We start from the raw sequence: 57,671 nt of genomic DNA, 5'->3' as shown, positions 1-57,671 counted from the left end.
TCTTCATTGTTAATGGTTACTTTTCCTTTTGCAGGGTATGATGGACCGGTAGCACGTTGAAAATATGCTATGCCAATGGTGAAGATTATTGAAAAGATCCAAAGTGATATTGATTTCTTTTTACTCATATTTGTATATAAAATTATTTTTTTATGAATTCCATTTTTACAGTCGCTCCTTTATGAAAAAGAGATTCGATAAAATCAAATATTGCAAAAAAAGGAAAAGTGAAAATAAAAAAAATCATATTCAAAAAATATTTTATAAAACCATTTTCAGGAGCATAAGTTTTATTTCCTTTCAGTCGTTCATATAAAAATTCACGTCTGTTATTTATAGAGTTGAGAATACTTTGAACCCATCCGTAAGGGTTTTGCTCAAATGAAAAATAACTTTTCTTTTTTAATGCAAAGCCCAAAGTATCCATTATTTTAATGAAGTTCTCAGGATTGAAAAAAATAAGATGACGTGGCGGGTCAAGGTGATACCAGTTCCCTTTGAAAAGTTTTGCCTGCCAGCTAGAAATATTTGGAAAAGTTAAAATTAAAAGTCCATTCTTTTTTAAAATTTTAGAAATGATTTCCAGTGTTTCTTTTGGTTTTTCAAGATGTTCAAAAACATGAAACAATGTAATCGTATCAAAATAATTTTCAGGAAAATCATCTATATTGATTTGTCCTATTTTTAATTTTATTTCATTTATATGCGATGCACGGATTGCAGAGCCTCCTTCAATTTCTGTTCCGTGTAACTCATATCTGCCAAGCGATGAAAGATGTTTTAAAAATCTCCCGTTTCCACAGCCTATATCAAGTAACTTGGCATTAACGGGGATCATCTTTGAAATATTTTTTGCTTTTCTTTTTCTGAAAAAATCAATGAAATGTTCTACCGAAAAAATAAATTTATTTTTTCCTGTGCCATAATATGCTGCATCGTAAGCTTTGCGTAAAATGGCAGTACCAGGAAAAGGAGCAAGGAAATAAGCGCCACATGATGAACATTGATAAATAAACCAGCTTTCATCAAATATATCTATTGCAGAATAAAGCTTTTTTGTGGCTTTGCTGTTACAGAACCTGCATGAACACTGCTGCTCCACGTTATTTTTTAAGTTTATATATTTTGAATTTTGCTAATCCTGTGCGTTGCAGAAAATGTTTGAACGATGTTCCCATTACTCCCATACCGTATTTCATACTTCTTCTGAAATTAATTGACGATGCTTCGGGAAAATATTTTGTAGGACAAGTAACTTCTCCAATATGAAACCCTGCATAAATAATTTGTGAAAGCATTTGATTGTCGAAAACAAAATCATCGGAGTTTGCATGATAATCAATTTTTTCAAGCACCTCGCGTGAGAAAGCCCTGTAACCGGTATGATATTCTGAAATTTTTTCGTTTATCAACAAATTTTGTGACAATGTGAGGAAACGGTTAAACATATATTTATATAAAGGCATTCCGCCTCTTAAAGCGCCTTTTCCCAGGATGCGGGAACCAAGAACAACCTGATATAAATCGTTGGCAATAATGTGAGCCATAGAAGGAATAAGTTTTGGCGTGTATTGATAATCGGGATGGAGCATTATTACTATATCGGCGCCTAATGATAATGCGGTGTCATAGCAGGTTTTCTGGTTGCCTCCGTAACCTTTATTTTCTTCATGACAAATAACATTCCTGATGCCAATTTTTTTTGCCAGTTCAACAGTTCCGTCACTGCTTGCATCATCAACAATAATAACATCATCAACAATATCGAAAGGAATTTCGTTATAAGTTGTTTCTAAAGTTTTTTCGGCATTATATGCCGGCATTACAACAATAATTTTTTTATTTTTTAACATAAGTCAGAAAAATTTCTGTTCACAAATCTACGAAATTCAAATGACTTATTATTTTTGTAAAAAATTTTAATATGAGAAATAATATTATTCTGGCAATTAGTTTTATGTTTTTATTGATAATAGGTTGCACACGTCCTTCAAACAGGAAAGATGATATAGAGAAAGAAGATAAAGGCGATACAGTGATGCTGCATAATGATTTATATTTTTCAAACAATATGGAGAATATTAATTGCTGGGAAATATCTTCTCCGAAGGTTATTAAAACAACAGGGCATTCGGGAATGCATTGTTCAAAAATCAATAAGGATGCACAATATAGTTTTGGTTTCAGTTCCAAAATTCAGGATTTCACTACAAAAAAAATTAAAAAGGCTTTGGTGCGGGTATGGGTATCTGCAACCAGTATGGATTTTGATGCAGGTATTGTTTGTGATATTAACAGGAATGACTCTTCTGTATACTGGCAGTCGTCAGGATTAAAATATTTTGTAACAGAATTAGGAAAATGGTTTGAAGCAACAGGCAGTTTTAAATTCCCAGATAATTTAACAGAAAATGACCGTGTTTCAATTTATGTATGGATAAGTAAAGGCAGCGCTGATATATTTGTTGATGATTTTGAAATCCAGTTCATGGAGTAATTATTTTCTTGCTAAAGCTTCCAGCTTAAAAAAGAAATCTTTATTCAAAGCATAATGAAGGTCGCCGGCTGAGCACTGGTCTTTAAATGCCTGTTTGTAATTACCCAATTCATAATTTGCCTGTGAACGATTCACAAATGAAACGGCATCCTTCGGATTTATTGTAACCGCTTGTGTATAGTCACTTACTGCATTTTCAAGTTGCTTAAGTCCGTAGTATGCCAAGCCTCGCCATGAGTAGGGTTCCGATTTATCCGGGTTTAATTTTATGGATTGACTTAAATCAGCAATCGCTGCCTGGTAATTTTTTTCCTGGTAATATGACACACCTCGCCACATCAAAGCATTTTCATTTTTTGGTTCCAGCTTAACAGCTGTATTAAAATCGTTGAAAGCCTGCTTGTAATTTCCCAGGTTAAAATTTGCTGTACCCCTCCATATATAAGCTTTTGCATCGTTTTTTATGGTGAGCATGTATTTATCATAATCCGGTAGCGCAAGTTTGAAATTTTTAAGAGTGCTGTATGTATTGGCACGACCGATAAGAGCATCGGTATTGTCTCCACTGTAATTTAATGCTTTTGTAAAATCCAATGCTGCCAATTGATATATGGAATCCAGTTTGACCTGGTTGGTAATAGTGCCGTTTTTCTTGCTGTTTTCAGCTAAATTAAAATAAAGTACACCTCTGTTGCTATACCCCCTGTGAAATGTGGAATCAGCTGATAAGCATTTATTGTAATCGGCAAGAGCGCTATCATATGCCATAGCTTTTGCATCGGGATACCCGAATTTTTTATACTCCTTTGCATAATATTCTTCACCAAAACTGAAATTGAAATATCCTCTGTTACTGAAAGCAAAAGGTAGGTTGGGATATTTACTTATCAAATCGGTAAAAAGTATTTTCCCGTCTTTCCATTTTTCAATGCGCTGGTATGACATTACAGATAATACAATTGTACCTGCTATTAAGATAACAGGAAATAATATTTTTATTTTCTTTAAAAATGTATTCTGACTTTCCTGTGAAAAAATATAACCTTTTCCGAGAATCAAAAAGAAACCTATGTAAGGGACATAAGTATAACGTTCGGCAAGCAAAGCTCCGCCAACAGGCAGTATTTGCAATACTAGCGAAATGGTAACGATAAAAAACAATGAACCGAAAATAATATCCCTGTTATATTTTTTTGAAAAATATATTAAAAATGCCAAAAGCAAAAGAACAATCGGAGCCAAATAATAGAATAATGGCAAATGCCCTGCTATCCTGTTTGGATAAGGAAACATACATACAAGGTCGATGGGTACAAAAAGTTTCCAGATATAAGTCAGTGTTGCACCGCTTGAAAGCAGAAGCCTTTCGAAAAAGCTGAATAATGGAGTAATATCCTGAATTGCACCGGCTTTATCCTGCGAAAAAATTGCCGTTAAGCCAAATGCTAATGCTAACAAGAAAAAAGGTATTTTTTCATAAAGCATTTTCCACGACCATTCTCTTTTTAAATAGTAATCAATTAAAAGCAGAACCACCGGCAATGTTACTGCTGCTGATTTTGACATCATCGATAAGAAAAATGCAACTAAAGAAAAAATATAATACCTTACTTTTTTTTCTTTCCGTGTGTAATAATAAAAATATTGTATCATCGAAATCAGGAAGAAGAAAGTGTAAAGCACGTCTTTTCTTTCTGAAATCCATGCAACCGATTCCACATGCATTGGATGTATGCCAAATAAAGCTGCTGCAATAGCTGCAATTTCAATACGCCGTGTCAGCAGTTTTAAAAATATAAATACAAGAAAAACATTGAGAAGGTGAAAAAATAAATTATTAAAGTGATAAAGAAATGTATTGTCACCCACAAGCCTGTATTCAATTGCATAAAACAAGGTAGTTAAAGGATGGTAATTTCCTTTATAGAACTCGGTGAACACTTCTTTTATTTGTTCGCCTTTAAGTGTATGAATACTTTTTGCTGACAGGAAATTATTACTTCCTCCTTCGGTAACATAGCCGCCGTCGTCCCAGTTTTTTATCCATCCGTTGTTTAATGAACCGGAATAAACAATAATAGTAAGCAATAAAGGGATTAAAATATATAATTTGTTATACGATTCATTCCTGTTCTTTCTCACTGTTACAGGAGTTTTGGGAATGCTTCCTTTCGCAGATGAAAGTTTGCTTTGTGGTATAACTTTTTTAGTACCCATTTAAATCAAATTTGATTAACTGATTGCAAATTTAATTTTTTTTGCTTTTTGCAATAGCATCATAAAGAATATCGTGAATTTTTGTTCGGATACCCAGTTGATTTATCTTGGTGTTGTTCGCATCGGGATGAACGCGGTTAGAAAGAAAAATATAAATAAGATTTTCAGCAGGGTCGACCCAGAAAAAAGTTCCTGTAAATCCCGAATGCCCATAACTCAATGGTGATGCTTTTTTGCTGTTCAGGCTTGTTTCATTGGTGTCGAGAACAGGCTTGTCAAAACCCAATCCACGCCGGTTTTTATTTTCAGGAAACTGGCATCTTGTAAATTCACGTATCGTTTCAGGTTTCAGGTATTGCTTACCTGCATACTGTCCGTTCTGCAACAACATTTGTAATAAGGTAGCCATATCATAAGCATTGCAGAATAAACCTGCATGACCGCATACGCCACCCATCATTGCTGCTCCCTGATCGTTTACATCGCCGTGCACCAATTGCTTTCTCCATACCGTATCGATTTCTGTTGGAACAATTCTCGATAAATCGAAACGTTTTCTTGGATTAAACCCGGCAGTGGACATACCCAATGGTTTGTAAAATGTTTCCTGTATATATTTTTCAAATGGTTTTCCTGTTCTTCTTTCAATAATTTTCATCATTAAATAAAATCCCATATCGCTGTATAAATATTCTTTCTTGGAATTTAAATTGGATTCAATGATTGTCTTTAATATAGTGTCGGGATAATCACGACGGATGTACATGCTATCGGCAACGCGATAAGGGAATTTATCTGATTTTATTTTTTTATAAATGTTGTAATCGATTTTACCATTTTTAATGGTTGATTTATAAAATGGAATCCATGCCTTCAGCATCGCCTGGTGAGCAAGCAGATCCCTTATGATAATATATTCTTTATTCGTTCTTTTTACTAAACGTAAGTAATACCCGAGATTTTTATCAATGTTCAGGCGGCCTTCATCATACAATTTCATAATTGCCATAGTGGAAGCAGCAATTTTTGTGATGGATGCCATATCGAAAATATCGGTGGTGAGCATGGGCTCTTTGTTGTCGTATGTGTGATAACCAAATGATTTATTATAAAAAACTTTTCCGTCTTTTATGGCAATTATCACACAACCGGGGTATGCTTTTTCGCGAATGCCATTTAATGCAATAGAATCGATTTGCGCAAGATCGGATGTTGAAATATTCAATTCCTGTGGAGTAGTATATTTTAAACGGTGTAAGGAATCGGATACAATTCCTGTGTTTGCCGGAAATAATGGAGAAGATGTTACCGGTAATTTTCCTTCTGAAGAAATTCCTCCAAAAATAATTTGAGCTGATTCTTCCTGTGAAATATTATTGTCCTGGTACGAAACCAGTATTGATGGAATATTTTCGGTTCCTGTAAGCAATGATAATGCGTATGGATTGGCGAAAATATCGAGTATGATATTTTTTGTTTTTCTTAATGCATCAATGAAATCAATGGTCGATTGTGTAATCCCAAAATTATTATTCGGTGTAAAGGTTGTTTTATGAATGCTTACAATCACTAAATTATAATTCTGTAAAATTTTTAATAATGAATCGGATTGCTGTTTACTGCACACTTTACTTAGAGCATATGCATCAATAGCATCATACCTGGAAAGTACCGACTGAAAATATTTTAATGAACTATCGCCAATGGCAACTGACGCTATTTTCAGCGAATCAAGATTCTTTAATGGAACCAGATTTTTTTCGTTCTTAACCAAAGTGATGGATTGTTCATATAATTTTCTTCCCAGGTTAATTGCATCATCTGAATTCAAATCGCTGTAAAGTTTGTTTACCTGTATGGGTTTAAAAGAATTCAATCCTGTTAAATATTTGAAACGAAGAACCTTCTTGCATTTTTCATCAATATATTTTTGTGAAATAATATTACTGTCAATTGCTGTTTTTATTTTTTGCAACGCTTTTGCAATATCTTGCGGGTAAAGAAGAATATCGATTCCCGCCTGCAAAGCTTTTAATTCGGCATCCCCATTTTTATACGTATTGCTGACCCCTTTCATATCAAGGGCATCGCTGAATATCAACCCGCGATAACAAAGTTTGTTTTGTAACAAATCTGTTATAACAGGTTTTGATAAACTTGAAATACTTCCTTTTGCCGTATCCAAAGCAGGTACATTCAAATGCCCCACCATTATTGATGAAACGTTATTTGCGATCAATTCTTTGAATGGGTAGAGGTCAAGCGTATCAATGGTTTCAGGAGAATGATGAATAACGGGCAAATCCAGGTGCGAATCAGTATCGGTATCACCGTGCCCTGGGAAATGTTTTGCGCATGCAATGATACCTGCATCCTGCAGGCCTTTCATATACATCAGCCCTTTGCGTGTTACAAGAAATTTGTTTTCACCGAATGAGCGGCTGTTTATCACAGGATTTTTGGGGTTACTGTTAATGTCAACAACAGGGGCAAAGTCAATATTTATTCCTAAGCGTTTGCATTCACGGCCTATTTCATAACCCATTTTATAAATCAGGCTGTCGTTTTGCAAAGCGCCAAGCGTAAGTTGCCTGGGAAAGTCGGGAACACTATCCATCCGCATTGATAATCCCCATTCTGCATCAATCCCTACGAGTAATGGAACATTAGCCTGGTTCTGAAAATAATTTGTCCATGCAGCCATTTTTTTTGCACTTCCCCTAAAATAGATTATTCCACCTATCTTATATTTACAAATAGTATTTGCAGTATTTTCAAAATACTTTGTATCACCGGCAGGCGATATGTTAACCATAAATAACTGGGTGATCTTATCATCCTGCGTTAACGTATTAAAAACGGAATCAACCCATAAGGAATCGTTTTGTAAAACCTGGGCATTTGAAGACAACCCTATAAACAGCAGAAAAGCAACGACAAATATTCTCATATAATTCACAACAAATTTCTTTGCGAAAATATGCAAAATATTTCACAATGTTTTACGAATGATTATGCGTAATATACACTATGTTTTTTTAAGTAATTTCCCTAATTGATTTGATTTGAATAGTAATTTAATTTTGTATAAGAGATGTAATTGAATGATGAATAGAGATAAAAAGATTTTATAAATGAATTTTACTAAAAAGAAATACCTGGTTTCCTTAAATAGCGAAAAAGAAGTTTCAATAGTTAATTTTTATGTGAACTGGTCTTTTTACAGCAGGATTCAAAAACTTATTTTAGGTAAGTTTCACAAATGTACCTGTAATAAGGTCAAAATTTATAATGTGAATTCTGATAGCAATAAAGAACTGGTAGACCAGTTCCAGGTTCGTTCATTCCCTTCAATCCTAATATTTAAGAACGGTGATATGGTAGAACATTTATCAGGTTTACAGGATAATGAAACCTTATTGAAAGTATTACGTAAAATACTTTAATCATGGATGGGGTAAAAATAATAAGAAAAACTTATAGGTTACAGTTTATCAGAAAGATAAAACCTCTTTTTGTTATTACTATTATTTTAGGTGGCGTACTTGGATATTTATTTTATACCCTTACCAGTTGTTGTCCAGATATGATGACCATTAAACCTGACGCCTTATCAAGTATTGCTTTTGGCGCTGTAACCTGTGGGTTATTATCTTCAAGCAGCCGCAAATCATAAGTAGGTCTCAAGTTAATCATGTAAACACAAAGTAGAAAGTTAATTGGTGTGGCGGCTAGTTAGGGTAATAGTTATTTGTAGAAAGTAAAAAATTCCATCAAATCATTTTTCGATAAACTCAAAATGACGGCTGGCGCCACAGTCAGCCTGAATACCATCAACGAAACCAGCAGCTCAACCATTCACTCATTGACAAAGTCAAAAGTTTATAGGTATAGCGGCTAGTTAGGGTAATAGTTATTTGTAGAAAGTAAAAAATTCCATCAAATCATTTTCGATAAACTCAAAATGACGGCTGACGCACGGTCAGGCTGAGTTCATCCTGATGATGTACAAAATGTGATTTGATTTTCTTTCGACTTTAAACCATCAACCAAACCAGTAGCTCAACCTAAAACCATATAACAAATATTCAAATCATAATTCAAATTAAATCTTCAAATGTTTCCATTTGCCGGTTCGCAGGTAGAAGTAGGATAACCATCCGATTACAAAAAAGTAGAAGCATTCAACAATCCAAACATAATGTACCGGAGTTTTAATAACGATAGCAAGAATAAATGCAATGATCATGTAGGCAGTTATGGTTATGATCTCAAAACGAAAAGTAATTTTTGTGTTACCGGTTCCCGAAACGCCCATAAATAATACCATTGCAATTGAGAAAAATATTAATGCTACAGAAATTACATATAATACTTTTATAGCTTCATCAACCAGACTTAAATCGTTGGTGTAAATTAAAATTACCTGTCGCGGAATGATAAGGTTCATCAATACAATTATGGAAGTGATTGCAAGGCTCATCAGCGATATTTTTTTAATAAGCTTAAATACTTCGTTGCTTCTGCCTTCGCCAATTAAATTACTTACTAATGTATTACATGAAGAAGCCAGTCCCCATAATGGAATCATCATCAGCATATAAATGCTTCGGCAAATGTTTGATACAGCTAATGCTTTTTCGCCAAGGTGTTCAATTATCATGAAAAATAAAAACCATCCGGAAAATGAGATAAAGGTTTGAAGCATTAATGGTCCTGATATTTTCATGATATTTTTTATCCGCTCTATTTCAAATTTTGAGAATTTAAAAAGAGAAAATTCTTTACCTTTTTCAAAACGTATGGTATAAATGATAAAGAACAAACAGGAAACCGCTTCGGCTGTTGCAGAAGCCATTCCTGCCCCGCCAATTCCCATTTCGGGGAAACCGTTATTACCGAATATCAATAAATAATCGAGAATGATATTAACGATAGCTGTTATAATTGTGCTATAGGTTAAAACTTTTGTTCGTATTGTGCCTACATAAAATGAAACAAAAACAATATTGGTACATGCAAAGAAGATTCCCCATGAACGAAATTTGATAAATTCAATGGTACCAAGGTATACAGCATCCGATTTTATAAATACTTTTAAAAGTACCGGTGAAATGAAAAATAATAAAATGAATAATATTAGTGCAAGTGATATTAAAAAATAAAATGTATGATGAACAAGTGTATTTATTTGTTTATAATCTTTTTCCCCGTTGCGCCTGCCAATCAGTATCTGTGCGCCATTGCCAAAGCCAATACCAAGCATAATAAAAGCAAGGTAAAATAATCCACCCAATGCGCTAGCACCAAGAGCCACCTCGCTAACTCTGCCAAGAAATGCAGTATCGATAGCAACCATAATGTTTTGTGCTATCTGCCCAACCACAATAGGAAGCGCTATTTTCCAAATGGACTTGTATGTAATTAATGTACCCAAAAAGCAAATTATTCAATGTATAAAACTAACCCTTTTAAATATTCACCTTCGGGATGACAAGCATTAAAAGGGTGGTCGGCAGGTTGCGAAAGTTGATGCAATATCCGTACATTTCTACCTGATAATATTGCAGCCGACATTATTGTTGAATTGAAAAGCGAACGGTCGACAACCTGTGAACATGAAAACGTAAAAAGTATTCCGCCTTTTTTTATTTGCTTCATGGCTTCAAGATTGATACGCTTGTATCCCTGCATAGCGTTGTGCTTTACATCATGATGTTTGGCAAATGCAGGTGGGTCAAGGATAATAACATCAAATTCGTTTTCTATATTCTTTAAAAAATCAAATGCATCAACCGGTTTGGAAATATGTTTTCCATTTTCAAAATTATTTAAAGCAATATTTTTTTCGGTAATATCCATTGCCTTCTTTGAACTGTCAACCGAATAAACTTCTGCCGCACCGGCTTGCAATGCATAAACAGAAAAACCACCGGTATATGAAAATGTATTCAATACTTTTTTGTCGTTAACGAATTTCCTTAGAAGATTGCGGTTTTCGCGCTGGTCGATAAAGAAACCTGTTTTTTGTCCGCTTTCCCAGTTAACATAAAATTTGTTGCCGTATTCGGTTACTTCATGCAGTTCATTGGCTTTTCCAAATAGATATTTATCTTCAGAATTTATTTTTGCCATATGCGGAAGCGTTTCGCTGCTTTTATCATAGACTGCAATTAGTTTGTTCCCGTATATTTCTTTTAAAATTTCGGTAAACATTTCATTGTTCCTGTGCATACCAATAGAGTGCGATTGCAATACGATAACACCGTTGTAAAAGTCGGCAATCAAACCGGGCATGTTGTCGCCTTCGGCGTGAATAAGGCGGTAGACGTTGGTTTCTGGGGTGTCGGTTAATCCGAGAACCTTTCTGAAATTATATGCTTCTGAAAATTTATTTTTCCAAAATGAGAAATCAGGATTTATTTTTTCAAACGAAAATATTCTCACAGTTATTGAACTTGGCTGATAATGCCCCATACCAAGAAATTCATCATGATTGGAATATACTTCAACTACATCGCCTTCTGCCGGCTCACCATACATTTTTTTTACAGCACCCGAAAATACCCATGGGTGAAAACGTTTTGCAGCAAGGTCTTTCCCCGATTTTAAAATTATTTTTACAAATTCCGACATATTATTTATTATAAAAGCGATGCAAAGATAGAAATTTGATGAGGGTAAAAAAGCTTATATGAAAATTATTTATTATAGTCATTAATGGTCATTAGTTGTCATTGATTGTCATTCATGGACATTTATAGTTATTAGTGGTTAAATAAATCGGGTAGTAATAAATGACTATTTTTATGTTATAGTTTTGTGAAAAGAAAAAAGTTTAAATTTGATGAAATATATATTTAAATGAAGTTTCAGCAATTATCTAAAATATTAAAGCAAACCAATGAAACGCTTTATAAAAATGTTGTTAAAGCTGTAAATGTTAATCTCTCAATAAGGAATTGGCTATTTGGCTTATATATTATAGAGTTTGAACAAAATGGGGAAGACAGAGCAAAGTATGGAGAAAAGCTATTACAGAAACTGGCAGATACATTATCAATTAAAGGGCTTACGGCGCCTGAACTTTCTCGTTGCCGGCAATTTTATCTTGTGTACCCGCAAATTTTTGGGACACTGTCCCAAAAATTTATAACACAAATACCTGAGAATATTCTTGGGTCAGTGTCCCAAAGAAATATTGATCGACACTTCTCTAAGGAAGATAATGTTTTTTATAGTAATTTGTTTGCAACAGCTTCATTTAGTCATTTTGTTGAGCTTGTAAAAATAAATGATTTGCAAAAAAGAAGATTTTATGAACTGCTTATAATTAAAACAACTCCTTCTGTCAGAGAGCTACAAAGACAAATAGAAACTTTAACGTATGAAAGATTTGGATTGTCGGCAAATAAGGAACTTGCTTTTGAACAAATAAAACAGAAAATAGAACCTATAGAAAGTAACGACCTTATAAAATCACATTATTTTTTTGATTTTCTAAAAATTCCACATTTGCATCTTGTCGAAGAATCTGAGTTAGAGCAAGCTTTAATAGATCATTTGCAGGAATTTATTCTTGAGTTAGGTAATGGATTTTGTTTTGAAGCACGACAGAAAAGAATTTTAATTGATGATGAATATTTTTTTATTGACCTTGTTTTTTATCATCGGATATTGAAGTGCCATGTATTAGTTGAATTAAAAACAGAATATGTAAAGCATGAACATATCGGTCAGTTAAAAGTGTACCTGCAGCATTACAAAAATAAGGTTATGACTAAAGACGATAATCCTCCAGTAGGAATATTACTTGTAACCGACAAAAAGAAAACAATAGTTGAATATGCTATTGCAGATATGGATAAAAAGCTTTTTGTAAGCAAATATCAATTGCAACTTCCTGATAAAAATAAACTGGAATTGTTTATTAAAAATGAAATTGAAAATATAGAATCATCATAGTTTGATAAAATATAAAAGTATTAAAGAAAATTATTTAATAGAAACTATTGTTGATAATAAAAAAGGATGCGCATGGAATTTAAAGATTCATTCATGCAAAATCTAAAAAAAAAATTAGATCCCCTTTTATATTTTTTTTCAACGATGAAAAAAATAAATACATGAAAAGTTAATTATATTGATGAAAAAAAATAATCCAAAATATCAACCACAAAAAAATATTTCAAACCAAAAGAAAACACAGAGTATTCCTGTGAAAAAAAACAATACGGTTCTTTTTGCTGTCATTGCTTTTTGCCTGCCCGTACTGCTTTACATACAAACTTTAAATTTTGGATTTACTTATTTTGATGATGATGGTATAATCATTAATAATATTGGCTTCCTCGATAATTTTAAAAATATCTCAAAAGCATTTTATACTGATGCATTTGTTACAGGTATTAGTGCGTTTTATCGTCCGCTGCAAACCTTGTCGTTCATGACCGATATGCTTTTGTCTGGCGGAAATAATGCATGGATGTATCACTTTACTAATATTTTATTTTTTGGATTCATCTCTTTCATGATTTATCAGATACTTAAAAAATTCTCTATATCGTCGAGTTTGGTATTATTAGCAACTTTGATTTATTGCGTGCATCCTCTTTTTGTTTCGTCTGTGGCATGGTTACCTGCCAGAGGTGATTTGCAGCTTATGTTCTTTTCATTATTGTCATTTTTATTTTTAATAAAGTTTTTAAACGAAAGGAAAAATATTTTTCTTTTCATACATTGGCTGGCATTCAGCATTGCATTGTTCTGTAAGGAAACAGCAGCATTCCTGCCATTTATATTTGTGATTTATTTTTTTGCTTTTCATTTTGAAAAACGATTTGATAAAAAATATTTCATTATAATTTTTCTTTATGCTGTTTCGGGGATATTTTGGTTTTGGATGCGAGATAATGCTGTGGGCAATTATTCAAACCCTGTCGAAGTAACAGGATTTGCAGCCTTAATTGCTAATATGCAATCGATACCTGAGGCCATGATAAACTTTTTCCTTCCTTTTGATTTTTCTCCCATACCTGAATTTTCTTTTGTGAAAACATTGTCAGGCTTGATCATTATTGCTATGTTAATTTATGTTTTTATAAAAAATAAAGAAAGAAATTTTAAAGAAAAAATATTTTGCGTTTCGTGGTTCGTTTTGTTTATGCTGCCTCCGATGTTATACAAACATCCATACCTGGATTATATGCAGCATCGTTTTTTTCTGCCTTTATTTGGAATGCTTTTATTTCTGTTATTTGTGATTCCTCGCAAATGGTTGGTAAATGGTAAAATTAAACGAAGTTGGATTTTAATAGCTATAATTATTTTCTTCAGTTCATTTACTTTTATGAAGTCTCGCCCTTATGTTGCTCCTTTAACTTTTTACAATTCGGCAATAAAGCATAATCCGAATTCTGCAATAGCATATTATAACAGGGGTTATGTGAAAACAACTAATAATGATTACGAAGGAGCTTTAAATGATTATAATAAAGTTATTGAGATTTGCCCGACCTATGTTGAAGCCTATTATAGCAGAGGATTGACGAAAGCTGAATTGAACGATGTACAGGGAGCTATTGAAGATTATACTAAAGCAGTTTCATTAAGCCCCGACTATTTTAAAGCATATTATGGCAGGGGAAATGTAAAACAAAATTCAGGTGATTTACAGGGGGCAATTGAAGATTTTAATAAAGCCATTTCGCTTGAACCTGATTATGCCGATGCATATAATAACAGGGGACTTGCAAAAGCAAATCTTGGTAATTATTCCGAAGCGATTGTTGATTATAATAAAACGATTTCAATTAACCCTTCATTCGATATGGCTTATTACAACAGGGGCTGTGCAAAAAATTTAAAAAAAGAATTTAACGAGGCCATTGAAGATTTTAATAAAGCAATTTCTATTCGTGCTGATTTTGCCGAGGCTTATAACAATAAAGGTGTTTCATATTATTCTTTAGGAAATTATAATGAAGCAGTTTCAAGCTATAATAAAGCAATTGAAATAAACTCAAAATATACGGATGCCTATTTTAACCGTGCGCTTGCAAAATACCAACTAAAAGATTTTCAGGGAGCAACAAATGATTGCGATAAAGTTCTTGAATTATTTCCTGATAATAAAAATGCTTTGAGTTTGAAAATGAAAATAGAAAAATAAGTTCCTCGCAGATTAGCGCGGAAAATAACACGGACTAACGCAGAATTATTCAGCGAAAATCTGTGGAAACAATCTGCGAAAATCAGCGAGAAAATTTATAATTTTATCTGAAACCTATAAGGTAGCTTTGCATCTTCGCCTGCATAATCAACACCTACACGTGTGCCGACAATAATATTTTTTTCCTGGATTTTTATGTTTTTATCTTCAAGCCATATATCATTACCTTGCAATGAAAGTCCTGTGTGCGAATAATGAATCCCTAAAAGTTTTGTAACATTACCCGGTCCAATTCCTGATTTATCAGTTATACTTTTTTTCTTGCATCGTTCAAGCATTATTGGGATTCCATCTACCGGTTTTATCCCGCGAATCAGAACGGCATGTGGAATATCTTTTTTGTTTGTTACAATATTGAAAAGCGAATGAATTCCATAGCATAAATAAACATATGCCACGCCGCCTTCGAGGTACATTATCTCTGTTCGTGTGGTGCGACGATTTCCAAACGCATGCGAGGCTTTGTCAATAACACCGGCATATGCTTCGGTTTCGGTAATGATGCCGGAAGTTATTCCTTTGTTGTCAATATTTGTGTAAATATATTTGCCAAGTAATGATTTGGCTAAAGCCACAACATCTTCGGTAAGATAGAATGATTTTTTCAGTTTCATAATTTTTTCTTCCACCTCAGGTTATTATTGTCTTCCGAAACAATTTTATCATTATCGAGCAGCCAACGCAAGGCGCGTAATATCATACTTTCGCTTACACCTTTGATTTTACTCACCGTATCTTCAAGCGATAGCGACTGTTTTTGCAGTATTGGTTTTATTTGATCGATCACAGAATTGAATTCAAATTCGCTCATTTCAAGTTTATTCCTTTCAAGGCAAACATCGCATTGTCCGCATCGGTTAGCTTTTTTGTCACCGAAATATTCGAGCAACATCTGGCTGCGGCATTTCAATCCTGATGATGCATATTTGATCATTGCTTTTAATTTTTGCTCGGCAATTATTTTTCGTTCCTGGTAATTTTCTTTCGATATATGAAGGGCTTTATGGTCTAAACGTTCCGTGGAAAAAATGATCTGCGGTTTTTCTTTTTGCATGATATATGAAATGATACCGGCTTTTTCAATGTATTTCAGGTATTCAATAACGCGCTCTTTTGTAATACCTGCTCTTGAAGCAATTTCTGTTTCATTTATTTTAACGAAGTCGGAAAAAATTCCGCCATAGGAACGCAGTATCACACGGATGATATTTTCGTATCCTTTATTTTCGATCTGGAAACGGTATAAATTTTCTTTGTCGGTAATAATGCGAACCTGTGAGGGCTGGTATAACGCATCAGTGGTTAGAATATATCCTTCCTTTTCTAAAAATTTAAGCGAGTTGAAAACAGTAAGCGGTGTCAGGTTGTATGCAGAAGAGAATACTGAAATATCAAAATCAAAACTGTTATCTTTTCCACTTCCCAATGCCAGGTTATAAAAATTACCCAGGCAATTATAAATGTTCCTTATTGTTTCTGGTGGGGGGTATGAATCTTCAATATTTTTTTCTGCATCAAGAATATCGGAATCATTGTAAAGCAGGATAGCGTATGCTTTTTTATCGTCTCTGCCACATCTTCCGGCTTCCTGGAAATAGGCTTCAATTGAATCGGGAATATCAAAATGTATTACAAAGCGAACATCCGGTTTGTCAATGCCCATGCCGAAAGCGTTTGTTGCAACAATAATCCTTCGTGCACCAGTCATCCATTCATTTTGTCGTGCATTCCTGATTTTTGGCTCCAATCCTGCATGATAATATGCTGATGAGATGCTATTCTTATTCAGGTAATCGGCAATTTCTTTTGTCCTTTTTCTGTTTCTTACATAAATAATTCCTGAGCCATTTATTTTTGAAATGATACGCAGCATTCGTTTGAATTTGTCTTCTTCTTTAATTACTGCATAGGAAAGATTTTTTCTCTCAAAACTTTTGCTCAGGACATTTTTCTTTTTAAAAAGTAATTTGTTCTGTATGTCATCGATCACATCTGGTGTTGCAGTAGCGGTAAGGGCCAGCAAAGGCACCGAAGGAAAGTATTGCCTTATTTCGGCAATGCGTAAGTAGGGCGGACGAAAATCATATCCCCATTGCGAAATACAATGCGCTTCATCAACAGCGATCAAATTGACTTTCATTTTTTTTAACCGGATAAGAAATGTCTCTGATACCAGTCGCTCTGGCGAAATGTACAAAAACTTTACATTGCCATGCACACAATTATCAAGCGCTAAATCCACTTCATAATAATGCATTCCAGAATGAATCGAAATCGCATTTATACCTTTCTTCTTCAGGTTTTCAACCTGGTCTTTCATTAATGCGATCAATGGCGAAATAACAATACATATCCCTTCTTTTGCCAGGGCGGGAACCTGGAAACATATTGATTTCCCGCCACCTGTAGGCAATAAAGCCAGAGTATCGTCGCCATGCAAAACAGAATTGATTATATCTTCCTGTAATGGTCGGAACGATTGATGTCCCCAATACTTAGCAAGTATCTGTTGAATATTCAATGAAAATAAATTTATACGAATATACGAATAAATATTTTTTTTGAATATCATTTGATAATATAACCCAGCACAATTTTATTTACTTTTATTGAAAATTTTGAAATAAATGTTTAGAAGGATTTGTAAAATATTTTTTTCTGTTTTGTCTGCAATTATTTGCCAGCAGGGATTTGCCCAGGTTGATACTATCCGTTATACCGATTCGGTTACACATATAACTTATATTTTAAGAGATACAATATCAAAGGTTGAAATAAACGACAACCTGCTAGAAGCTGCAAAAAGTGGCAATGTGGATAATGTTATAAAATATCTTAAAAAAGGCGCAGATGTTAATACCACTGATAAAGATAGTGTTTCTGCATTAATGTTTGCTTCACAAAATGGATTCCTTGATGTTGTTAAAATTCTTGTTAATAATGGTGCAAAAGTAAATGCACGACCAGTAGGAGGGATCACTGCCCTGATTGCTGCTGCACGTTTTGATAATTATGAAGTGCTCGATTTCCTTATTCATAATGGGGCAGATATGAATGCTAAAGATGACGACAGCACAACCGCATTATTCTATGCATCCGTATATGGGTATTTTGTTTCTGCTGATATGTTACTTTTTTATGGCGCTGATTATAATTGCAAAACTATTGATAGTTCCAATGCTCTGATTGCGGCTTCTTTTTATGGACATGCTGATGTTGCTGAATTATTGATAAATAAAGGCGCTGATGTTAATGCCGCAGACCATCGTGGCTGGACACCGCTGCATTGTGCCGTGTATGGCAATCATCTTGATGTAGTGAAATTGCTTGTTGAAAAAAATGCAGCAATTAATTCAATTAACTGTGATGGATATACTCCTTTATCGATAGCATCGGAAAATGGCTATGCCGAAATAGTTGAACTCTTATTGCAACATCAGGCAGATGCAGGAATTCAAACAAACAAAAAAGCAACACCGCTTATTCTTGCTTTATATAATTTCAAATTCGATGTTTCAAAAATGATAAAGAAAAATAATTTATATAAAGAAAAAAGATATTTTTTTAACCGGTTAATTATTTCGCCTGTTGATATCGATTTGAACAATCGCGACTTTATGTATGGTGGCTATTTGGGATTACAGGATATCCGTACCCTGATAAGTTTTAAAGCCGGTTTTAATACCCGGTTGTGGGCAAACAGGATATTACTTCCTATTAGCGATAACACATTTTACCAGGTTTGGGAAAAAAGATGGTTGATGTATTATGAAGAAGAAAAAATGTTCAGATTAAATAGTAATTCATCTTTCCAGAAAGGAATATTTATCAGTCTGAAAGAAATTAGCACTTATGGGAAATACCGTGGTATGAGCAAAAATCCGGTAGATGCTTTTACTTTATCTCCATCGCTTGGCTTTGTTATATATAATAATTGGGCGGGATTCCGGTTTGCATATGAATATTTAAAATTTGATGAAAATGATGTAAAGGTATTTGCACCGCATCGGCTTAATTTAAGTATGTACTTTGTGATACCGCTAAGGAAATATAATAAATCATACAAAAGTTTTGACTGGATATAAATACAATATGAAAACAAAAATTTTATTTATTCTTTTTTTTAGTGTTGTGATTATTTCGTGTAACGATTTTTCATCGGATGTGGATTGCAGTACCTATGATTTTTCTGATTGCAATACTATTGAACCTACAGAAGGAGAGATGTATTTAAAACTTTCAATCAATAATGATAATAAAAGTATTCCTGTTGCTTTTTACCGGGGCAAGCTTGAAGATAATGCATTGTTGTTTTATGATACATTAACCAAAGAATATTTTGATACACTGCTTCCGGTCGGGAATTATTATACAGTAACAGCCGAGTATTTAAAAGACGGGAAAAAAATTATTGCTGTTGATGGTGATAATATTACAAAAAAACGCTCTAATGTTTGCGATTCCATTTGCTGGGAAGTGAAAACAGGAAGCGTGAATTTGCGTTTGAAATAAATGATATGGATACGGTTAATATTCTCTGGTTTCGCCGCGACCTGCGCATTCACGATAATACCGCATTATTTCAGGTGTTAAAGGAAAAAGAAAATGTGTTGCCGATATTTATTTTTGATTCAGATATTTTAAGCGATTTTAAAAATAAATACGATAGACGTATAAATTTTATTTATGCATCCATAAATGAATTGAAAAAAAAATTAGAGAAAAGCGGAAGCTCCTTATTGGTAGAATATGGAAAACCTTTTGATATTTTTAATAAAATTATTTCTCAATATAATGTTACATCAGTATATGCAAATGAAGACTACGAGCCTTATTCAATAAATCGCGATGAAAAAATAAAATCATTACTTGCGAAAAATAAAATTTCGTTTCATTTATTTAAAGACCAGGTTATCTTTTCAAAAAATGATGTGCTAAAAACTGATGGCAAGCCATACACTGTCTTTACGCCATATTCAAAAAAATGGATTGAAGAACTTTATAAAAATGATCTGGTTTTAAATATTAAAATGAATTTTGAAAACTTATTTAAAACGAAACCATTCCCTTTAAATTCAATTGATGAAATCGGGTTTCAACAAAAAAAATATACATTTACTTCCATAAAAAATCTTGAAAATAAAATAATTGATTATCATAAAACACGCGATTATCCTGCACTTGACGGCACTACTCATTTGGGAATTCATTTGCGTTTTGGTACCATTTCAATTAGAGAATTGATAATAACAGCTATGAAATTAAATCCTACATTTTTGAATGAGCTGATATGGCGCGAGTTTTATATGATGATATTATTCCATTATCCTGGTGTTATTAAAAATTCTTTTAAATCAAAATACGATAATATTCATTGGCTTAACAATGAAATGAATTTTGAACGATGGTGCAAAGGAGAAACCGGCTATCCAATTGTTGATGCAGGAATGCGACAATTAAACGAAACAGGTTATATGCATAACCGTTTACGGATGATCACGGCGAGTTTCTTAACAAAACATTTATTGATCGACTGGCGATGGGGTGAAGCATATTTTGCAGAAAAACTTGATGATTATGAACTGGCATCAAATAATGGTGGCTGGCAATGGTCGGCAGGAACAGGTTGTGATGCTGCTCCATATTTCAGGATTTTCAATCCTTATGAACAAACTAAAAAATTTGATAAGAACAACGAGTATATTCGATTGTGGGCGCCGGAATCATTAAAGCCCGGATATATTAAACCTATCGTGGAACATAAATTTGCAAGACAGCGTTGCCTTGAAGAGTATAATAAAGCAGTAAGGAATTAATTTTTTTTAGGCAGACGTGTTCTATGATCAATGATAATTTCAAAATTTGTAGTATCTAAGAAACAATCGAATTTCATGTAATCGTAATGCTCTTTTTTATCTTTTGATTCAAAGATGTCGGTTTTGAATTCGTCTTGAAATACTTTCCATATAAACTCTGAACAAAATAACTCTGTTGAATCTTTCATGTTAAAGGATTCGTCGAAAGGGATTTGTTTCTTTAAATAATATTTTGCCCTTTTACCAATACAGGCAAGAGCTGAATCATTTTTAGCATTTTTAAAACGAACGACAACTACTGAATTTTTTTTACTGTCGTTAATAAAAGGGGAGAGGAACTGAGATTGTACCCCGTCAATATCAGTAAGAGTAGAAGAAACAGAATGAACGATCATCCATTTTCCTTTTTTGTCTTTTGTAAGAATTGCACAGTGCGAAAGACCAATACTGTCGTTCATGGTTTCAACAATCATGTCGCTTACAAAACCGTAACCATGCCTTAATATGATGTCGCCTTCTTTAAGTAAAGAGATTTCTTTTTCGGAAAGGGTATACTTAGAAACTATTTGTTCCTGCTCGCTACGATAATCGTAGAGACGCAGGAACAAATAAATTAAAATTATTATAATGAACAGAACAGAGAAAACAATTATGATATTTTTTTTCAATGTACTGTAAAATAAACAATGTTATTCTTTTGGTGCTTCAGCTTGTGTAGAATCACCTTCAGCTTCCGGTTGTGGTTCGGTCATATCTAAATTTGGAGATTCTTTTTTCATGTTAACCATCCATTTGCCATCTTTTTTAAGAAGGTCAATCTGTTTAGCTTCGCCGTTTTCAGTATAGTCACATTTAGCTTTGTCGCCATCTTCAGTACATTTCATATTCTCGATTTTAACTTCTTTAGCGCCACCGCCTAATTGAGCCATACCACCGTAAAACCTGATAAAAGCATAAGAATCTTCTGTTGCTAAGTTTTTAGCTTCAGTCGTATCACCTTTGTTAAGTGCTGATAAAAACTTTTCAGCTACTTTATCTGGAGTATCTGAACTTTTGCATGCATTGAGAGCAACAACCACTAATGCAACAAGCGCTAATTTCATCAAATTTTTCATAATTTTTTGTTTTTGGTTATTAATTTAAATAAAATTTTTTTTTAAATCTTTGGCAAAATTAATATCTTTTTTTTAAAATCAGCAATGCAATACCAAAAGAATTTTAACATTTATTAACAAAATTGCTTAAGTGCCTGATATATAAAAATAAAGAGAGGATTATTTCTTTTATCGATGTTATATTTAATAGTTAATAAATCGTATCATAAAAATGTATTTTAGATATTAAAATTACAAGCATAAGTTTTAATTTTGTATGTGAACAGATATTAAAAAATTCATTTATACCGATACAGAAATGATTTGTGAAATTTCCTATCCGCGACAAGTCGGGATAAATCGGCATAACACGTTCTAATCAAATTTGCTTTTGCATTCTTGATAAGAACGAGTATATATAATTGCATAAATAAAAATAATTTGGAAAGCCTGATTTTAAAACTTGAAGAAAAACTTAAACAACCCTTGCCCGGCGAAAGTGCTCAGCTTTTAATGGGCTCCGATATCCGAGTTAAAGAATTCATGTTACTTGCTGAAAATTGCAATACCAAGCATAGTGGTGTGTTAATTCTGCTGTATCCTTATGAAAATTCTATTTATTCTGTGCTTATGCAACGCCCGAAATTTAAAAGCAAACATCCCGGACAAATGTCATTACCCGGTGGTAAAAGAGAATCGGAAGATGCAGATATTATTCAAACTGCTTTAAGAGAAACAGAAGAAGAAATAGGTGTTAACAGAGATGATATTCATGTTATGGGAACCCTGACACGATTATATATTCCTCCAAGTAATTTTGTTATTTATCCAACGGTAGGATATGTTTCTAAAAGACCCGATTTTTTCCCTTCTCCCTATGAAGTTGATGAATTAATAGAATATGATATCATGACCTTACTTGACCCGGCGATAAGAAAAGAAAAAAGAATGAAGGTTATGAAGATAATATCATTTAAGGCTCCTTATTTTGATATCAAGGATAAAGTGGTTTGGGGCGCTACCGCAATGATCATTTCCGAGTTCAAAGAAATACTGAAAGCAGTAGTAAATTAAAGCATCCTTATTTCGTATTCTATTTCAGCTCCTTTATTTAATAAAGCGCTAACGCCACAATATTTTTCCTGCGAAAGAATAATGGCTTTTTCTACTTTTTCCAGTTCAACTTTAGCTCCCTTGATTTCGTAAATCAATTTAATCTTGTTGTAATATTTAGGATGTTCTTCGGTGAGGTTGCCTTCAACGATAATGTTGAAATATTCCGGTTCGATGTGCATTTTTTTTAGAATGGAAATTACATCCATTCCCGTGCATCCTGCAAGCGAAGCCAGTGTTAATGGTTTCGGACGCGGTCCTTTATTATGACCTCCGTTTGATTCGTCGGCATCCATTATAAAAATATGTTCGTTTACTTCCGCCTCAAAAGACATATCTTCGAGCCAGCGGCATTCTATACGGTGTGGCATATTATTTTATTATGAAATTATTTTATATATTCGTTGTAATAAAATTTCTATTCATTACAAATTTACAATTTAATTCTTATTATATAAAATGAAGAACCTGTTTTATATTTTGCCGTTTTTACTGATAGGTGTTACAAATTATTATGGTAAGAAGGACATTGCATTTCATGATGTCGAAGTTGTCGATTCGCTTGCTTATACCCAGGCAGAGAAAGATGCCATTTTAAAAGGCGACACTAATGATATAATGAGAATTCTTATCACAAGCATTTACGATGACTCATTGATCCTGCGAAAGCAAAGCCGTGAAGTGCGTGTTGATGCAAGCGATTCGGTATTATATCGCATTGTAAGAAGAATGTATTATACACTTATGGCTTCGGGTGGCGGCGTTGGTATTGCTGCCCCGCAGGTTGGCATTAACAGGGATATTATCTGGTTGCAGCGTCTTGATAAAGTTGGAAAGCCATTTGAATATTATCTGAATCCCAAAATTGTTCTTTACTCTAATAAAGCAGTTTTATTTACAGGCGATGGCTGTCTTTCTATTCCAGGTGTAAATGGTAACAGTCATCGTTATTCGGCTGTTGTTGTTGAATACGATTTACTTGATGGTTCGCATCATGAAGAATTGATTGAAGGGTATGGCGGTTCGAATTTTACTGCAATTATTTTCCAGCACGAGATCGATCATTTGAACGGAATTTTATTTATCGACAGGTTGAATAAAGAACCTAAGGGCAAACTTTCACGTGTAGCGGAAATTAATGCAGTGGAGTTGTTTAAGATGTGAAAATATTTATGTTGCATTATATGGTGTTCGCGCTCGTCTCCTGACGAGTGCTTTTTTAATTCCCAATAATAAAAATCGTAGTCTTCTTATTTATTTCAGGAAGTTTGTTTTTCCACTCGCTGATGGTTTTCGTTTTTATGTATTCCTTGTCAGACGTGATTTCTGTGGCAATGCATAAAAGTGTTTCGGGTGAACATATTTTTAAAATATCGTTCAGCAATTGCATATTGCGGTAAGGCGCTTCAATAAAAATTTGTGCCTGATTTTCGCGGCGCGCTTTTATTTCAAACTCTTTTATTTTTTTTGAACGTGAATGTTTATCAACTGGAAAGTACCCGTTGAATGCGAAATTTTGTCCGTTCATTCCGGAAGCCATCATGGCGAGTAGGATAGAAGAAGGTCCGATTAAAGGTTTTGTTTTTATATCGTAGCTGTGACAGATGGAAACAATAGCTGAGCCCGGGTCGGCAATACACGGACATCCTGCTTCTGAAAGCAATCCCATATTTGTTCCGTCAATCAAGGGTTTTAGCAACTCCAAAAAATCATCGGATGATGTGTGTTCGTTCAGTAAATGAAATTTTATTTGATCGATAGGTTTGTTGTAACCGATGCTTTTCAGAAAACGACGAGCTGTGCGTTCTTCTTCAACAATAAAATGTTCAAGCGAATTGATGATGTGTAAATTTTCCGGTGGCAAGGCTGCATTAGCTGTATTTTCGGCTATTACGGAAGGGATGAGAAATAATGTTCCTTTGCTTGTCATAATTTATTTAATATAAAAAAACCGGTTGATGTCAACCGGCTTAATTTTTTATTGAAGTTTTATTTTCCTTTCCAATTCGTCAACGTAAGCTTTGAATTGCTTGTCGGTGTCAATTAGGTTGTTCACTGTGCGGCAAGCATGCAGAACTGTTGCGTGGTCTTTATTTCCGCAGTGTAAACCAATGGAAGCAAGCGAAGCTTTTGTCATTTTCTTTGAGAAGAACATTGCCAACTGGCGTGCCTGAACAATCTCGCGTTTGCGGGTTTTTGAATTGATGGCATCCATAGGAATGTTGAAGTAATCGCAAATAACTTTCTGAATATAATCGATAGAAATTTCACGAACGGTATTCTTCACAAACTTATCAATCATTTGTTTTGCCAGGTCAAGCGTGATCGCTTTTTTATTCAGCGATGATTGGGCAAGCAATGATATGAGTGCACCTTCAAGTTCACGAATGGTAGTAGTAATGCTGTATGCAAGATATTCAATAACTTCTTTAGGCATTTCTACGCCATCGTTATATAATTTCTTCTCAAGAATTGCAATTCTTGTTTCAAGGTCGGGTGGTTGTAAATCAGCTGAAAGCCCCCATTTGAAGCGGGAAAGCAAACGTTGTTCAGTTCCCGTCATTTCAATTGGTGGTTTATCGGAAGTGATTACAATTTGTTTTCCGTTCTGGTGAAGGTGATTGAAGATGTGGAAAAATACATCCTGAGTTTTTTCTTTACCTGACAGGAATTGAATATCGTCGATAATCAACACATCCATCATCTGGTAAAAATGTACAAAGTCATTCTGGCTGTTGTTTTTTACAGAATCAACAAACTGTTGGTAGAATTGTTCAGTTGAAATATACAGTACGGTTTTTTCAGGGAATAAATTTTTAACCTGTATACCAATGGCATGAGCAAGGTGTGTTTTTCCTAAACCAATAGAACTGTATATAAACAAAGGATTGAATGCGGTTTTGCCGGGATTGCTGGCTACTGCATATCCGGCAGAACGTGCAAGACGATTGCAATCGCCTTCAATAAAATTATCAAAAGAATAACTGTCGACCAGTTGTGATTGAACATTGATTTTCTGTAAGCCCGGAATTATAAAAGGATTTGGAATGGAACTGCTGGTGCCTCTGTTGATATCGAAAGGCATGGATATAGCAGGATTTTTAATAGCCCTTTTGTTGGAGGTAGGAACTTTAATAGTGTAAGGACTGGCGCTGTTGAGCGTGTTTTCCATGATGATGCTGTATTCCAGGCGACCATCATTTCCTAATTCTTTTTTAATTGTGGATTTAAGTATGGTAATGTAATTTTCCTCAAGCCATTCGTAGAAAAACTGGCTGGGGACTTGAATTGTAAGGACATTACCTTCTAACTTTACAGGCTTAATAGGTTCAAACCAAGTTTTAAAAGCCTGGACACCGATGTTATCCTTTATAATCTTTAAACAATTTTCCCAAACTTTTTCGTAACTTTTTTCCATTAACTAAAATTGTTTCTATATTATAACTAAAAACCTATTATCGAATTATATAAGTTTATTCTATATGTTTTCTGTCGTTGCTTTTCTTTGAAAACCTTGTAAATTCAAGTATTTTGTAATTTTTCAAAGAGTTAACAAATATTCCAAAAAAAAAGTTTAAAAAAAAATTTTTTTACCCTTGATTATTAAAAATTTTTATTGTATAAGCTTCGACAAATTTTGTTTTTGCTTGTTTATTAATATAAAAATCAATACGTCCTAATTTAACTCCACCCCATCCAACCTGACAAATATAAACTTCTTTTTTATCGGTATTAAAAAATTTATATGGTTTATCAATAAAAGTATGCGTGTGCCCTCCAATAATCACATCAATATTTTTCGATTGCTTTGCAAGCTCCATATCACAGAACCCGGTATTATCTTCATCGTCGTATCCCAGGTGTGACAAGCATACCACGAGATCGCAATTTTTTTCTTTTTTTAGCAAATGTGCGTAATATGCAGCTTTTTCAAATGGGTTGTTATAAATGGTTTCGGCATAATTTTTTTTGTCAACCAAACCTGCGAGTTCTGTTCCCAATCCAAATACACCTATTTTAATTCCATCTTTTTCAAAGATTTTATATTCTGAAATTTTTCCGGCAAGTAAAGTTTTTGAAAAATCGTAATTTGAATTGATAAATGGAAAAGTTGCATTATGAAGGTTGCTGTCAATACCTTTCAGTCCGTTGTCGAATTCGTGGTTGCCAAGGGTTGCGGCATCGTAACCCATAAGGCTCATAAGTTTTAATTCGAGTTCACCACCATACATATTATAATAAGGTGTGCCCTGAAAAATATCTCCTGCGTCGAAAAGTAAAATGTTTTTTTCTTCGTCCCTGATTTTTTTTATAATCGTTGAACGCCTTGCATAGCCACCCATTCCTGGGAATTTTGTATCGTTCGCGGGAAAAGGTTCAATGTGGCTGTGCGTGTCGTTAGTATGAAGCAACGTGATTTTTGTGTATTCTTTTTTTTCTGATAAAGCAAAAAGCGGATTGCTTGAAACACCAATAAAAGCGCCTCCTGCAATGATGGTCTTAAAAAAATCACGCCGGTTACTTTTCATAATAAATTCGTTTGTCGAGTTTGGAATGTAATTTATTTCCTTTTTTATTTTCTTCTGTAACGTATGAAATTATAGCATCGCGGATTTTTATATCAAGGTCTTCAAGGTTTACGGGTTTACTGAAAAAATACATTTTATCTCCGCCATTCGCAAGGTAATCTGATGTCGCGATTTTATATGACCTTGTATTATCAAATTTTTTTCCGTCGATTAAAACATTAACAGCACTGGTATCCTTAATACCCATTGATAATCCTGAAACTGGTATACCGCCTGCTTTTGCAATATAATTAAATAATTGCAAAGTTTTTTCAGGAGTGAGAGTTACCACAACAACTTTATTGTCGAATGGCATAAGTTCAAAAATTTTGCTGCGGGTTATTGCTCCTTTCGGAAAAGCTGTGCGTAAGCCGCCGCTGTTTAAAATACAGAAGTCGATTTGTTTTCCATCATCGGGTTTGTAATATTCTTTTGCTTTTATAAATATAAGGTCTGAAACAAAATTATTCAACAGACCTTCAGGTTTATCTTTAATCATTGCTTCATCAGTATAAGCAAGTACAGCATTCATTTCGGCAGCCATATTTTCTTTATAAGGCTTTATTATTCTTAAAAAGCTGGTATCATCAGTTTTTGCTGATGCAGAGTCAAGTGTATAAACATTCGTATCGGTCTTTTGAATTGTGCTTACATGCTTGCAGGAAAGCAGCAATATTGCACTAATAACAATAGCTATTAAAAATTTGAATTTATTATACATCGGAAAAAAATGCTGCTTGTTTAATGTTACAATAATAATACTTTGAAAAGTATAATGCAATACTTTTTTTATAATTCTGAAAATTTGTTTTCAGTCTAAATTATACCGATTGTATATATGTAATAGTCCAATAAATTTTACAATTGGTATTAGAAAGGAGAAGTGTTAAAATTTTTTTATACAGCAACATCAAAATCGCGCAGCACATTATTTAATGATGTCTTTAAATCCGTTGATTCCTGTCGCTTTCCAATGATTAATGCGCAATTCACATTGTAGTTACCGGCATTGAATTTCCTGGTGTAAGAACCGGGAATGACAACAGAGCGTGAAGGAACATAACCTTTATATTCTTTAGGTGTGCTTTCTGATACATCAATAATTTTTGTTGATTGTGTAATAACTACATTAGCTCCGAGTACCGCTTCTTTTTCAATACGTGCACCTTCAACAATAATACAGCGCGAACCAATAAAGCAACCGTCTTCTACGATTACGGGCGCAGCCTGTACGGGTTCCAGAACACCGCCAATACCAACGCCTCCGCTAAGGTGAACGTTTTTCCCGATTTGTGCGCATGAACCTACTGTGGCCCAGGTGTCAACCATAGTGCCTGAATCAACATAGGCGCCAATATTGATATACGAAGGCATCATGATAACACCTTTTGCAATATACGAGCCGTGGCGTGCAATGGCATGAGGAACCACGCGGACACCAAGGCGTGCATAATTTCTTTTTAATGGAATCTTATCGTGAAATTCAAATGGACCTACTTCGATAACTTGCATTTCCTGGATGGGGAAATATAATAATACTGCCTTTTTCAGCCATGTATTCACAATCCATCCTTCAGGAGTGAATTCTGCAACTCTTTGTTTGCCGGAATCAAGTTCTAATATAGCTTTATTAATTGCAGCAATGGTTTCTTTCTCTTTGAGCAATTCCCTGTTTTCCCAGGCTTTTTCAATAATTTCTTTAATTTCCATATCATAAATTTTGATTTTGTAAAATTATAAATAAATACCTTAATTTATATAACGTAGGTTTATTTATTATTTATAATTTTGTAAAAAATATTTTTTGTGGGAAGAATACTTGCAATCGATTACGGAACAAAAAGAGTTGGACTGGCAGTGACCGACAATTTGAAAATGATTGCTAATGCCTTAACAACGCTACATTCAAAAGATGTGCTCCCGTATCTGAAAGCATATACTTCACATGAAGATGTTGAATGCTTTGTTGTGGGGGAACCTAAAAATATGGATGGAACATCATCCGAATCGGAGCAGTGTATACAGGCATTTATAAATTTATTGAAGAAAAGTTTTCCTGCAATACCAGTAAACAGGTACGATGAGCGCTTTACCTCGAAAATGGCTATGCAAACATTATATGATGCAGGTTTGAAAAAAAAAGACAGGCAGAAAAAAGAATTGCTCGATAGTGTGAGTGCAACTTTAATCTTACAATCATACCTTGAAAATAGTATTATAAAAAAATAAGGAAAGGAAATATTTGAAATGATTTTACCGATATATTCATATGGACATGCCATTTTAAAAAAGAAAGCAGAAGAAATTGGTGAGAGTTATCCGAATTTAAATGAGCTTATCGAAAATATGTTCGAAACCATGTATGCCGCTCCGGGCGTAGGTTTGGCTGCTCCCCAGGTTGGTTTGCCAATTCGTTTGATTGTAATTGATGCTACTGCTTTTGCTGATGATGACCCGGAACTGGAAGGTGTAAAACTGACTTTGATAAATGCTAAAATTATTGAAGAAGAAGGCGAGGAATGGCTGTTTAATGAAGGCTGCCTGAGTTTTCCTACTTTACGTGAAGACGTATTAAGAAAACCCAAAATAAGAATGCAATACTATGATAAAGATTTTAAATTTCACGACAGATGGTTTGATGGAATACTGGCACGTATTATTCAGCATGAATACGACCACACTGAAGGAAAAGTTTTTGTTGACCGCTTAAGTTCATTGAAAAAACAGCTTATTAAAGGAAAACTCAACGATATCATGACAGGCAATGTTAATGTATCTTATAGAATGAAATTCTCAAAAACAAAGAAAAAATAATTAATTAATATGAAAAAAATAATATCAACTTTAGTAGTAATAGCAGTGTTGCTTGCAGCATGCTCGAACAGCAAACAAAACAAGATTGATAAAATTAAAGAGTTGGAAAAAATTGTAAGCTCTAAAACCGATACGTTCAATATTAAAAAAGCAAATGAGCTTGTTGAAGCTTATGTTGATTTTGCTGATGCATTTCCAAAAGATACCATGGCAGCACCTTGTTATTATAAAGCTGCAAGTATATTAATGAATACCGGTGATCCGAACAAAGCAGTAGAATTGTTTGATAAAATAATAAACAACTATCCCGACTATAAAAAATTACCGGATTGTATGTTCATGAAAGCATTTACCTATGATAACTTTTTGCAGAATAAAAAGAAAGCAGAAGAATGTTATAATGCATTCATAAAAAAATATCCCGATAATGAATTTGCCGATGATGCAAAAAGTTTGTTGGAAATGCTGAATAAAACTCCTGAAGAAATTGCAGCAGAGCTGGACGCAAAGCTAAAAGCGGATACTGTAAAAAAATCGGAATAGTATAAATTATTATATTGTGATGCTTGCCAACTTCCAACAATTTGAGTTAAGTAACCATTTAGGCTCAGTACTAACTACGGTGTCTGACCACAAGATCGCCAATGATAACAACTCCGACGGAATTATTGACTACTATACAGCAGACATTACCAGCGCTGTTGACCTATATCCTTTTGGTTCTGAAATGCCCGGGCGTTCATTTAACCCCACTGCAAGCAAGTACGGTTTTAATGGCAAGTTAAAAGACAATGAAATTACCGGCGTGGATGGCGCAAGTTATGACTTTGGTGCAAGAATTTATGATAGTAGGATTGGGAGATTTTTAAAAACAGATGATAAGAAACATGTATTAGTACATTTAAGTCCATACCATTATGCACTTAATAGTCCTATTAGGGTGATAGATGAAGACGGCGAATTTCCAATTTTAATTAATGGGAATACTTTTGACGGCGATTATCAAAGAGCAAGCCCAAAATATTGGAGTTCAAGTACTTTAAACACAATTGCATCTACAACAGGGTATAAAATGGGGTCATATTTTGATGGTACAAGTGCAAGTAAGAGCCGTTTTTCTAGCGATTTTTTCTTTGTGGATGGCAATAAAGGGTTATGGCCTAATACTAGAAGAAATGCTGGACTAACTCAAGCAAAGGTTGATGCTCAAGCTGTATGGAATAAAATGAAAGAAACTATGAAGGATGGTAAAATCACAGAACAGCTACAAGTAATAACACATAGTCGAGGTTCTGCATATGGAGAGGGTTATATGGAAGGCATGAGAACAGAAATCCTAAAATTAGCAAATAAAGAAGGAATTGGATTTGCTTATAATAATAACAGTATTATTGAATATTCTGTAAATATAGCTCCTCATCAATCAAATTGGATAAATTATCCAAATAGTGGTACTAAAAATATTAATATTAGTCATATAGGAGACCTATTATCTGGCGATGATGCAACTGGTGATGTAATTAATGTGACTTCAATACCAGAAGAAGAAATGGGTCCAATAGAACAACATACAGATGCAAGCTACAATAAAGAATTAAATTTCATACTAAAAATCCTTGAAAGCGGAACAAGTAAAGGATTATTATTCAATGCTATAAAGGAAGGATATAAGAATTACGATACAGAGAGAACTAACGGAGATGAATCAACAGTAACAAAAGGTAATTAGGAGGATATTATGGATGCTGACAATATAATATATTTAATTTCTTTTTTGGCGTTAGCCCTTATTGGAATTTCATACAAATTCAGTAAATTGTTTTTCTTTATTAATTTAATTATATTTTTAATATACAGCTTTTATTTTTATTATGGATTATACTATATAAAAGAGGGTGGGGCAACTATGGGATGGTGGTTCTATAATATTATAATTACAGGGGTGCATCTATTATTTGTATTGGGTTATATTACCATAAGCCTTTTAAGAGGAAAGAGAAAAAGTGAGATAAATAATTAGGTAGTTATGCAACAACTTCGATAATTATAATATAAAAAAACCAAAGAAGGGAAAGTAAAAAAATAGAAAAGAAAAAAGCCCGGCGTATGCAGGGCTTTAATATTATTGTTTTACATTTTCTTTAAAGAAGTCTTTAAATTTTTTCTTGGTAAGCATAGTTTCAATCATGCTAAAAATAACGGCTTTGTCTTTTTCATCCAGTTCCTGAATAAGCTTCATTTGTTCAATAATGGTTTTATCTTTAATAGTAACTTCTTTAGGCATCTTACCTTCAAAATGAATAAGCTGGTCAATGGTCATACCGAACAGCTTTGCAATTTTATCTAAAGCCTCAATAGAAGGTTCACGCTCTCCTTTTTCCACTTTATTGTAGTTGGCTGGGTGCATACCTGCGGCGGCGGCAATCTCTTTTTGCATCAGTCCTTTTTCTTCCCGTATTTTTTTAATGTTTTTACCTACGTGCATCATCAGAAATTTTTAAATGAAAAGCAATACAAATATAGTCAGAAAGTGAATTACGGGCAACATAATAATTTATTTGATAAATTATGATAGTCATATAAACAATTTATTATTATTTTTGCAATAGTCAAAATGGCAAATAATAAATTATATGGAACAATTACTGAACACCCAAAACCCCGAACATATCACATGGAAGTACGAACAACTAAGCTTTGCCATACTTGGCGGCATACGGCTTGAAGGCTTGGACAGGTTAAGAGTAACCATAAAAACAGAGTTCAAAACTATTGCTATCAGGCACAATCTCGATTTATACAACGACGGACAACTAGAAAAACTTGTACGCAAGTACGCCGAACGCTTTGAAATAGGCACTGTGTATCTGAGTAAAGTATTAGGAGAACTTATTAACCGGTTGGAAAATTACAGGATGCAGGAAATAAAAAATAGTCGTAAGTCCGAAGTCGTTAGTAGTAAGATACTGACAGAAGAAGAAAAAGAAGCAGCGATAAGTTTTTTAAAATCTAACGACTTACTACTTGCTACTAACGACCTGATAGGAAAAACAGGGATGATAGGCGAAGAACATAACAGGCTGCTGATGTATTTAATATTTACAAGCCGCAAGCGGGAATATCCTTTGCATGTTGTAAGCCTTGCATCCAGTGGCACAGGAAAAAGTTATTTACAGGAAAAAGTAAGCGAGCTGATACCCGAAGAAGACAGGATAGAAATAACCACGCTAAGCGAAAACGCCCTGTATTACTTCGGTCAGCAGGAACTAAAACACAAACTTATTTTAATAGAAGACCTGGACGGGGCAGAAAGCGTGTTATATCCATTAAGAGAACTAAAGAGCAAAAGAAAAATAACGAAGACCGTAACACTAAAGGACAACAAAGGAAATACAAAGACGGTTCATTTAACTGTTGAAGGACCTGTAAGCGTAGCAGGCTGTACTACTCAGGAAAGTATTTATGAAGATAATGCAAACCGCAGCTTCCTTATCTATCTTGATGAAAGCAAAGAACAAGACGAAAAAATTATGAATTATCAGCGCAAACTCAGCGCAGGTACGGTAAACTTTGAAGAAGAACACAGGATAAAAGAACTGATGAAGAATGTACAAAGAATATTGCAGCCTGTAAGCATCAGAAATCCTTATGCTGAAATGTTACAGATACCACAGGAAGTTTTTAAACCAAGAAGAACCAACAGCCATTATTTGCAATTTATAGAAGCCATCACATTTTACAAGCAATACCAGCGGGAACAAAAAGCAGATGAAGAAACAGGAGAAGTATATATAGAAACCACGCTTGAAGATATACAGGAAGCCAACAGCCTGATGAAAGAAATATTATTACGCAAGAGCGATGAACTGAACGGAGCCTGCCGGAATTATTTTGAGCAACTGAAAATATATTTACAACAACGCAAATTACAACTTATGACTAACGACTTGCTACTTACGACTCCGCCTGTGGCGGACGACAGTGAAGGGTTTACAAGTAAAGAAATATCAAAAGCCTTGCGCATTCCTGTAAGCACGGTAAAGCGGCATCACCTGCATTTATTTACCAATGGATATATAAAACACTATACAGAAAATAAGAAAACAGAAAAAGCAGGTAAAGGCTTGCTGATGGGGAGTACAGGAAAAAGTTACTGTTATGAAATTATAAGCTATGAAGAATACAAACAACTGCAAAGCCGTATCAGCACAGCATTAGACGAAGCATTAAACAAAGTAAGAGCGCAGCAGCTCACCGGCTCAAATGCGGCTCACTGCACAACTGAGCCGATAAAACCCAATAGCAGCAAGGAAAAGAAGCAGCGGCTCAAAAAGCCCACGACCGAAAGCAAGGGGATAGAAAAAACTCATAACTCCGAACTCATAACTCATAACTAAAATGAAGCATCTTGAAATAAAATCCCCCCAATATACATTCTTACTACAGAACTTTAAGCAGTGGCTTGATATTATAGGTTATGCCGAAACCACGGTCAACAGCCTGCCTGATCATGTGCAGGAACTTTTACACTTCTTGGAACAGAAAAACATTACACAGATAACACAATTAAAATCAAGGCATATCAGCGATTTTAGTCTTTATTTAAAAGGAAGAAAAAATCGGATGCACGGAGGCGGGTTAAGTGCAAGCCATATCAATAAAGCGTTACAGGCAGTCAATACATTTGCACGATATTTAAACCAGACAGGGCGGCATGTTATAGATGTTACACCAAAGAGATTAATAAATGAAGCAGATGAAAGAACCATACTAACGCAAACCGAAATAAAACAACTTTACGAATCCACTTACGAACCCCATTCCGCTTTTAACAGCCTTGCAATGGGACAAAGAGACAGGGCGATTATAGCAATGTTCTACGGTTGTGGTTTACGTAAAGATGAAGGCACACGATTAAACATTAGTGATATTGATCTGAACAGGAAATTGGTTTTTGTACGCAAAGGCAAGGGCAACAAACAGCGTTATGTCCCAATAGCCAATAAACATGCGGAAGATATACGTTCATATATTGAAGAAGGGCGCAACTGGTTTTTATTAGAACACAGGGCGGTATTTTATTACAAGTTTGGAAATAAAAAAACAAATACCGATGATGAAGCTTTTTTCTTAAACACGGAAGGCAAGCGGATGAATAGTTTTTACCAGCGTTTTGCATATATGAGAGAAAGAGCGGGAATAGAAAAACACTTTAGCACGCATAACCTGCGCCATTCCATAGCTACACATCTTTTACAAAGTGGTATGCCCATTGAAGAAATAGCAAAGTTCTTAGGGCATGGCTGTTTAGAAAGCACACAGATATATACCCATATCGTGAACAAAATGCAGCAACAAACATCCATCAATGACAATGAATGACTATTTTCTTAATAACTCAATAACAACAATGAACACCAATAGTTTTGAATATTATCTGAAAGACAGCGGTCTTGCGCTTCGCACCATTGAAGAAAATGTAAAAGACATTGAACGCTTTGAACAGTGGGCGATACAGGAGAATTATACAGATATAGCACACCTGAATTACAATGAACTTTTAAAATATGTACAATACTTAAAAAGTAAAAAACTAAGCATACAAACCGTTAATATCAGGGTATGCAGCATACGCAAGTATTATGATCATTTAAAAGAAGAAGGCATTATAGAAATAAATCCTGCACGGCATTTACATATAAAAGGACAGATGCAGCGCATTACAGAGAACCCGTTAACCTACACCGACCTTGAAACCCTTTACAACCAATATGCAGAATACAGCAAAGACAAAAGAAACCGCCTGCGCAGCTTATCCATGTTAGGACTTATTGTATGGCAGGGCTTGCATGGCGGTGAACTTGGAAAAATAGAAGTGCAGCATATCAATCTGAATAACGGAACTGTGTATATACCCGGTACAAGGAGAAGCAACAGCAGGGAATTAAAGTTAGAAGCAAAACAGATCATCGTTCTTAACGATTACCTGAACGCCCTGCCCATAGACCAAACCTGTCTTTTTGTTGCAAGCCGGACAAGCAATATTATTAACTGGTTGCTCGGCGAACTCAGGGGGCTTAATCCCGTTATCAGGAATGTTCAGCATATAAGAGCATCGGTATTTTTGTACTGGCTTAAGATGTATGACAAAAGGCAGGTGCAATATATGGCGGGGCATCGTCTTATCAACAGCATACAGCATTATGAAGTACAGGAGCTGGACAGCCTTACAGACATGTTAAGCAAGCATCATCCGTTTGGTTAAAATTGGGTATCGCAAATTGCGACACCCAATTAATATTTTTATTTTTGTCCCATTAAAAAAATAGATATGAGTAAAACAGAAAACAAAATCATGATACCTGAAGAAATTATTTTATCTAAAATATATCTTATACGAGATAAAAAGGTAATGCTTGACAGGGATCTTGCGGAATTTTACGGGATAGAAACAAGGCGTTTAAAAGAGCAGGTACGCCGTAATATAGAAAGGTTCCCTGAAGATTTTATGATTGAATTTACCAAAGAAGAATTAGAAAACTTCCGTCAGCAGTTTGGTAGTACCAGTAAAGAAATAATGGGATTGCGTATTGCCCCGTTTGCATTTACGGAACATGGAATATTAATGCTTGCCAGTGTATTGAATACGGAAAGAGCCATACAGATAAATATACACTTAGTTCGTGTCTTTAATAAAATGCGGGAAGTACTGTTAACACATAAGGAGTTATTTTTAGAAATGGATAAAATCAAAAGTAAGTTCATCGATTATGACAATAAATTTATTTTAATTTTTGAATACTTAAAACAGTTTGAAGAATCCAAGCAGCAGCAATTAGACCATGCAAACAGGAAAAGAATTGGTTTTAAGAAACACGAATAAAATAAAAAGCCAACGCCAGATTTTGCTCCCGGGCTTCCAAGCCCTTCACCGCATCCGCCATATAAGCTGGTCGTAAAATACCCCGACCCGGATAAAACACCCGCAGCCACCGCAAATCCGTCTCACAACGCTTTTATTTTTTGTCATGCTTTTTGTATATCCGTTGCGCCCCGCAACAAAAAGCATGAGCCTGTACTGAGCCTGTCGAAGTACCAAAAAATAAAAGCCCCAAGCTATTTTACATAATGCGGCGCTATAAAACTTCCATGCTGAACAGCTTTTATTATTATGCATGTAAGTCTCATAGCAGCATTATGTACTACGGGCTGTCGCCAAATAGCCGCACACCTGCGCACACCGACCTAAGCCGTCAGCACTTTGCTTTTTGTATTTTGAATCTTCTGACTTTTTATAAAGTAAAATCCAAAAAGCAAAGAGCTGGCGGCAGCTCTGAAAGCGGTAGCAATCAAAGAAAAATAAAGTAAGCTGTCCCTGCTTGCTTGTCCAACAATATAAGCAACAACCCTACACAATTACTTTTTTTTCTTTCATTGCTGTTATTATGCGCTACTTCTTACAGTCAGACAAGGCGCAAGCCACAGGCGTAAGGTGAAAAACAAATCCCTGAAATTTTTTAAAACCTGCTTATGCAAAGTTAAGCCAGCGCTGCCCACAGTCAAGGTTAAAATGAATTTTGCTAAAAACTTTTATTTGTTATCATTTTGCTTTTTAATGGGTAAAACTTTTTATCAAAAACCTTGACAATCCCTTTCCCGCTTGCTTTTGAGTTGCCTAAGCAGGTTTTAAAGCATCAATTTGTTTTAATCTTGCTTTAAATCGGGAAAATATTTATCTATCCATTCATTTAGGCTTTCTAATGAATTAAACCTTAATAGTTCTTCATCAGGAGCATTAGAATACTGCTGTTCGATAATAATAACATTGTTATTCTGAATTTCTGTCCTCATTGAATTTATAGTTTCTGTGAGTAAGTAACTACCTTCATTGTACCAATCCTGAAGGGTTGTAATGTTAAATTTAAACTTCATAATATTTATTTTAAAAAATGGTTATATAAATAAATATAGTAAATTAAACTGAAAAGTAAATGGTTAAACAGAAAATCGTTTAAAAAATAAATGTATAGTCGGATTATAGCCGTACATCAGTCGGACATGAGCCCGATATAAGTCGGTTAAGTGTATAGATTTTTGCTATATCACTTATAGCATGTTTATAACTTAATTATGGAAGAACTGAAGCAGAGTTATAGCATATAATACAAAGAGTCCTGAAATGATGCAGGACCCTTTAGTAATGAAAAAATTAGAAAGAATAAAATAATCTATGACAACAAATATATAATACTTTCTTTTATGATGCAGAAAAAAAGAAGAGCCCTGTATTGCTACAGGACTCAACCGCCAACAACGGAATGCAAAAACAAATGAAACAGCCTCAGAACACGTTTACAATCTTCATGCAATTGCCTTGGGCAAGCATATAATCAACCGTTCCCACTCTTTGGAAAAACTCAATACCTAAACATTGCACCACGCTAACAGTAGCCGTCATAGTAGGCGCAGTAGCTCCGGGCAGTGTGGCAGCAAGAGTAAAAGTTGCAGGGGTAGTAATATTAAGAGCAGTAACAGCAGAATAGTTAACGGAAGAAATCATGTTTAAAAGCGGGTCAGTAGGCTCATAATGCCCTGTATTAACATTAACGGCATAATCCGACACCACGCCAATCGCTTCTAATAACCTGAAATGAGTTGCTCCTGATGGAGCTTCGATATAATCTTTAGGAAGAAAAGCGGCAATGGTAATAGTGCCCTGGTTCCTTGCCGTATTATTGGTAACAGCATACGGCGCATTGAACACCTGGGATAAAGACATTTTTATATTAAAGTCAAATCCTGTTAAGATGCTTCTTGCAGCCGATAGCGGAATGGTTCGCTGTCCTCTTGTACCGGAGCCTTTAAGGTTAACTTCTTTAAAAATCTGTGTTAGCCGGGCAGATACTCTCGGGTCAGCTTTACTTTGGATAACGCTGATAAGAGCCATGCGAAGGGTTTTGGCAGCAAAAGCGCAACCGCCGAACTCGGAGTTGTTCTCTCTTGTGCGCACGAATGAAGGGTCTTTGAGAATACGTTCTTTAGAAGGTCCGTTGGCTCTTCTTGCTAAGTCTTCGCCGCCGGACTTGTAAAAGCTAATACCGCCGATATTACCTTTTAGTTTTATTAAACCGGTTTGTTTACTCATAATTGACAAGTGTTTAAGGATTACTAAATATTAAATACTTCTGAAAATTATGAGTAACGGTTGTTACATAAAGAATAGATTGTTTAATATAATAACGCAGCAAGTTATATTGGTATTGTATAAAAGTGTAAAAAAAAAGCAATAAAAGGGTGAAGGCGAACGTAATTATTGTATAAATTTGGTACATATAAAAACCGATGCAGTCAGGAAAAAACATATATTTTTTTGAGAAAGACCTTAGGGCGAAAGGTATACCTGCGCAATTTTTATATGAGAAGGATAACCATTTAGGCTCAGTACTAACTACGGTGTCTGACCACAAGATCGCCAATGATAACAACTCCGACGGAATTATTGACTACTATACAGCAGACATTACCAGCGCTGTTGACCTATATCCTTTTGGTTCTGAAATGCCCGGGCGTTCATTTAACCCCACTGCAAGCAAGTACGGTTTTAATGGCAAGTTAAAAGACAATGAAATTACCGGCGTGGATGGCGCAAGTTATGACTTTGGTGCAAGAATTTATGATAGTAGGATTGGGAGATTTTTAAAAACAGATGATAAGAAACATGTATTAGTACATTTAAGTCCATACCATTATGCACTTAATAGTCCTATTAGGGTGATAGATGAAGACGGCGAATTTCCAATTTTAATTAATGGGAATACTTTTGACGGCGATTATCAAAGAGCAAGCCCAAAATATTGGAGTTCAAGTACTTTAAACACAATTGCATCTACAACAGGGTATAAAATGGGGTCATATTTTGATGGTACAAGTGCAAGTAAGAGCCGTTTTTCTAGCGATTTTTTCTTTGTGGATGGCAATAAAGGGTTATGGCCTAATACTAGAAGAAATGCTGGACTAACTCAAGCAAAGGTTGATGCTCAAGCTGTATGGAATAAAATGAAAGAAACTATGAAGGATGGTAAAATCACAGAACAGCTACAAGTAATAACACATAGTCGAGGTTCTGCATATGGAGAGGGTTATATGGAAGGCATGAGAACAGAAATCCTAAAATTAGCAAATAAAGAAGGAATTGGATTTGCTTATAATAATAACAGTATTATTGAATATTCTGTAAATATAGCTCCTCATCAATCAAATTGGATAAATTATCCAAATAGTGGTACTAAAAATATTAATATTAGTCATATAGGAGACCTATTATCTGGCGATGATGCAACTGGTGATGTAATTAATGTGACTTCAATACCAGAAGAAGAAATGGGTCCAATAGAACAACATACAGATGCAAGCTACAATAAAGAATTAAATTTCATACTAAAAATCCTTGAAAGCGGAACAAGTAAAGGATTATTATTCAATGCTATAAAGGAAGGATATAAGAATTACGATACAGAGAGAACTAACGGAGATGAATCAACAGTAACAAAAGGTAATTAGGAGGATATTATGGATGCTGACAATATAATATATTTAATTTCTTTTTTGGCGTTAGCCCTTATTGGAATTTCATACAAATTCAGTAAATTGTTTTTCTTTATTAATTTAATTATATTTTTAATATACAGCTTTTATTTTTATTATGGATTATACTATATAAAAGAGGGTGGGGCAACTATGGGATGGTGGTTCTATAATATTATAATTACAGGGGTGCATCTATTATTTGTATTGGGTTATATTACCATAAGCCTTTTAAGAGGAAAGAGAAAAAGTGAGATAAATAATTAGGTAGTTATGCAACAACTTCGATAATTATAATATAAAAAAACCAAAGAAGGGAAAGTAAAAAAATAGAAAAGAAAAAAGCCCGGCGTATGCAGGGCTTTAATATTATTGTTTTACATTTTCTTTAAAGAAGTCTTTAAATTTTTTCTTGGTAAGCATAGTTTCAATCATGCTAAAAATAACGGCTTTGTCTTTTTCATCCAGTTCCTGAATAAGCTTCATTTGTTCAATAATGGTTTTATCTTTAATAGTAACTTCTTTAGGCATCTTACCTTCAAAATGAATAAGCTGGTCAATGGTCATACCGAACAGCTTTGCAATTTTATCTAAAGCCTCAATAGAAGGTTCACGCTCTCCTTTTTCCACTTTATTGTAGTTGGCTGGGTGCATACCTGCGGCGGCGGCAATCTCTTTTTGCATCAGTCCTTTTTCTTCCCGTATTTTTTTAATGTTTTTACCTACGTGCATCATCAGAAATTTTTAAATGAAAAGCAATACAAATATAGTCAGAAAGTGAATTACGGGCAACATAATAATTTATTTGATAAATTATGATAGTCATATAAACAATTTATTATTATTTTTGCAATAGTCAAAATGGCAAATAATAAATTATATGGAACAATTACTGAACACCCAAAACCCCGAACATATCACATGGAAGTACGAACAACTAAGCTTTGCCATACTTGGCGGCATACGGCTTGAAGGCTTGGACAGGTTAAGAGTAACCATAAAAACAGAGTTCAAAACTATTGCTATCAGGCACAATCTCGATTTATACAACGACGGACAACTAGAAAAACTTGTACGCAAGTACGCCGAACGCTTTGAAATAGGCACTGTGTATCTGAGTAAAGTATTAGGAGAACTTATTAACCGGTTGGAAAATTACAGGATGCAGGAAATAAAAAATAGTCGTAAGTCCGAAGTCGTTAGTAGTAAGATACTGACAGAAGAAGAAAAAGAAGCAGCGATAAGTTTTTTAAAATCTAACGACTTACTACTTGCTACTAACGACCTGATAGGAAAAACAGGGATGATAGGCGAAGAACATAACAGGCTGCTGATGTATTTAATATTTACAAGCCGCAAGCGGGAATATCCTTTGCATGTTGTAAGCCTTGCATCCAGTGGCACAGGAAAAAGTTATTTACAGGAAAAAGTAAGCGAGCTGATACCCGAAGAAGACAGGATAGAAATAACCACGCTAAGCGAAAACGCCCTGTATTACTTCGGTCAGCAGGAACTAAAACACAAACTTATTTTAATAGAAGACCTGGACGGGGCAGAAAGCGTGTTATATCCATTAAGAGAACTAAAGAGCAAAAGAAAAATAACGAAGACCGTAACACTAAAGGACAACAAAGGAAATACAAAGACGGTTCATTTAACTGTTGAAGGACCTGTAAGCGTAGCAGGCTGTACTACTCAGGAAAGTATTTATGAAGATAATGCAAACCGCAGCTTCCTTATCTATCTTGATGAAAGCAAAGAACAAGACGAAAAAATTATGAATTATCAGCGCAAACTCAGCGCAGGTACGGTAAACTTTGAAGAAGAACACAGGATAAAAGAACTGATGAAGAATGTACAAAGAATATTGCAGCCTGTAAGCATCAGAAATCCTTATGCTGAAATGTTACAGATACCACAGGAAGTTTTTAAACCAAGAAGAACCAACAGCCATTATTTGCAATTTATAGAAGCCATCACATTTTACAAGCAATACCAGCGGGAACAAAAAGCAGATGAAGAAACAGGAGAAGTATATATAGAAACCACGCTTGAAGATATACAGGAAGCCAACAGCCTGATGAAAGAAATATTATTACGCAAGAGCGATGAACTGAACGGAGCCTGCCGGAATTATTTTGAGCAACTGAAAATATATTTACAACAACGCAAATTACAACTTATGACTAACGACTTGCTACTTACGACTCCGCCTGTGGCGGACGACAGTGAAGGGTTTACAAGTAAAGAAATATCAAAAGCCTTGCGCATTCCTGTAAGCACGGTAAAGCGGCATCACCTGCATTTATTTACCAATGGATATATAAAACACTATACAGAAAATAAGAAAACAGAAAAAGCAGGTAAAGGCTTGCTGATGGGGAGTACAGGAAAAAGTTACTGTTATGAAATTATAAGCTATGAAGAATACAAACAACTGCAAAGCCGTATCAGCACAGCATTAGACGAAGCATTAAACAAAGTAAGAGCGCAGCAGCTCACCGGCTCAAATGCGGCTCACTGCACAACTGAGCCGATAAAACCCAATAGCAGCAAGGAAAAGAAGCAGCGGCTCAAAAAGCCCACGACCGAAAGCAAGGGGATAGAAAAAACTCATAACTCCGAACTCATAACTCATAACTAAAATGAAGCATCTTGAAATAAAATCCCCCCAATATACATTCTTACTACAGAACTTTAAGCAGTGGCTTGATATTATAGGTTATGCCGAAACCACGGTCAACAGCCTGCCTGATCATGTGCAGGAACTTTTACACTTCTTGGAACAGAAAAACATTACACAGATAACACAATTAAAATCAAGGCATATCAGCGATTTTAGTCTTTATTTAAAAGGAAGAAAAAATCGGATGCACGGAGGCGGGTTAAGTGCAAGCCATATCAATAAAGCGTTACAGGCAGTCAATACATTTGCACGATATTTAAACCAGACAGGGCGGCATGTTATAGATGTTACACCAAAGAGATTAATAAATGAAGCAGATGAAAGAACCATACTAACGCAAACCGAAATAAAACAACTTTACGAATCCACTTACGAACCCCATTCCGCTTTTAACAGCCTTGCAATGGGACAAAGAGACAGGGCGATTATAGCAATGTTCTACGGTTGTGGTTTACGTAAAGATGAAGGCACACGATTAAACATTAGTGATATTGATCTGAACAGGAAATTGGTTTTTGTACGCAAAGGCAAGGGCAACAAACAGCGTTATGTCCCAATAGCCAATAAACATGCGGAAGATATACGTTCATATATTGAAGAAGGGCGCAACTGGTTTTTATTAGAACACAGGGCGGTATTTTATTACAAGTTTGGAAATAAAAAAACAAATACCGATGATGAAGCTTTTTTCTTAAACACGGAAGGCAAGCGGATGAATAGTTTTTACCAGCGTTTTGCATATATGAGAGAAAGAGCGGGAATAGAAAAACACTTTAGCACGCATAACCTGCGCCATTCCATAGCTACACATCTTTTACAAAGTGGTATGCCCATTGAAGAAATAGCAAAGTTCTTAGGGCATGGCTGTTTAGAAAGCACACAGATATATACCCATATCGTGAACAAAATGCAGCAACAAACATCCATCAATGACAATGAATGACTATTTTCTTAATAACTCAATAACAACAATGAACACCAATAGTTTTGAATATTATCTGAAAGACAGCGGTCTTGCGCTTCGCACCATTGAAGAAAATGTAAAAGACATTGAACGCTTTGAACAGTGGGCGATACAGGAGAATTATACAGATATAGCACACCTGAATTACAATGAACTTTTAAAATATGTACAATACTTAAAAAGTAAAAAACTAAGCATACAAACCGTTAATATCAGGGTATGCAGCATACGCAAGTATTATGATCATTTAAAAGAAGAAGGCATTATAGAAATAAATCCTGCACGGCATTTACATATAAAAGGACAGATGCAGCGCATTACAGAGAACCCGTTAACCTACACCGACCTTGAAACCCTTTACAACCAATATGCAGAATACAGCAAAGACAAAAGAAACCGCCTGCGCAGCTTATCCATGTTAGGACTTATTGTATGGCAGGGCTTGCATGGCGGTGAACTTGGAAAAATAGAAGTGCAGCATATCAATCTGAATAACGGAACTGTGTATATACCCGGTACAAGGAGAAGCAACAGCAGGGAATTAAAGTTAGAAGCAAAACAGATCATCGTTCTTAACGATTACCTGAACGCCCTGCCCATAGACCAAACCTGTCTTTTTGTTGCAAGCCGGACAAGCAATATTATTAACTGGTTGCTCGGCGAACTCAGGGGGCTTAATCCCGTTATCAGGAATGTTCAGCATATAAGAGCATCGGTATTTTTGTACTGGCTTAAGATGTATGACAAAAGGCAGGTGCAATATATGGCGGGGCATCGTCTTATCAACAGCATACAGCATTATGAAGTACAGGAGCTGGACAGCCTTACAGACATGTTAAGCAAGCATCATCCGTTTGGTTAAAATTGGGTATCGCAAATTGCGACACCCAATTAATATTTTTATTTTTGTCCCATTAAAAAAATAGATATGAGTAAAACAGAAAACAAAATCATGATACCTGAAGAAATTATTTTATCTAAAATATATCTTATACGAGATAAAAAGGTAATGCTTGACAGGGATCTTGCGGAATTTTACGGGATAGAAACAAGGCGTTTAAAAGAGCAGGTACGCCGTAATATAGAAAGGTTCCCTGAAGATTTTATGATTGAATTTACCAAAGAAGAATTAGAAAACTTCCGTCAGCAGTTTGGTAGTACCAGTAAAGAAATAATGGGATTGCGTATTGCCCCGTTTGCATTTACGGAACATGGAATATTAATGCTTGCCAGTGTATTGAATACGGAAAGAGCCATACAGATAAATATACACTTAGTTCGTGTCTTTAATAAAATGCGGGAAGTACTGTTAACACATAAGGAGTTATTTTTAGAAATGGATAAAATCAAAAGTAAGTTCATCGATTATGACAATAAATTTATTTTAATTTTTGAATACTTAAAACAGTTTGAAGAATCCAAGCAGCAGCAATTAGACCATGCAAACAGGAAAAGAATTGGTTTTAAGAAACACGAATAAAATAAAAAGCCAACGCCAGATTTTGCTCCCGGGCTTCCAAGCCCTTCACCGCATCCGCCATATAAGCTGGTCGTAAAATACCCCGACCCGGATAAAACACCCGCAGCCACCGCAAATCCGTCTCACAACGCTTTTATTTTTTGTCATGCTTTTTGTATATCCGTTGCGCCCCGCAACAAAAAGCATGAGCCTGTACTGAGCCTGTCGAAGTACCAAAAAATAAAAGCCCCAAGCTATTTTACATAATGCGGCGCTATAAAACTTCCATGCTGAACAGCTTTTATTATTATGCATGTAAGTCTCATAGCAGCATTATGTACTACGGGCTGTCGCCAAATAGCCGCACACCTGCGCACACCGACCTAAGCCGTCAGCACTTTGCTTTTTGTATTTTGAATCTTCTGACTTTTTATAAAGTAAAATCCAAAAAGCAAAGAGCTGGCGGCAGCTCTGAAAGCGGTAGCAATCAAAGAAAAATAAAGTAAGCTGTCCCTGCTTGCTTGTCCAACAATATAAGCAACAACCCTACACAATTACTTTTTTTTCTTTCATTGCTGTTATTATGCGCTACTTCTTACAGTCAGACAAGGCGCAAGCCACAGGCGTAAGGTGAAAAACAAATCCCTGAAATTTTTTAAAACCTGCTTATGCAAAGTTAAGCCAGCGCTGCCCACAGTCAAGGTTAAAATGAATTTTGCTAAAAACTTTTATTTGTTATCATTTTGCTTTTTAATGGGTAAAACTTTTTATCAAAAACCTTGACAATCCCTTTCCCGCTTGCTTTTGAGTTGCCTAAGCAGGTTTTAAAGCATCAATTTGTTTTAATCTTGCTTTAAATCGGGAAAATATTTATCTATCCATTCATTTAGGCTTTCTAATGAATTAAACCTTAATAGTTCTTCATCAGGAGCATTAGAATACTGCTGTTCGATAATAATAACATTGTTATTCTGAATTTCTGTCCTCATTGAATTTATAGTTTCTGTGAGTAAGTAACTACCTTCATTGTACCAATCCTGAAGGGTTGTAATGTTAAATTTAAACTTCATAATATTTATTTTAAAAAATGGTTATATAAATAAATATAGTAAATTAAACTGAAAAGTAAATGGTTAAACAGAAAATCGTTTAAAAAATAAATGTATAGTCGGATTATAGCCGTACATCAGTCGGACATGAGCCCGATATAAGTCGGTTAAGTGTATAGATTTTTGCTATATCACTTATAGCATGTTTATAACTTAATTATGGAAGAACTGAAGCAGAGTTATAGCATATAATACAAAGAGTCCTGAAATGATGCAGGACCCTTTAGTAATGAAAAAATTAGAAAGAATAAAATAATCTATGACAACAAATATATAATACTTTCTTTTATGATGCAGAAAAAAAGAAGAGCCCTGTATTGCTACAGGACTCAACCGCCAACAACGGAATGCAAAAACAAATGAAACAGCCTCAGAACACGTTTACAATCTTCATGCAATTGCCTTGGGCAAGCATATAATCAACCGTTCCCACTCTTTGGAAAAACTCAATACCTAAACATTGCACCACGCTAACAGTAGCCGTCATAGTAGGCGCAGTAGCTCCGGGCAGTGTGGCAGCAAGAGTAAAAGTTGCAGGGGTAGTAATATTAAGAGCAGTAACAGCAGAATAGTTAACGGAAGAAATCATGTTTAAAAGCGGGTCAGTAGGCTCATAATGCCCTGTATTAACATTAACGGCATAATCCGACACCACGCCAATCGCTTCTAATAACCTGAAATGAGTTGCTCCTGATGGAGCTTCGATATAATCTTTAGGAAGAAAAGCGGCAATGGTAATAGTGCCCTGGTTCCTTGCCGTATTATTGGTAACAGCATACGGCGCATTGAACACCTGGGATAAAGACATTTTTATATTAAAGTCAAATCCTGTTAAGATGCTTCTTGCAGCCGATAGCGGAATGGTTCGCTGTCCTCTTGTACCGGAGCCTTTAAGGTTAACTTCTTTAAAAATCTGTGTTAGCCGGGCAGATACTCTCGGGTCAGCTTTACTTTGGATAACGCTGATAAGAGCCATGCGAAGGGTTTTGGCAGCAAAAGCGCAACCGCCGAACTCGGAGTTGTTCTCTCTTGTGCGCACGAATGAAGGGTCTTTGAGAATACGTTCTTTAGAAGGTCCGTTGGCTCTTCTTGCTAAGTCTTCGCCGCCGGACTTGTAAAAGCTAATACCGCCGATATTACCTTTTAGTTTTATTAAACCGGTTTGTTTACTCATAATTGACAAGTGTTTAAGGATTACTAAATATTAAATACTTCTGAAAATTATGAGTAACGGTTGTTACATAAAGAATAGATTGTTTAATATAATAACGCAGCAAGTTATATTGGTATTGTATAAAAGTGTAAAAAAAAAGCAATAAAAGGGTGAAGGCGAACGTAATTATTGTATAAATTTGGTACATATAAAAACCGATGCAGTCAGGAAAAAACATATATTTTTTTGAGAAAGACCTTAGGGCGAAAGGTATACCTGCGCAATTTTTATATGAGAAGGATAACCATTTGGGGAATGTACTTACAACAGTGAGCGACCGCAAAATACCCCATACAAGCGATAATATAACTATTGACTATTACACTTCCGATATTACCAGTGCGCAAGATTATTACGCATTTGGACAATTAATGCCCGGCAGAAACTGGAGTAGTGATAGCTATAAGTTTGGCTTTAATGGAAAACTTAATGATGATGAAGTTTTTGGTGCAACAGGTTCTTTCCAAGACTATGGAATGCGAATGTATGATACTAGGGCTTGCAGGTTTATTTCTCCAGATCCAATTATTATAAAAGATAGAAAATATCCTGAATTATCTCCGTTTCAGTTTGCTGGGAATAGACCTATTTGTGCAATTGATTTAGATGGTCTTGAACCAGTTGATATTGTACAGAAAACTCCTCTTGTACAAAAAACAATATCTATTGTTTTATCAGAAAAAAATATTAGTAAGATTGTGAGTGGTTATTACAGAGCTGGAACATCTGCTCCATTTTATCCTGGACAATTTCATGGGGGAATAGATGTAGGAATTGTAATAGGTACTCCAGTAAAATCTGTAGGAAAAGGTGAAGTATTTTATTCAGGTCCAATATCAGGTTATGGTAATGTAGTTATAATTAAACATGACAATGGAGTTTTTTCACTTTATGCTCATTTAAATAAAGGAATAGTTAAAGAAGGTAGTATTGAGCAAGGACAAGTAATTGGAGAGAGTGGGAATTCTGGACCAGCAGGCACTCCTCCACATTTGCATTTTGAATTTTTAATTAATTCTGAAGCAAAAGGTTTGGTAGATTTGCTTCCCGCAAATAACCCAGTAAAGAAAAAAGAACAAAAAATTAATCTTGTGGAAGAAGAACAATATATAGAATGGTCGGGCACAAAAAATATAAAAGGGACAATATCTGATATGACAGAGGAGCAAAAAGAAAATATAGAAAGTGTAATTAATAATGAGTCAAACACTACAAAACCAGATGATACAAAAAAAGAAGAATAATTTTAGAAAAACATTTTTTATAGGGTTAATATTTATTTCATTTAGTTTACATGCACAGACAGATATTTTAAAAAAATCACATGGTAAAATAAAAGGTTATGTGAATTTCCCGAGCGAAATAACATACCGTCCAAGAATGAAAGTATGTGCAGTGAATGCAATAGATACCACCATAAAATATTGTACTGAAACTCGTGCTGGTAGTAACTATATTATTAGCTTACCAATAGGTATATATTATGTATATGCATTTCAGATAGTAGATGAATTGTCCGATATACCCAAATATAGAGCATATTATACAGACCTTTTAATGTGTGGTATGACTTATAATTGTAGTAAATTAAGCGGAGGACGTTCGGTATTATTAAAAGTAAATGTGGAGGAAAATAAAACAATTAAGAATATTAACCCTATAGATTGGTATTGGAAAGAAATCTTAATAATTAAAGAAGATACGGTTATATCAATAAAACAGTAACTTTAGTATTCCAGGTTAAAAACAAATAAAAAGAGTAAATTTATAAACAGTATTAAGAAGCAAACTTAAAAGTATCAACGTATGGAGTCCCTCGTTCTTCAACAGCAAACATTCTTGCAATTAATTTGTTTCTAATAATGTTTATTGTACTCATTCCATTTTTTATTTGAAATAGAAAAAGTTCAATAATCGATAAATGCGCGCAAGCCCGGCAAAATGGCGAGGACAGGGCAAGTGTGAATAAAATTTTAATTTGAATTTAAGCAAAGCAGCCCGCTAATTCAGGTGGGCTGTTACTTTGCTAAAAAATTCTATTAAAATTTTAGAGAGCGCTGAAGCTTCATTTTGCCTAGATTCTTTTGTTTCTTTTCTCATCATGGAGAAAAGAAAATAATAAAAACCTTATTTCATTTTTTTAAGAAAATTTATATTTAAATAAAGAATTTTGCGTTAAGTAAAAATTCTACTTATTTTAGCCATATGTTAGGCAATAAACAATTTGAATTAAGCAACCTCCCGATAGCTATCGGGATAGGGAATGTACTTACAACAGTGTCTGACCACAAACTACCTCACAGCAGTAACAGCACCACTATTGACTATTACACTGCCGATATTACCAGCGCACAGGATTACTACCCCTTTGGTATGCTTATGCCTGGGCGTAATTTTAGCAGTAATAGTTACAGGTTCGGCTTTAACGGGCAGGAGAATGACAATGAAATATCTGGCGTTGTTGGTGCTAATACTACAGCTATGTATTGGGAGTATGATAGTAGATTAGGTAGAAGATGGAATTTAGACCCTAAACCAAGAATTTTTGAAGCTCCTTATGTTGCATTTGGAAATAATCCAAATCTATATAATGATATTTTAGGTGATACTATTAAAAAGAGCTCAGCCTTTCAGAATGATAAAACTGCAATGAATGCATATAAAAAGTGGGAAAAAAGTGAAGCTGGTAAGAAATTTATTTCGCAATATGATATTGGTGGAGAGTTTGAATCCACAACAATAAATTTTGATGTAGGGACAGAGCATGGTGGGGAATGCGTTCCATGGACAGTAAATAAAAGTGGTAAGAAACGATTAGTATCTCCTACAGAATACAAAAGTATGCAATCAGAGGGTGCCGATATGACAAATTACGCAACGACAATGCAAAAAGGAGATTATTTACAATTCGATATACTATTACCAAAATCATCCTCTGATAAGCCATATCCAATTTTTGATGATATTGGTGAAACAATGGCTAATAAAGAATACACTGATGTTGTTGGCGGGCTGACATTAGTGCATGAAAGTCAACATGTTAGATTAATGCAATCATGGCTTAAGAATCCAAACTATGAACATATTTTTAATGCGGGTTGCCAGCACTCTATAATGAAGACAGATGAAGTATATTGGGGTGAAAGGGCAAAATATTTGATTGAAAATAAAGCATCAATCATTATGAATAATTTTTATTCTAAACGATCATTTTATGAAGAACTCAAAGAAGGTACGTTTTGGATTGACTAAAGAGAATCATTCCAAGTATATAATTTTTTTATTTCTGCTGTATGGATGTAGCCAAAATAAATGTGATAATTATATTAATTTCCAAGCAAATGTAAAAGAAATTAAAATTAGCAGTAATTGCGGTAAATGGAATAGAATATTTGTAAATGATGGTAGCTTTCGTAATATTATTGCGAACCCTGTGTTTTATAATGACAGTGTAAATGCAAATTATTATTTTGTAAACTTTAATAAAGGAATAACCTGCTTAGATTATAATACAGGAATAACAAAATATACTGTAGAATTCCAAAAAGACAAATTCAGAGAAGATAGATATTATAGGTTAAATAAATTAGATACATTTATAGTTTTTAACACTTTTTTTAAACTGTACTTATATTCTTCTGATTTACGATATAGTTTTATTCCTACAGATAGTTTGAAAGATGATTTTATATTTACAAATTTAAGGGTAAAAGATTTTCAATACATAATATTTAAAGACACTATTGAAATTGAATTTAAATGGAAAAACTTACCAAATGATATTGAAAAGACCCAGATATATCGTTATAAAATCAAAGTCAACCCAGTTAGAGCCCTGCAGTGTCTATAAGCGTGTCTATACAAAAGGTACGAATATTCGAACTGTGCTTGGTAAACAAATAGTTATAAGCACCACAGGGTTTTCGTATTAAAGTGTATAAGCCTGTTTAGCTTTATGGTCCCTGTTGGTAATGCAGTAAAGGTCATTACTTGTTCTTATGATGTATTTTATGGACTTTGTCTTAGAGGAACATCAAAATATAAAGAAAATGGAAAGATTGATTGGAAAAGTGTTAATTCTTTAATTTCTTATTACTCGAAGGATGTAACAGAACTTAAAGGATCAAGAGGTAGTAGTTCTGGCGATTTTTATACATTTAGAGGAATAATGAATACATATAATAAGGAATTATTTGGTGAAAATTTGAATTTCGGTATTTGTGGCCAGGCCGAAGATAGATGTTTAGCAGAAACTATGGATAAAGGTGATTTTTGGTTAGCAATCAATGAACAAACTCATAAATTACCAATAGAAGTAAATAATTCTAATGATTTAAAAAGCCTTCTTATTCATGAATGGGAACATAATCTTCTAAAAGAAAATGATCCTGCATATGATGCATTAGGAACGTTATCTGAATCAACTAAAGAATTAGAATCTTTGAATGCGGAAATTATTAATAAAAATTTTAAAGGTGTTTCTAAAGCATACAGAAATCATGTTATAGGCAATATTGCAGATGAATTTGGCAAAATGAACCAAAAAGAATTAGACTATTGGAAACCAATAATTGAAAAAGAATTAAATGGAACTTATACGAAAAATAATGAAGGTATATTTGAATTTAAAAAGAATAAAAAATAAATATTATGAAAAAAATTATAATTCTTATTAATGTTATTTTGGTATTTCTTGTATTTATTATTTTAAATTGTTGTAATAATGATAATAAAGTTATAGATAAAAACAATATAGATATAGAAAGAAATATTATAAAAAAAGATACGATTATTATTAATTGGATAAAAAGTTATTTTTATTTTAATAATAAGATTAACTATAAATCAAATTTATCAGGATTTTATTTAGAAATAATAATTAACAATTATACTTCAAAAAAACTTATATTAAATGTTCGTGACAATGAAGATGAGATATTAGAAAGCAATTTTTATTTGTTATATTATAATGAAATAAAAAAGGTAAATGATACTATTGATATTGAGTTTATGGATCGAGGAAAAATACATGAAATTTTACCAAACGTCTCAGATACATTGTTGTTAAAATCCGTTATGCATTCTCTTAGTGATGAAGATTTATGTTTGTCTACATATAAAATTTGTAAAGAAAGTAAGCTTATGCTAAAATCAAATCCTTTACTTGAATATAAATCATTAATGGAAATATCAAAAGGGGATGAATTTAAAATTGAAATTAGATTTTCTAGATCATTACCTAAACTTGTACCTCCTACTGATGGCGCGCATTAACGCAAACGGTTGGTGCCCTTGATGGTGCTCGTTAAAATGTGTTCGCGCCCCCGCTGCTGCGCGATTGTATCGCGTGGTATATAACACGCATAAACGCCAATGGTTCGCGCTCGTTTAGCGAAGCGTAACGAGTGCAAATAAAAATAAAATACAAAAACAGAAAGCTTGGTTTTCTTTTTTATACCCTATCCTCTAACACTCAAAGCCAGCGCCCTTCCCCTTGAAAAAGGGGAAGGAAGGAAATAAAAGGAACAAGTAAATAAAATACATCCAGAAAGCTTGGTTTTCCAGGCTTTCTGTTTTATCTACCACGTTCAATATTTTTTAGTTTCTGCTTATTTCTTATTTCGCCTAAATTTTTTTCTCTGTTTAAAGATTTGTCAAATTCCTGCAAAACCTCATTACTAAAGCCTAAGCGGTTTAATCTAAATTTTTTATTTTTATACTCGTTCTTATCAGGTTTGTAAAGGCAAAACTGTTTAGAACGAGTTATACCGTACAGAAAACAAAAAATATTTTTGCAAAAATCTTTTCTGTCGGTATAATAATAATCCCATGATGGCGCCATGCTATGCAAAATAAAATACAAATAACTCAAACCAAATTTCTGTGCAACAGAAAAAGTGCGTTGGCAGGAAAATCCGGCGAGGGTGTGCATACATGTGTGTTTGCAGCATCGGATTTTCTTGACTTTTTGTTACTTTTTGGTCAAGCAAAAAGTAAGTAGAGAAAAATAATCAAACCCTCAAACCTTTGAAGACTCCACCCTTAAAGCCATCCAAGACTTCAAAGGTTATCCATAGATGGCACTCGTTAATACACAATAAATATTCAAATTTTAGATAATAAATGTAAAAATGGAAATTTTGTAAACACGTTGATTTATCCCGGAAGAGGCATAAGTTGAAAAATAAATTTAGTTCACAGTGAGCAATTTTGACAATGAATGATTCCGCCGCAGACGGATAATGACCATTAATGACAGCGAAGTAAATAACTTAAATAAAAAAATTAATGTAACCGGAATTCTTTTATCAGTAAATCCCTAAGTTTTGCAGGTTTTATATTTACTGTTAACTCACCATTTTGAGCAACAGAAATTTCTCCACGTTGTTCTGATACAACAATTGCAATCGCATCCGATTCTTCGGTAATGCCTGCTGCTGCTCGGTGTCGCAATCCTAAATGAGTAGGGAAGTCGGATTTTTCTGATACAGGAAGCACACAGCGTGCTGCTTTTATTTTATTTCCTCCGATAATAACCGCGCCATCGTGCAAAGGGCTGTTCTTGTAAAAAATATTTTCAATAAGTTGTTTGGAAATACTTGCGTTTAATGATTCTCCTGACTGAACATATGCTTTAAGTTCGTTCCGGCGTGAAATAACGATCAGGGCTCCGGTAAATGATGATGCCATCGTTTCGCATGCATTCACTATTGGTTCAATGTCCAGTCCTTCCATCTGGCTCATTTGCCAGCGTAATCCACGCAATCCTTTCGTACCTTTCTTAAGAAAATTTGGTGAGCCTAATATAAGAAGGAACTGTCGAATCTCCTGTTGAAAAACAATGATAAGAGCAATAACACCCACACTGATGAATTGTCCTAGTATTTCGGAAAGCAGTTTCATTTCGAATGCTTTTACAACAACCCATGCAATATAAATTGCAATGATGCCGATAAAAATATTAACGGCCCCTGTGCCTTTGATCAGCTTGTATAACTGGAAAAGGAGGATGGTTACCAATAGCACATCAATCACATCAAGGATGCGGATGTCTAAAAAATCGGTGATGAATAATGGTGTCATATAAAAGCCAAATATATAGAAAAATTGTTTAGAGGCAAAAACTATAACGTTCCGGGTTTAAAATTTTTTAGAGAATACTCCACAACCTTTGCTATTCTTCGTTTGCGGGCATCATCTTTTTTTACAAAGCATATCCATCCAATATACATACGCTGATAGCATGGCGCAAATGCTGAAAAATTTTTCCACGCACCGGGAGTAGCTTTGAGTGCTTTTTTCAAGTCGTCGGGAAGTGGCTGCGGAACTTTTATTCCATAAGCTTTTTCCCATTGACCATTCTTTTTTGCTTCTTCAATTTTTACAATTCCGGCTTCAGTCATTTTACCTGATTCGATCAGTGTTGTAACTTTATCTTTATTTATTTGCGACCATATACTGCGGGGTTTTCGAGGAGTGAAACGTTGAATGAAATAATCATCGTTATACCTTTTTACCATTCCGTCAATCCATCCAAAACAAAGTGCTTCATCAAGTGCCTCCCTGTATGTGATGCATTTTATTTTCGAATCTTTCTTTCTTATAGCAAGCCAGATAAAATCAATTTTATCATGATTTTTACTTAACCATGTGCGCCACAGTTTCTGAGTTTTGAATGTAGCAGGTATTATTTCGTTATACATTTTAATACGAAATTATACAATGGGATTTTTTAAGGCGTTGAATAATTTCACGGTTTCAACCGCTTCTTTAACATCATGAACACGAAGAATATTTGCACCTTTCATTAATGCCATGGTGTTCAATACCGTTGTTCCGTTCAAAGCACTTTCGGGTTTGGTGCCCAAAACTTTATTGATCATTGATTTTCTGGAAACCCCTGCTAATATTGGTAAATTTAAAGTTCTGAAAAAATCGAGATGGTTTAATAAATCGTAATTATGCTCAACTGTTTTTCCAAAACCAAAACCCGGATCGATAATAATATCGTTCACTCCAAGCTGTACAAGTTGATTTATTTTTTCTGAAAAATAATACAACACTTCCTGTACAACATTTTTGTAATGCGGTGCTACTTGCATGTTTTCCGGAGTCCCTTGTATATGCATTATTATATAAGGTACCTGAAGTTTTGCAATTGTGGTGAACATTTTTTCATCAAACTGTCCAGCTGAAATATCGTTGATGATACAGGCTCCTTCTTCAATTGCAGCTTTTGCAATTTCGGAACGGAATGTGTCAATTGAAATAATAATTTCAGGAATTTCTTTCAATAATAATTTTACAACAGGAAGTAACCTTTTTTTTTCTTCAGAAAGACTTACTGTTTTTGCTCCCGGTTTTGTTGAAACAGCGCCTATATCAATTATTGCAGCGCCTTCATCAATCATTATTTTAGTATGTTCAATAATATTATTGATAGCGCTGTATTTGCCACCGTCGTAAAATGAATCGGGAGTAATATTTAATATGCCCATTATTACAGGCTTTTCAAGTATTAATAGTTTTCCACAGCAATTGATAGATTTTTGTGAAGAAAAAAATGTATTTTTATGCAAAGTATTCATTACTACTTTTATTTTTGCAATATAATTAAGATGCTAAATTATCAAAATAAAAATGAATAAAACATTAGAGCAATATAATTCGGTGATTGACGCGTGCAGAGATATATTTAACAGTAAACTCAAGGACTATGGTACGTCATGGAGGATTTTGCGCACCCCATCAGTAACCGACCAGATTTTTATCAAAGCACAGCGAATACGCAGCATTGAAGAGAAAGGAACACAAAAAATTCATGACGATATCCGTTCAGAATACATAGGTATTATTAACTATTGTGTCATTGCTCTTATTCAACTGGAGCTGGGATCGAGCATTGAAAACGAAAACCTGCCCGAAAAACAGGCACATGATCTATATGAGAAATATTCTTCAAAAGCAAAATCGCTGATGGAAGATAAAAATCACGATTACGGTGAAGCATGGCGCGACATGCGTATTAGCTCGCTCACTGATATTATTTTAATGCGAATAAAACGAATTAAGCAAATTGAAGACCATGCCGGAAAAACATTCGATTCTGAAGGTGTGGATGCCAATTACCTTGATATGATTAATTACGCTGTATTTGCTTTGATAAAATTAATGGAAATAAAAAAATAAAAATCATACGGGCAGTTTCATTTACATTTTAATTGCATCCACTAATAGTAAATTCAGAACTAATTTATACTCAAAGAAAACAGGTTTGCAAAAAATCAAGATTGAATGAGCTGAAAA

General features: G+C 34.4%; 56 protein-coding genes (1 of these 56 running past the window's edge). 30 read left to right on the top strand and 26 right to left on the bottom strand.

Translation table 11 applies throughout. The features are described 5' to 3' along the window. The 3 genes in view from PKK00_03995 to PKK00_03985 are tightly spaced (at most 14 nt apart) and all read right to left on the bottom strand, a layout consistent with a single transcriptional unit that may run on beyond the window. Positions 1 to 128, bottom strand: partial view of a hypothetical protein gene (locus tag PKK00_03995; GenBank protein HNW97560.1) — the 5' end (the start) only. It extends 673 nt beyond the left edge of the window; the window shows 128 of its 801 coding nt (coding positions 1-128); its start codon is at positions 126 to 128; its stop codon lies beyond the left edge, outside the window. Between the two features lie 14 nt (positions 129 to 142). After that, on the bottom strand, positions 143 to 1,102 hold the full coding sequence (locus PKK00_03990; GenBank protein ID HNW97559.1) for a class I SAM-dependent methyltransferase: 960 nt from the start codon (positions 1,100 to 1,102) through the stop codon (positions 143 to 145). A gap of 1 nt (position 1,103) precedes the next feature. Next, the gene (locus PKK00_03985) at positions 1,104 to 1,853 is read right to left on the bottom strand and encodes a glycosyltransferase family 2 protein (GenBank protein ID HNW97558.1); all 750 of its coding nucleotides are present in this window, start codon (positions 1,851 to 1,853) and stop codon (positions 1,104 to 1,106) included. A gap of 71 nt (positions 1,854 to 1,924) precedes the next feature. Between PKK00_03985 and PKK00_03980 the strand changes: the two genes are divergently transcribed. Next, complete coding sequence (locus PKK00_03980) at positions 1,925 to 2,497, top strand: hypothetical protein (protein HNW97557.1); 573 nt, start codon at positions 1,925 to 1,927, stop codon at positions 2,495 to 2,497. Here PKK00_03980 and PKK00_03975 read toward each other — a convergent pair whose 3' ends face one another. Then, positions 2,498 to 4,714, bottom strand: a complete 2,217-nt coding sequence (locus tag PKK00_03975) for a tetratricopeptide repeat protein (GenBank protein ID HNW97556.1) — start codon at positions 4,712 to 4,714, stop codon at positions 2,498 to 2,500. A gap of 31 nt (positions 4,715 to 4,745) precedes the next feature. Beyond that, the gene (locus PKK00_03970; GenBank protein ID HNW97555.1) at positions 4,746 to 7,664 is read right to left on the bottom strand and encodes a glycoside hydrolase family 3 N-terminal domain-containing protein; all 2,919 of its coding nucleotides are present in this window, start codon (positions 7,662 to 7,664) and stop codon (positions 4,746 to 4,748) included. Between the two features lie 184 nt (positions 7,665 to 7,848). Between PKK00_03970 and PKK00_03965 the strand changes: the two genes are divergently transcribed. Together PKK00_03965 and PKK00_03960 are read left to right on the top strand one after the other, a co-directional pair. Then, entirely contained in the window at positions 7,849 to 8,160 is a 312-nt protein-coding gene (locus tag PKK00_03965; protein ID HNW97554.1) for a thioredoxin family protein, read from the top strand. Between the two features lie 2 nt (positions 8,161 to 8,162). Continuing rightward, positions 8,163 to 8,390 (top strand): hypothetical protein, encoded by a 228-nt coding sequence (locus tag PKK00_03960; protein HNW97553.1) that lies wholly within the window; start codon positions 8,163 to 8,165, stop codon positions 8,388 to 8,390. A gap of 429 nt (positions 8,391 to 8,819) precedes the next feature. Here PKK00_03960 and PKK00_03955 read toward each other — a convergent pair whose 3' ends face one another. Together PKK00_03955 and PKK00_03950 are read right to left on the bottom strand one after the other, a co-directional pair. Continuing rightward, positions 8,820 to 10,151, bottom strand: a complete 1,332-nt coding sequence (locus PKK00_03955; GenBank protein ID HNW97552.1) for an MATE family efflux transporter — start codon at positions 10,149 to 10,151, stop codon at positions 8,820 to 8,822. Positions 10,152 to 10,159: 8 nt separating this feature from the next. Then, positions 10,160 to 11,350, bottom strand: coding sequence for a class I SAM-dependent rRNA methyltransferase (locus tag PKK00_03950; GenBank protein HNW97551.1), 1,191 nt, complete (start codon positions 11,348 to 11,350; stop codon positions 10,160 to 10,162). 228 nt (positions 11,351 to 11,578) lie between these two features. Between PKK00_03950 and PKK00_03945 the strand changes: the two genes are divergently transcribed. Beyond that, complete coding sequence (locus PKK00_03945) at positions 11,579 to 12,679, top strand: PDDEXK nuclease domain-containing protein (protein HNW97550.1); 1,101 nt, start codon at positions 11,579 to 11,581, stop codon at positions 12,677 to 12,679. A 181-nt stretch (positions 12,680 to 12,860) separates the two neighbouring features. Beyond that, the gene (locus PKK00_03940; GenBank protein ID HNW97549.1) at positions 12,861 to 14,885 is read left to right on the top strand and encodes a tetratricopeptide repeat protein; all 2,025 of its coding nucleotides are present in this window, start codon (positions 12,861 to 12,863) and stop codon (positions 14,883 to 14,885) included. A gap of 95 nt (positions 14,886 to 14,980) precedes the next feature. On the opposite strand, the gene PKK00_03935 is transcribed toward PKK00_03940, so the two are convergent. Together PKK00_03935 and PKK00_03930 are read right to left on the bottom strand one after the other, a co-directional pair. Further along, positions 14,981 to 15,559 (bottom strand): DNA-3-methyladenine glycosylase, encoded by a 579-nt coding sequence (locus PKK00_03935; protein ID HNW97548.1) that lies wholly within the window; start codon positions 15,557 to 15,559, stop codon positions 14,981 to 14,983. After that, complete coding sequence (locus tag PKK00_03930) at positions 15,556 to 17,466, bottom strand: ATP-dependent DNA helicase RecQ (protein ID HNW97547.1); 1,911 nt, start codon at positions 17,464 to 17,466, stop codon at positions 15,556 to 15,558. Before PKK00_03930 ends, PKK00_03935 begins: the two co-directional genes overlap by 4 nt. 106 nt (positions 17,467 to 17,572) lie before the next feature. Between PKK00_03930 and PKK00_03925 the strand changes: the two genes are divergently transcribed. From PKK00_03925 to PKK00_03915, 3 genes are read left to right on the top strand one after another with little or no spacing between them, the layout of a single operon-like run. Then, positions 17,573 to 19,030: an ankyrin repeat domain-containing protein gene (locus PKK00_03925; GenBank protein ID HNW97546.1), complete on the top strand. Its 1,458-nt coding sequence runs from the start codon at positions 17,573 to 17,575 to the stop codon at positions 19,028 to 19,030. 7 nt (positions 19,031 to 19,037) lie between these two features. Next, entirely contained in the window at positions 19,038 to 19,457 is a 420-nt protein-coding gene (locus PKK00_03920) for a hypothetical protein (protein ID HNW97545.1), read from the top strand. A gap of 5 nt (positions 19,458 to 19,462) precedes the next feature. Next, complete coding sequence (locus PKK00_03915) at positions 19,463 to 20,761, top strand: deoxyribodipyrimidine photo-lyase (protein ID HNW97544.1); 1,299 nt, start codon at positions 19,463 to 19,465, stop codon at positions 20,759 to 20,761. On the opposite strand, the gene PKK00_03910 is transcribed toward PKK00_03915, so the two are convergent. Together PKK00_03910 and PKK00_03905 are read right to left on the bottom strand one after the other, a co-directional pair. Further along, positions 20,758 to 21,429 carry a YiiX/YebB-like N1pC/P60 family cysteine hydrolase gene (locus PKK00_03910; GenBank protein ID HNW97543.1) on the bottom strand — a complete coding sequence of 224 codons (672 nt, stop codon included), beginning with the start codon at positions 21,427 to 21,429 and terminating at the stop codon, positions 20,758 to 20,760. The genes PKK00_03915 and PKK00_03910 overlap by 4 nt on opposite strands. Before the next feature lie 21 nt (positions 21,430 to 21,450). Beyond that, positions 21,451 to 21,876, bottom strand: coding sequence for a hypothetical protein (locus PKK00_03905; GenBank protein ID HNW97542.1), 426 nt, complete (start codon positions 21,874 to 21,876; stop codon positions 21,451 to 21,453). Positions 21,877 to 22,296: 420 nt separating this feature from the next. On the opposite strand from PKK00_03905, the gene PKK00_03900 reads away from it, so the two are divergent. Beyond that, complete coding sequence (locus PKK00_03900) at positions 22,297 to 22,929, top strand: CoA pyrophosphatase (GenBank protein HNW97541.1); 633 nt, start codon at positions 22,297 to 22,299, stop codon at positions 22,927 to 22,929. Here PKK00_03900 and PKK00_03895 read toward each other — a convergent pair. Beyond that, positions 22,926 to 23,339, bottom strand: a complete 414-nt coding sequence (locus PKK00_03895; GenBank protein HNW97540.1) for an OsmC family protein — start codon at positions 23,337 to 23,339, stop codon at positions 22,926 to 22,928. The two genes, PKK00_03900 and PKK00_03895, sit on opposite strands and share 4 nt — an antisense overlap. An 88-nt stretch (positions 23,340 to 23,427) precedes the next feature. Between PKK00_03895 and def (PKK00_03890) the strand changes: the two genes are divergently transcribed. Beyond that, on the top strand, positions 23,428 to 24,132 hold the full coding sequence (gene def, locus PKK00_03890; GenBank protein HNW97539.1) for a peptide deformylase: 705 nt from the start codon (positions 23,428 to 23,430) through the stop codon (positions 24,130 to 24,132). A gap of 55 nt (positions 24,133 to 24,187) precedes the next feature. Here the strand turns inward: def (PKK00_03890) and PKK00_03885 are convergent, their stop codons facing one another. The 5 genes from PKK00_03885 to PKK00_03865 form a co-directional block, all read right to left on the bottom strand. Beyond that, the gene (locus tag PKK00_03885) at positions 24,188 to 24,898 is read right to left on the bottom strand and encodes an SAM-dependent methyltransferase (protein HNW97538.1); all 711 of its coding nucleotides are present in this window, start codon (positions 24,896 to 24,898) and stop codon (positions 24,188 to 24,190) included. A gap of 48 nt (positions 24,899 to 24,946) precedes the next feature. Continuing rightward, positions 24,947 to 26,386: a chromosomal replication initiator protein DnaA gene (dnaA, locus tag PKK00_03880; protein HNW97537.1), complete on the bottom strand. Its 1,440-nt coding sequence runs from the start codon at positions 26,384 to 26,386 to the stop codon at positions 24,947 to 24,949. Between the two features lie 172 nt (positions 26,387 to 26,558). Beyond that, on the bottom strand, positions 26,559 to 27,497 hold the full coding sequence (locus tag PKK00_03875; GenBank protein HNW97536.1) for a metallophosphatase: 939 nt from the start codon (positions 27,495 to 27,497) through the stop codon (positions 26,559 to 26,561). Next, entirely contained in the window at positions 27,487 to 28,257 is a 771-nt protein-coding gene (locus PKK00_03870) for a 5'-nucleotidase (protein ID HNW97535.1), read from the bottom strand. The genes PKK00_03875 and PKK00_03870 overlap by 11 nt, the downstream gene beginning before the upstream one ends. Before the next feature lie 176 nt (positions 28,258 to 28,433). Beyond that, complete coding sequence (locus PKK00_03865) at positions 28,434 to 29,255, bottom strand: 2,3,4,5-tetrahydropyridine-2,6-dicarboxylate N-succinyltransferase (GenBank protein ID HNW97534.1); 822 nt, start codon at positions 29,253 to 29,255, stop codon at positions 28,434 to 28,436. Between the two features lie 87 nt (positions 29,256 to 29,342). Here PKK00_03865 and ruvX point away from each other — a divergent pair, with 87 nt between their 5' ends. From ruvX to PKK00_03845, 4 genes are read left to right on the top strand one after another with little or no spacing between them, the layout of a single operon-like run. Further along, positions 29,343 to 29,765: a Holliday junction resolvase RuvX gene (gene ruvX / locus PKK00_03860; GenBank protein ID HNW97533.1), complete on the top strand. Its 423-nt coding sequence runs from the start codon at positions 29,343 to 29,345 to the stop codon at positions 29,763 to 29,765. 18 nt (positions 29,766 to 29,783) lie between these two features. Then, complete coding sequence (def, locus tag PKK00_03855; GenBank protein ID HNW97532.1) at positions 29,784 to 30,350, top strand: peptide deformylase; 567 nt, start codon at positions 29,784 to 29,786, stop codon at positions 30,348 to 30,350. Between the two features lie 9 nt (positions 30,351 to 30,359). Then, positions 30,360 to 30,893, top strand: a complete 534-nt coding sequence (locus tag PKK00_03850) for a tetratricopeptide repeat protein (protein HNW97531.1) — start codon at positions 30,360 to 30,362, stop codon at positions 30,891 to 30,893. Positions 30,894 to 30,912: 19 nt separating this feature from the next. Then, complete coding sequence (locus PKK00_03845) at positions 30,913 to 32,079, top strand: RHS repeat-associated core domain-containing protein (GenBank protein ID HNW97530.1); 1,167 nt, start codon at positions 30,913 to 30,915, stop codon at positions 32,077 to 32,079. Between the two features lie 393 nt (positions 32,080 to 32,472). Here PKK00_03845 and PKK00_03840 read toward each other — a convergent pair whose 3' ends face one another. Further along, positions 32,473 to 32,835 (bottom strand): helix-turn-helix transcriptional regulator, encoded by a 363-nt coding sequence (locus PKK00_03840; protein HNW97529.1) that lies wholly within the window; start codon positions 32,833 to 32,835, stop codon positions 32,473 to 32,475. A gap of 148 nt (positions 32,836 to 32,983) precedes the next feature. Here PKK00_03840 and PKK00_03835 point away from each other — a divergent pair, with 148 nt between their 5' ends. The 4 genes from PKK00_03835 to PKK00_03820 all read left to right on the top strand — a co-directional run bounded on the left by PKK00_03835 (position 32,984) and on the right by PKK00_03820 (position 37,233). Continuing rightward, positions 32,984 to 34,747 (top strand): hypothetical protein, encoded by a 1,764-nt coding sequence (locus PKK00_03835; protein HNW97528.1) that lies wholly within the window; start codon positions 32,984 to 32,986, stop codon positions 34,745 to 34,747. Between the two features lies 1 nt (position 34,748). Beyond that, positions 34,749 to 35,732, top strand: coding sequence for a tyrosine-type recombinase/integrase (locus PKK00_03830; GenBank protein HNW97527.1), 984 nt, complete (start codon positions 34,749 to 34,751; stop codon positions 35,730 to 35,732). Next, positions 35,725 to 36,615 carry a site-specific integrase gene (locus tag PKK00_03825; GenBank protein HNW97526.1) on the top strand — a complete coding sequence of 297 codons (891 nt, stop codon included), beginning with the start codon at positions 35,725 to 35,727 and terminating at the stop codon, positions 36,613 to 36,615. The genes PKK00_03830 and PKK00_03825 overlap by 8 nt, the downstream gene beginning before the upstream one ends. Before the next feature lie 66 nt (positions 36,616 to 36,681). After that, positions 36,682 to 37,233, top strand: a complete 552-nt coding sequence (locus PKK00_03820) for an ORF6N domain-containing protein (GenBank protein HNW97525.1) — start codon at positions 36,682 to 36,684, stop codon at positions 37,231 to 37,233. An 821-nt stretch (positions 37,234 to 38,054) separates the two neighbouring features. On the opposite strand, the gene PKK00_03815 is transcribed toward PKK00_03820, so the two are convergent. Together PKK00_03815 and PKK00_03810 are read right to left on the bottom strand one after the other, a co-directional pair. Continuing rightward, on the bottom strand, positions 38,055 to 38,282 hold the full coding sequence (locus tag PKK00_03815; GenBank protein ID HNW97524.1) for a hypothetical protein: 228 nt from the start codon (positions 38,280 to 38,282) through the stop codon (positions 38,055 to 38,057). Between the two features lie 409 nt (positions 38,283 to 38,691). Beyond that, positions 38,692 to 39,495, bottom strand: coding sequence for a hypothetical protein (locus PKK00_03810; protein HNW97523.1), 804 nt, complete (start codon positions 39,493 to 39,495; stop codon positions 38,692 to 38,694). 197 nt (positions 39,496 to 39,692) lie between these two features. Here PKK00_03810 and PKK00_03805 point away from each other — a divergent pair, with 197 nt between their 5' ends. Next, a complete protein-coding gene (locus tag PKK00_03805) occupies positions 39,693 to 40,910 on the top strand; it encodes an RHS repeat-associated core domain-containing protein (protein HNW97522.1) in 1,218 nt (405 codons plus the stop codon). Positions 40,911 to 41,303: 393 nt separating this feature from the next. Here PKK00_03805 and PKK00_03800 read toward each other — a convergent pair whose 3' ends face one another. Continuing rightward, a complete protein-coding gene (locus PKK00_03800) occupies positions 41,304 to 41,666 on the bottom strand; it encodes a helix-turn-helix transcriptional regulator (protein ID HNW97521.1) in 363 nt (120 codons plus the stop codon). 148 nt (positions 41,667 to 41,814) lie between these two features. Here PKK00_03800 and PKK00_03795 point away from each other — a divergent pair, with 148 nt between their 5' ends. The 4 genes from PKK00_03795 (at position 41,815) to PKK00_03780 (ending at position 46,064) form a co-directional block, all read left to right on the top strand. Beyond that, complete coding sequence (locus PKK00_03795) at positions 41,815 to 43,578, top strand: hypothetical protein (GenBank protein ID HNW97520.1); 1,764 nt, start codon at positions 41,815 to 41,817, stop codon at positions 43,576 to 43,578. 1 nt (position 43,579) lies between these two features. After that, entirely contained in the window at positions 43,580 to 44,563 is a 984-nt protein-coding gene (locus PKK00_03790; GenBank protein HNW97519.1) for a tyrosine-type recombinase/integrase, read from the top strand. Next, positions 44,556 to 45,446 (top strand): site-specific integrase, encoded by an 891-nt coding sequence (locus tag PKK00_03785; protein ID HNW97518.1) that lies wholly within the window; start codon positions 44,556 to 44,558, stop codon positions 45,444 to 45,446. The genes PKK00_03790 and PKK00_03785 overlap by 8 nt, the downstream gene beginning before the upstream one ends. Before the next feature lie 66 nt (positions 45,447 to 45,512). After that, positions 45,513 to 46,064: an ORF6N domain-containing protein gene (locus tag PKK00_03780; protein HNW97517.1), complete on the top strand. Its 552-nt coding sequence runs from the start codon at positions 45,513 to 45,515 to the stop codon at positions 46,062 to 46,064. An 821-nt stretch (positions 46,065 to 46,885) separates the two neighbouring features. Here the strand turns inward: PKK00_03780 and PKK00_03775 are convergent. Together PKK00_03775 and PKK00_03770 are read right to left on the bottom strand one after the other, a co-directional pair. Continuing rightward, complete coding sequence (locus PKK00_03775) at positions 46,886 to 47,113, bottom strand: hypothetical protein (protein HNW97516.1); 228 nt, start codon at positions 47,111 to 47,113, stop codon at positions 46,886 to 46,888. 409 nt (positions 47,114 to 47,522) lie between these two features. Continuing rightward, positions 47,523 to 48,326 (bottom strand): hypothetical protein, encoded by an 804-nt coding sequence (locus PKK00_03770; protein ID HNW97515.1) that lies wholly within the window; start codon positions 48,324 to 48,326, stop codon positions 47,523 to 47,525. A gap of 197 nt (positions 48,327 to 48,523) precedes the next feature. Here PKK00_03770 and PKK00_03765 point away from each other — a divergent pair, with 197 nt between their 5' ends. The 6 genes from PKK00_03765 to PKK00_03740 all read left to right on the top strand — a co-directional run bounded on the left by PKK00_03765 (position 48,524) and on the right by PKK00_03740 (position 53,639). Continuing rightward, on the top strand, positions 48,524 to 49,609 hold the full coding sequence (locus tag PKK00_03765) for a peptidoglycan DD-metalloendopeptidase family protein (protein ID HNW97514.1): 1,086 nt from the start codon (positions 48,524 to 48,526) through the stop codon (positions 49,607 to 49,609). After that, the gene (locus PKK00_03760) at positions 49,563 to 50,090 is read left to right on the top strand and encodes a hypothetical protein (GenBank protein ID HNW97513.1); all 528 of its coding nucleotides are present in this window, start codon (positions 49,563 to 49,565) and stop codon (positions 50,088 to 50,090) included. Before PKK00_03765 ends, PKK00_03760 begins: the two co-directional genes overlap by 47 nt. Positions 50,091 to 50,570: 480 nt before the next feature. Beyond that, complete coding sequence (locus tag PKK00_03755; protein ID HNW97512.1) at positions 50,571 to 51,617, top strand: hypothetical protein; 1,047 nt, start codon at positions 50,571 to 50,573, stop codon at positions 51,615 to 51,617. Continuing rightward, a complete protein-coding gene (locus PKK00_03750) occupies positions 51,580 to 52,215 on the top strand; it encodes a hypothetical protein (protein ID HNW97511.1) in 636 nt (211 codons plus the stop codon). The genes PKK00_03755 and PKK00_03750 overlap by 38 nt, the downstream gene beginning before the upstream one ends. A gap of 105 nt (positions 52,216 to 52,320) precedes the next feature. Beyond that, positions 52,321 to 53,010: a hypothetical protein gene (locus PKK00_03745; GenBank protein HNW97510.1), complete on the top strand. Its 690-nt coding sequence runs from the start codon at positions 52,321 to 52,323 to the stop codon at positions 53,008 to 53,010. Positions 53,011 to 53,015: 5 nt separating this feature from the next. Further along, positions 53,016 to 53,639, top strand: a complete 624-nt coding sequence (locus tag PKK00_03740) for a hypothetical protein (protein ID HNW97509.1) — start codon at positions 53,016 to 53,018, stop codon at positions 53,637 to 53,639. A gap of 1,011 nt (positions 53,640 to 54,650) precedes the next feature. Here PKK00_03740 and cdaA read toward each other — a convergent pair. From cdaA to folP, 3 genes are read right to left on the bottom strand one after another with little or no spacing between them, the layout of a single operon-like run. Continuing rightward, positions 54,651 to 55,448, bottom strand: coding sequence for a diadenylate cyclase CdaA (cdaA, locus tag PKK00_03735; GenBank protein HNW97508.1), 798 nt, complete (start codon positions 55,446 to 55,448; stop codon positions 54,651 to 54,653). A 41-nt stretch (positions 55,449 to 55,489) separates the two neighbouring features. Then, on the bottom strand, positions 55,490 to 56,068 hold the full coding sequence (locus tag PKK00_03730) for a YdeI/OmpD-associated family protein (GenBank protein ID HNW97507.1): 579 nt from the start codon (positions 56,066 to 56,068) through the stop codon (positions 55,490 to 55,492). 12 nt (positions 56,069 to 56,080) lie between these two features. After that, complete coding sequence (folP, locus tag PKK00_03725) at positions 56,081 to 56,953, bottom strand: dihydropteroate synthase (GenBank protein ID HNW97506.1); 873 nt, start codon at positions 56,951 to 56,953, stop codon at positions 56,081 to 56,083. 52 nt (positions 56,954 to 57,005) lie between these two features. On the opposite strand from folP, the gene PKK00_03720 reads away from it, so the two are divergent. Continuing rightward, positions 57,006 to 57,554: a DUF1599 domain-containing protein gene (locus PKK00_03720; protein HNW97505.1), complete on the top strand. Its 549-nt coding sequence runs from the start codon at positions 57,006 to 57,008 to the stop codon at positions 57,552 to 57,554. The last annotated feature ends 117 nt before the right edge of the window (positions 57,555 to 57,671 follow it).

The organism is Bacteroidales bacterium (genome assembly GCA_035353855.1).
Classification (GTDB): domain Bacteria; phylum Bacteroidota; class Bacteroidia; order Bacteroidales; family CG2-30-32-10; genus DAOQAK01.
Note: the sequence above shows the minus strand (reverse complement) of the source record. Positions and strands in the feature narration are given on the sequence as shown.

Bases quoted from the DNA above. Each gene is read 5' to 3' on its own strand.
- folP (HNW97506.1), bottom strand. From the start codon at position 56,953: ATGAATACTTTGCATAAAAATACATTTTTTTCTTCACAAAAATCTATC.
- PKK00_03875 (HNW97536.1), bottom strand. From the start codon at position 27,497: ATGAAAAGTAACCGGCGTGATTTTTTTAAGACCATCATTGCAGGAGGC.
- PKK00_03935 (HNW97548.1), bottom strand. From the start codon at position 15,559: ATGAAACTGAAAAAATCATTCTATCTTACCGAAGATGTTGTGGCTTTA.
- PKK00_03780 (HNW97517.1), top strand. From the start codon at position 45,513: ATGAGTAAAACAGAAAACAAAATCATGATACCTGAAGAAATTATTTTA.
- def (HNW97532.1), top strand. From the start codon at position 29,784: ATGATTTTACCGATATATTCATATGGACATGCCATTTTAAAAAAGAAA.
- PKK00_03810 (HNW97523.1), bottom strand. From the start codon at position 39,495: ATGAGTAAACAAACCGGTTTAATAAAACTAAAAGGTAATATCGGCGGT.
- PKK00_03730 (HNW97507.1), bottom strand. From the start codon at position 56,068: ATGTATAACGAAATAATACCTGCTACATTCAAAACTCAGAAACTGTGG.
- PKK00_03800 (HNW97521.1), bottom strand. From the start codon at position 41,666: ATGCACGTAGGTAAAAACATTAAAAAAATACGGGAAGAAAAAGGACTG.
- PKK00_03760 (HNW97513.1), top strand. From the start codon at position 49,563: ATGAGTCAAACACTACAAAACCAGATGATACAAAAAAAGAAGAATAAT.
- PKK00_03805 (HNW97522.1), top strand. From the start codon at position 39,693: ATGCAGTCAGGAAAAAACATATATTTTTTTGAGAAAGACCTTAGGGCG.
- PKK00_03885 (HNW97538.1), bottom strand. From the start codon at position 24,898: ATGACAAGCAAAGGAACATTATTTCTCATCCCTTCCGTAATAGCCGAA.
- PKK00_03905 (HNW97542.1), bottom strand. From the start codon at position 21,876: ATGAAAAATTTGATGAAATTAGCGCTTGTTGCATTAGTGGTTGTTGCT.
- PKK00_03795 (HNW97520.1), top strand. From the start codon at position 41,815: ATGGAACAATTACTGAACACCCAAAACCCCGAACATATCACATGGAAG.
- PKK00_03945 (HNW97550.1), top strand. From the start codon at position 11,579: ATGAAGTTTCAGCAATTATCTAAAATATTAAAGCAAACCAATGAAACG.
- PKK00_03830 (HNW97527.1), top strand. From the start codon at position 34,749: ATGAAGCATCTTGAAATAAAATCCCCCCAATATACATTCTTACTACAG.
- PKK00_03775 (HNW97516.1), bottom strand. From the start codon at position 47,113: ATGAAGTTTAAATTTAACATTACAACCCTTCAGGATTGGTACAATGAA.
- PKK00_03965 (HNW97554.1), top strand. From the start codon at position 7,849: ATGAATTTTACTAAAAAGAAATACCTGGTTTCCTTAAATAGCGAAAAA.
- PKK00_03750 (HNW97511.1), top strand. From the start codon at position 51,580: ATGAAGAACTCAAAGAAGGTACGTTTTGGATTGACTAAAGAGAATCAT.
- PKK00_03720 (HNW97505.1), top strand. From the start codon at position 57,006: ATGAATAAAACATTAGAGCAATATAATTCGGTGATTGACGCGTGCAGA.
- PKK00_03920 (HNW97545.1), top strand. From the start codon at position 19,038: ATGAAAACAAAAATTTTATTTATTCTTTTTTTTAGTGTTGTGATTATT.
- PKK00_03980 (HNW97557.1), top strand. From the start codon at position 1,925: ATGAGAAATAATATTATTCTGGCAATTAGTTTTATGTTTTTATTGATA.
- PKK00_03820 (HNW97525.1), top strand. From the start codon at position 36,682: ATGAGTAAAACAGAAAACAAAATCATGATACCTGAAGAAATTATTTTA.
- PKK00_03870 (HNW97535.1), bottom strand. From the start codon at position 28,257: ATGTATAATAAATTCAAATTTTTAATAGCTATTGTTATTAGTGCAATA.
- PKK00_03850 (HNW97531.1), top strand. From the start codon at position 30,360: ATGAAAAAAATAATATCAACTTTAGTAGTAATAGCAGTGTTGCTTGCA.
- PKK00_03815 (HNW97524.1), bottom strand. From the start codon at position 38,282: ATGAAGTTTAAATTTAACATTACAACCCTTCAGGATTGGTACAATGAA.
- def (HNW97539.1), top strand. From the start codon at position 23,428: ATGAAGAACCTGTTTTATATTTTGCCGTTTTTACTGATAGGTGTTACA.
- PKK00_03950 (HNW97551.1), bottom strand. From the start codon at position 11,350: ATGTCGGAATTTGTAAAAATAATTTTAAAATCGGGGAAAGACCTTGCT.
- PKK00_03975 (HNW97556.1), bottom strand. From the start codon at position 4,714: ATGGGTACTAAAAAAGTTATACCACAAAGCAAACTTTCATCTGCGAAA.
- PKK00_03925 (HNW97546.1), top strand. From the start codon at position 17,573: ATGTTTAGAAGGATTTGTAAAATATTTTTTTCTGTTTTGTCTGCAATT.
- PKK00_03970 (HNW97555.1), bottom strand. From the start codon at position 7,664: ATGAGAATATTTGTCGTTGCTTTTCTGCTGTTTATAGGGTTGTCTTCA.
- PKK00_03755 (HNW97512.1), top strand. From the start codon at position 50,571: ATGTTAGGCAATAAACAATTTGAATTAAGCAACCTCCCGATAGCTATC.
- PKK00_03845 (HNW97530.1), top strand. From the start codon at position 30,913: ATGCTTGCCAACTTCCAACAATTTGAGTTAAGTAACCATTTAGGCTCA.
- PKK00_03825 (HNW97526.1), top strand. From the start codon at position 35,725: ATGAATGACTATTTTCTTAATAACTCAATAACAACAATGAACACCAAT.
- PKK00_03770 (HNW97515.1), bottom strand. From the start codon at position 48,326: ATGAGTAAACAAACCGGTTTAATAAAACTAAAAGGTAATATCGGCGGT.
- PKK00_03840 (HNW97529.1), bottom strand. From the start codon at position 32,835: ATGCACGTAGGTAAAAACATTAAAAAAATACGGGAAGAAAAAGGACTG.
- PKK00_03765 (HNW97514.1), top strand. From the start codon at position 48,524: ATGCAGTCAGGAAAAAACATATATTTTTTTGAGAAAGACCTTAGGGCG.
- PKK00_03785 (HNW97518.1), top strand. From the start codon at position 44,556: ATGAATGACTATTTTCTTAATAACTCAATAACAACAATGAACACCAAT.
- PKK00_03940 (HNW97549.1), top strand. From the start codon at position 12,861: ATGAAAAAAAATAATCCAAAATATCAACCACAAAAAAATATTTCAAAC.
- PKK00_03740 (HNW97509.1), top strand. From the start codon at position 53,016: ATGAAAAAAATTATAATTCTTATTAATGTTATTTTGGTATTTCTTGTA.
- PKK00_03985 (HNW97558.1), bottom strand. From the start codon at position 1,853: ATGTTAAAAAATAAAAAAATTATTGTTGTAATGCCGGCATATAATGCC.
- cdaA (HNW97508.1), bottom strand. From the start codon at position 55,448: ATGACACCATTATTCATCACCGATTTTTTAGACATCCGCATCCTTGAT.
- PKK00_03960 (HNW97553.1), top strand. From the start codon at position 8,163: ATGGATGGGGTAAAAATAATAAGAAAAACTTATAGGTTACAGTTTATC.
- PKK00_03790 (HNW97519.1), top strand. From the start codon at position 43,580: ATGAAGCATCTTGAAATAAAATCCCCCCAATATACATTCTTACTACAG.
- PKK00_03895 (HNW97540.1), bottom strand. From the start codon at position 23,339: ATGCCACACCGTATAGAATGCCGCTGGCTCGAAGATATGTCTTTTGAG.
- dnaA (HNW97537.1), bottom strand. From the start codon at position 26,386: ATGGAAAAAAGTTACGAAAAAGTTTGGGAAAATTGTTTAAAGATTATA.
- PKK00_03835 (HNW97528.1), top strand. From the start codon at position 32,984: ATGGAACAATTACTGAACACCCAAAACCCCGAACATATCACATGGAAG.
- PKK00_03915 (HNW97544.1), top strand. From the start codon at position 19,463: ATGGATACGGTTAATATTCTCTGGTTTCGCCGCGACCTGCGCATTCAC.
- PKK00_03745 (HNW97510.1), top strand. From the start codon at position 52,321: ATGGTCCCTGTTGGTAATGCAGTAAAGGTCATTACTTGTTCTTATGAT.